Source organism: Psychrobacillus vulpis (assembly GCF_006861825.1).
In the GTDB taxonomy this organism is placed as follows: Bacteria; Bacillota; Bacilli; order Bacillales_A; family Planococcaceae; genus Psychrobacillus; species Psychrobacillus vulpis.
Genome location: NZ_VDGI01000009.1, coordinates 71710 through 129380, shown reverse-complemented (window position 1 = coordinate 129380; position 57671 = coordinate 71710). Strand labels below are relative to the sequence as shown.

Here is a 57671-nt window from a genome sequence, read left to right as displayed (position 1 = left end):
TTTATTCCTGTCTCAATTAGGGTAGTCAGTGCCTCTTTTAAAAAGTGGGGCTTTTATTGTTCAGAAATGATTATCTCTCGCTTCTTAATATATGTAAGCAAAAATCTAAATCTTCTTTAAGATGATCTTCCATTAATTGTTTTGCCTTTTCACCATCTCTAGCTTTAATAGCTTCATAAATTTCCTCATGCTCATCTATTAAACGTGGACGGTTGTATAACACAACGGTCTTACGAAAAAGATAGATAGTGGACTTCATTCGATCTATTGTTTCTATCATCAGTGAGTTGCCACTAGATTGTACGATAACTTCGTGAAAACGCTCATTCGCATCCATTATCTCTTCCGCTGTTCCTTTTCGTCCTATTTCAATACATTTTGAAAGACAGTTTAAATCTTCTTCTGGCAAGTATGTTGCAGCTGATTTCGCTGAGAAACCTTCTAAAAGAATCCTAACTTGAAATAGGTTACGTAAATCTTTTTCGGTAGGCTTTACAACTTTCTTATTAACGATAAGTCCTTCATTACTTAGTTGTCGCAGAGATTCTCTAATAGGAGTTCGGCTAAATCCTAATTCAGCTGCTAATTTTTCTTCCACAATTTTTGTGCCGCCTGGCATATCTCCGTTTAAAATTCTATCACGAATCACTTCATACGCTTGATGGTAAGCAGAGCGAGAATTTTTATCGTTTTGAGTCATTACTTTCACTCCTATTTCTTCCAACTTATCTACAAATAATTTATCAAAAAAAAGGACATAAAGATAGTTCTAATATTAGTATCACTTATTTTGTGTACAAGTATAACTAAAATGTATACAAAAATTTAAAAGTAGTATACAATGATTTTCGTAAAGTACATTGCAAACGGTTTCAATTCACATCAAATTATTAGAATTTCATATAGCCAAACAGGGAATATTATTTAGATTAGGAGGAATTAGGATGACAAAAAAAATTGGTTTTATTGGTTTAGGTATCATGGGGAAACCTATGGCCTTGAATTTATTGTCAAAAGGGTACGAAGTGATGGTGAACGACCTTAACAAAGAAGCGGTCCAAACGTTAATAGATGCTGGTGCAACAGCTGGAGATTCTGCAAAAGTAATAGGGGAAAATAGCGATGTTATTATTACTATGCTTCCTGCTTCCCATCATGTCCAACAAGTAGTTTTAGGAGAAAATGGTGTACTTAGTGGTGCTAAAAAGGGTTCAATTATTATTGATATGAGTTCCATTACACCAGTTGTTTCGAAAGAAATTGCACAAATCGCAGAAAAACAAGGGGTAGAAATGTTAGATGCTCCTGTTAGTGGTGGGGAACCAAAAGCGATAGATGGCACACTTGCTATTATGGTCGGTGGGAAAGAAGAAGTATTTGAACAAGTAAAAGATGTATTATACGCGGTAGGTGCAGAAGTAACGTTAGTAGGTGGAAATGGTAGCGGAGCCACTGCTAAATTAGCCAACCAAGTAATCGTTAACTTAAATATAGCTGCTATGTCAGAAGCATTAGTATTAGCTACAAAAGCTGGTATTGATGTGGAAAAAATGTATCAAGCAATACGTGGTGGACTTGCAGGAAGTGCAGTACTTGATGCAAAAGTTCCGTTAATCCTTGATCGTAATTTCGTAGCTGGTGGAAGAATTGATATTAACTTAAAAGATATAACAAACGTAATGGACACAGCGCATAGCATTGGTGTACCAATGCCGTTATCTAGCCAGTTATTAGAAATTTTTCATGCGTTAAAGGTAGATGGAAAAGCTGCAGACGATCATGGCGGTGTTGTTCAATACTTTGAAAAACTTGCAAATGTTGAAGTTGGGAGAGTTTAATTCATGACTACAATTGATAGTACAGTAAAAAGATTAGTTCAAGAAGTTTTTAGTAGTATCCAAACAGTAGATACAGAGTCTGTAAAAGATATGTTGAAAGCAGAATTAGCTAATTTAAATAAAAAAATTATCGTACTAGACGATGACCCAACAGGTGTACAAACTGTTCATGGCGTTTCCGTGTATACAGATTGGTCAGTAGAGAGTATAGAAAAAGGATTCCAAGAAGAAAACGCAATGTTTTTTATACTGACAAATTCGCGAGGATTTACTGCGGCGGAAACAGAAAAAGCCCATACAGAAATTGCTGCAAACATTGTAGCAGCCTCAACCAAACAAAATAAAGAATTTATAGTCATTAGCCGTGGAGACTCTACTTTAAGAGGTCATTATCCACTGGAAACTGTAGTGCTGAAAAATACGATTGAAGCAGCTTCAGACATCCAATTTGACGGGGAAGTAATTCTCCCATTCTTCAAAGAAGGTGGCCGCTTTACGGTGGACAACATCCACTATGTACAATATGAAGATTATTTAGTACCTGCTGGTGAGACAGAATTTGCGAAAGACAGAACATTTGGATATACAAAATCTCATTTAGGCGAATATGTTGAAGAAAAATCAGCTGGTAAATTCACAGCTGAAAACACAACTTATATTTCACTTGAAAGCTTACGCTCACTTGATATTGAAGGAATTACAAATCAATTAATGCAAGTAACTGATTTTAATAAAGTAGTCGTAAATGCAGTAGATTACGTCGATGTAGAAATCTTTGTGATTGCACTAGTTAAAGCAATTGAAACAGGAAAACAATTCATGTTCAGAAGTGCAGCTGCGCTTACGAAAGTTATTGGTGGCGTAAGTGATAAAGCACTTTTAACAAGAGAAGAATTGATTCAGGAAGAAACGAATCATGGTGGTTTAATCCTAGTTGGATCTCACGTGAAAAAAACAACGGAGCAGCTAGAAGTATTGAAAACATGTGATTTCATCGAGTTCATTGAATTTGATACCCATCTTGTATTGCAACCTGAAAAGTTCCAAGAAGAAATAAATAGAGTAATTTCAACTACAGAAAGCTTAATTCGAGATGGTAAAACCGTTACTGTTTTTACAAATCGAGAGAGACTGGATTTAGGTGAAGGTAAAAAAGAAGAAGAGTTAAAACTATCTATTAAAATCTCAGATGCAGTTACAAGTATCGTACAACGACTAAATGTACGCCCAAATTACATTGTCGCGAAAGGCGGTATCACATCTAGTGATATCGGAACAAAAGGATTAGAAGTAAAAAGAGCGGCAGTAGCTGGTCAGATCAAACCTGGAATTCCTGTATGGTATACAGGGGAAGAAAGTAAGTTCCCAGGAATTGCGTACATTATTTTTCCGGGTAATGTAGGTGCCGTTACTACTTTAAAAGAAACAGTTGAAATTTTAAATAAATAATATTTAAAGGGGGAAAAGACATGTTAGTAAATACAAAAGAGATTTTAACAAAAGCGCAGAAAGAAAAATACACTGTAGCTGCTTTTAATGTTTACAGTTTAGAAACGGTACAAGCAGCAATTCGTGTTGCAGAACAGGAAAATCAGCCAGTAATTATTGCACTTGGGGAACGCTATTTCCCAACAGTAGATGTAGAAGGTTTTTCTGCACTTGTAAAAGCAATGGCAGAGAAATCTCCTGTTCCTATTGCACTACATCTAGATCATGCGTACGAAAAAGAATCGATTATTCGTGCCATTCGTTGTGGATTCACATCTGTTATGTTTGATGGGTCTGCCTATGATATAGAAGAAAACATCCGTCGTACGAAGGAAATTGTAGAAATTGCTCATATGGCAGGCGTGTCAGTGGAAGCTGAAATTGGTTCTTTAGCAAAAGGAGAATTCTCCGATGAGGAAGAAGGAGATGGTACTCTTACAGATCCACAGTCTGCGAAAGACTTTGTGTTGGAAACAGGAGTAGACTTCTTAGCTGCTGCTATCGGAACTGTACATGGTATGTATAAGGGCGAGCCAAAAATTGATTTACCACTTTTAGAAAGAATTCAACAGGCTGTAGATGTTCCACTTGTGCTTCATGGTGGGTCAGGAACTCCAGATACTGTTATTAAACAAGCAGTACAACTTGGAATATGTAAGATCAACGTGAATACAGAAGTATCTATGGCTGCCGTTTCCTATTTACAAAACTCTTTTGAGAATAAACACATGGTTCACCTTTCTACTGTAATGGCAGAAATGCAACAGTCTATGGAACCAGTAATGACTAAATTCGTGCGATTGTTTGCTAATAAATAAACATTATTGAATTCATTTTGCGGTTTACTTATTAATAATTGTAGAGTTTAAGTAAAAAATAGCTAAACGAAATGAGGAATACGATGCCGATAGTTTCTATTTGTATAGGGGTTGCCCTGTTACTAATTTTAATGATTGTTTTCAAATTAAATGCTTTTATCTCACTCATTCTTGTTGCCCTATCAGTTGGAATTTTAGAAGGAATGTCACCCCTTGAAGCAATGACATCTGTTCAAAGTGGTTTAGGTGGGACACTTGGAAGCCTAACAATGATTATTGTTTTCGGAGCTATCCTTGGTAAATTAATGACTGATTCGGGGGGAGCACAACGAATTGCGACAACGCTGATTCGTGTGTTTGGTAAAAAGAGAGTTCAACTAGCGGCTGTTTTGACAGCTACTGTCGTAGGGATAGCGCTGTTTTTTGAAACTGGAGTTGTTGTATTAATTCCGTTAGTATTTACGATTGCTACTGCAGCTGGAGTGCCAGTGTTATATATTGGGATGCCCGTGATTGCTGCACTTATTACGATGCATGGCTTTGTTCCACCACATCCAGGACCAACAGCAATTGCGAGTGTATTCAATGCAGATATAGGGAAAACACTAGTATATGGAATTGTTATTGCCATTCCTGCCATTATAATTGGTGGACCGTTATTTACGAGGTTATTTAAGAAAGAAAGTTTAGAAGTAGAAATTCCAAAAGGGCTTTTTAATCCGAAAGAATTTACAGAGGAAGAAATGCCTGGATTTGTTACGAGTTTACTAACGTCCTTAATGCCAGTCATTTTGATTGCTTCACATGTAATTGTTGTAATCGCTGCACCAGATTCTGCAGTTATGCCGTTCTTTGATTTTATCGGTAATGCTAATGTTGCATTATTGCTGTCCGTGATTTTTGCATTCTTTACTTTTGGTCTGAACCGCGGTAAAAAAATGAAAGAAGTTATGCAATCGGTTACAGAAGCTGTTAGCGGAATTGCAATGATTCTACTAATCATCGCTGCTGGTGGAGCATTCAAACAAGTACTTATTGACAGTCATATTGACAAATATATTGCGGATATGATGGCAAATTCAACACTTTCTCCGTTACTTCTAACTTGGTTAATCGCTGCTATTTTACGAGTAGCAGTTGGATCAGCTACTGTAGCTGGTATGACAGCTGCTGGTATTGCAGCACCACTAGTTGGAATAACAGGTGTTAGCCCTGAACTAATGGTATTAGCTGCTGGAGCTGGAAGTATTACGTTCTCCCATGTAAATGATGCAGGTTTCTGGATTTATAAAGAATACTTCAATCTTTCTATAGGGAAAACAATTAAAACATGGTCGGTCATGGTAACGATTCTTTCGTTAGTGGGACTAGCTGGAGTGTTAATCCTTAATATGATTATTTCTTAACAATAAAAAAAAGTGTCTTCTTTCTACTATAGGATGGTAGAAAGAAGACGCTTTTTTAATTGGAAATAAAGGATAAGGGCTCTGTCGTTTCATCTTTAGTCTGTTCTATCGTTTCGATAAATTTTTCGATTGTAGTTGTTAGATAGGCATCGGAACGTCTAATAAAAACAGTTTTGATCTTACTATATTGTTCGGGAAGGGTATGACATTGGATAAGCCCTCTTTTTTCTAAATGGGAAACTGCAGATCTTGGAACAAATGTGATGCCTAGCCCTACAGCAACACTGCTTAAAATGGTTTCCAATGTCCCGAATTCCATCACTTTTTGAGGAGTAATATTCTGATTTTTATACCAAGCCTCTAGTCTTGCACGGTATCCACACCCTTTGCTAAAACAAAGGAATGGCTCCTGTATTAGTTGTTCTAACGAAGTTGCTTTCATATCTGAAATTAGGACAAGTTCTTCTTGAAAAACATCATGAGAGACGAGGTCAGGATGCACATCTGTTTCCGTTACAAAGGCTCCATCTAAACGATGGTTCAATACATCTTGCTGCAATTGGTCGGTAACTCCTGTTAGTAGTGATAAGTCAACATTTTTATACTTCTTCGTATAGGTAGATAGGATATTCGGTAATTTAATGACTGTTTCTACTGATCCTATTTCTAATTTACCGGAGGGATCCTCCCCGCTTTGTACCACTCTTTTCATTTCGTTCGTTAGTGTTAATATTTTCTCGCAATAAACTAGTAGTTTTTTTCCTTCTGGCGTTAAACTCATTCCACGATTATGTCTATTAAATAGCGGCGTATTTAGCTCGGTTTCAAGCTTATGAATTCTTGACGTAATATTCGATTGAACATAGCTTAATGCTTTTGCTGCTTCTGTAATCGTCCCTTTTTGAGCGACCAGTTGAAAAATTTCTAAGTCTTTAAACTCCATTTTACTTTCTCCTTTTGAAACTAATAACTCCACTTATTAAATCTATTAATTATGATATCACTAAAAATGATAGCAAACATCATTAATATTCATTTTACATGATGACTAAATATGACGTTTAATAGATAAGGCAAACATTTGAAGGAGATTGATGTGGTTATGAAAGGTAATGTATTAGTAGGTGCTATATTATGTCTTATTGCGAGTGTGTCGTGGGGAGCAATGTTTCCTGTCGCGCACGATGCTTTTCAATATATAGATCCATTTTATTTTACTATTTTTCGTTATGGTACAGTGACAGTTATTTTAGTAATCCTTCTATTATGGAAAGAAGGAAAACAGGCGTTTCAATTGGAAGGAATGGGATTCTCACTCTGGTTTTTCGGTACGATGGCTTTCACCGTATATAATTTACTTATTTTCTGGGGAGAAGATTTGTTAGGAGGGCCGGGGGTAATGGTCGCATCCATTATGGAATCTTTAATGCCGATGATATCTATTGTGATTGTATGGATGTTATATAGACGTAGACCTTATACTTTCACATTAGTATGTGTTTTAATAGCATTTATCGGTGCGGCTCTCGTTATAACAAAAGGTGATTTTGGAGCATTTCTATCTGCAACCGATAATATTGTTCCTTCAGTGCTCATTTTGATTGCGGTTATTGGATGGGTTGTTTACACAATGGGGGGCAGTAAGTTTCGGGGATGGTCTGCGTTACGGTATTCTACATTAAGCTGTCTTCTTGGGACAGTTTCAGCTGCTGTTATCGTTTTGATCCTTACATTTTCCGGTTATGTGAGTGTACCTTCCATGGAAACAATTACGATTGTAAGTCCGCATTTATTGTTTATGATTATTTTTCCAGGACTTATTGCACTAATTGGCTGGAATATTGGTGTTAGCATTCTAACTCCGTTAAATGGATTGTTATTTATTAATTTTGTTCCTGTTACAACACTTGTGATTTCACTTGTTCAAGGAAATCAAGTAAATTATTATGAATTAATAGGAATTACGTTTATTATATTTTCATTGATTTCGAATAATATTTTTCTACGTAGACAGCAGAAAAGTGAGCCAGTTCCGATAAATAAAATAAAAGCGTCCACTTCTATGAAAGAAATTTTGTAGAACCGCTATTTCCTTGTGACTAACACAGGAGATGAATTCATCAGCTACAACTAATAGTTAAGAGTGTTTTCTTCTACAAATGAATTTTTGTAAGAAGAAGACACTTTTTTTGTTGGAAATTAATTTTCAACGTACATGAAATTATTTTACTGATAAACTCGTTATGATAGGTGAGTGATAAAAACGAGACATGCGCATGATCGTTTTAGCAAGGAGGTCAATATGGAAGAAGAACTGCAGTGGATACATGAGGTGCTATCAGGTAACAAGCAAGCATACGCACATATTATTAATAAATATAAAAATCAGCTATATGCGACGATTTTACGAATGACGAAAAATCCGCAGAATGCACAAGACTTAGTACAAGAAGCATTCATCAAAGTGTATCATCAACTAGATAAATATGATGAAAAAGGATCGTTTGCTGGATGGATTTACAGGGTGGCAATCAATCATTGTATGGATGAGTTTCGTAAAAAAAGTTACAAGATGAAGCAAGTAGAAATGAATGAAGAAAAAGTTGTAAACACTAATTATCCTGAAATCATCTTTTTGAAAAAGGAGAAAAGCAGACAACTAGAACGACTTATAGCAACCCTACCAGAAGACGAACGAATGATTATACTTTTGCGGTATGTAAACGAGTTAAGCTATAACGAAATAAGTGAACTGGTCGAAGTCCCTTTATCAGATATTCGCAATAAACTGCACCGAGCAAAGAAAAAAATGAGAGATACGATAAAACGAGAAGGAGGCTATTTTTATGAACTGTCCGAAGGTAGATAAACTTTCTCAGTACGTTGATAACTTACTTACAGTACAAGAGCATGATCAAATACACGCTCATGTTAAAAGCTGTGATGATTGTATACGAGTCGTTGAGGCTTTCAAAGGAGAACAACAATTTCTAAAAGAAACATTACAAACACCAACATTACCGGATGATTTTGCTTCCATTGTTTTGGATCAGATTGAACCTTATGAACAGAAGGTAGTTCGGAGAAAAAGTAATACTTGGAAACGCATTTTACTATCGGCAGCGGGAATTGTGCTAGCTTTGGGTTTAACTGCTGCACTGAACCCAAGTTTTGCTCAGTTGATAGGTGGCATGTTTGGTACGGAACAAGTGGATGAAGGATTAAGAATGGCTACTGAGTCCGGTTTAGGCGATAGGGTGAATCTAGAAGTAACGGATCGTGGAATTACATTAAAAGTGGAAGATGTCGTTGCCGATTCCTCTCGAGTTGCATTATCCTTTCAAGTTTTAAATCAAAACGGAAAACCACTGGATACACATCTTAATCTCGCTGACTCTGAAAATAAGATTATTGCATTAGATCAGAATGGAAATGAAAATGATAGAATTGGAACAGGTTGGAGAGAAGACAGTGACTATGGATTTATAGAATTTTCATTGCGTGACCAAGAAGCGACGGATAAGTTAACGATAAAGTTCGATTTAGTTGAGTTAAATGGAGTTAAAGGCAATTGGAAACTAGAAGTTCCAGTAGATTTAATAGAAAATAAAAAATTAACAAAGACAATCCCATTAAATGATGCTAAAAAAAGCGCTCATGGAGTAGTCGTAAATATGAAGGAAGTTCAATTTGCCCCTTCTTCCAATGACTTATCCTACGAAACATCTTTTACGAATGAAGAACAAGCGCTTGTAAAAGAAAAGATTCAAAAGCTTGAAGAGAAGTTTGGAGAAGAAAAAGTAAACACCTCTACTAGCTATGGGACTGCAATCCAGTATCATATTGAGAATGAGGAAAAGAAGACTATTTATTATCGTAATAATAGATTGTTGGAAGAAAAAGGGGAGCATGATAGCTTAAGAATGCTTTCAGGTACTGGAGAAGATATGGAGCAACTTGGACAAGTTGCATGGAATGAATCATATATTCCACAAAAAGTTAACAACAAACTAACTTTTGTGTTGGATGGTGTTTTTAAAACAGTACCTTCTGATTTCTCTGTTAAAATTAAACCAAAAGAATTGAAAAACAATCCGGTTTCATTCGAATACGAAGGAAATTATATAACAATTAATAAAGCGAAATTAAAAAGCGAGTTTTCTTTACGTAAGTCACTAATACCAATAGAAAAAGAAACAATCTTTCAAATTGAGATGAAGGGTGGCAAAGAAGCACTTTCTTCAGAACTTGGTACTTGGATTTTAGTAGATGATAAAGGAAACACATATCCAACTTATCAAAGCGGATCCATACTTAATGAAAAAGATAAAAACGATCGCTATAAATTAAATCTAAACCTCAAAACATATGACCTAGAAGAAATTCCGGAAGAATTAACTTTACACTTAATTTCAGTAACTCGTTATTATGAATTAAAAGATAAATGGCAAGTTCCATTATATTGACTCTAAAGCATCTTCATCTACAAAAAACTTTTAGATAAGATGCTTTTTTTAAAAGATAAGAAAGTATATAAAATTGATGTACTATGAACCCAGTGTTTATAGTACTTTTACTAGGATTAGTAAAGACTTGTAAGGTCGCTGAAAGAGTGTCATTCCAATAAATTATCTAACAAATAGCACTACGAGAATTTAGCGCTTTGGCATTCGCTTTCCGCGGGCGAGCGACGAGCCTCCTCCTTCGCTTCGCTCCGTGCGGGGTCTCTTCTGTCTCGCTTTCCCGCAGGAGTCTCATACCGCCGCGCTAAATTCTCTTATATAAAAAAAGGATATAGTAAATAGTTCCTATAAAAGAACTAATTTCAATTTTTTCACCATACTTGTTTTTGTTCATATGTTTTATGGTATTAATAGTTGAAAAAATGAGCAGTATCTCTAAAATTGAGAAGCGAAGAGCGCCCGAAATTGTATCTTCGGGCGCCGCTCTCTAGGTAGATAGTATCGATTCTTTCATTAACCTAAAGCAAAACTCCAACCATTTCAAGCGGGAGACGGACAAACGACAGCCAAAGGATTACCGAAAAAGATGGACGGGAAGTGGCAAACCACTTCCCGTCCATCTTAAAGCTTATTCGGTAATAAGATGGCCGACATACTGTCCAAAGCACGCTAGAAACGATGAAGAGAAGATGCTCTTAAAGGGCGCCTCGCGCTTTTTTTATTTACTGGGTTGTACTTCCAAGTTTTTAATACCAGATACTAGTACTAAGTGTTATAATGTGGGGAAGTAGATAAGGGAGATGAAATAATGTTTGATACGCAGAAAATAAAAGATATTATTAGGCATCGATATCCATTTCTTTTAGTAGATAAGATTTTAGAACTAGAAGAAGGAAAGAGAGCGGTCGGTATTAAAAATGTGACTGCAAATGAAGAATTTTTTAATGGACACTTCCCCAACTATCCAGTTATGCCAGGTGTATTAATTGTCGAAGCATTAGCTCAAGTAAGTGCTGTTGTGATGCTCACTAAAGAAGGAAATGAAGGTCGATTAGGGCTTTTAGCTGGTGTAGATAATTGCCGGTTTAAACAGCAAGTAAAACCAGGTGATCAACTTCGTCTCGAAATAGAAATTACCCGTTTAAAAGGGCCAATCGGAAAAGGGAAGGGAATAGCTTCTGTAGATGGGAAAATAGTTTGCGAGACTGAACTGATTTTTGCATTTGGTGATTAATACTAATTGAATTTCAAAATTGTTCTTCATGTAATGAAAGAGGATATATATTAATGGATGAAGAAATAGATGGCTACGAACTGATTATAGGGGGTAAAAAAATTGGGTAACAAAGATCCAAAACATATTATCGCAGTTTCTGCACATATAGAAAATGAAAAAGGGGAAGTACTTTTAGTAAAAACTCATTGGCGCAATGATACTTGAGAAGCTCCAGGAGGGCAAGTGGAGGTAGGGGAGGCTTTAGACCAAGCTGTTTGTAGAGAAGTACTAGAAGAAACGGGAATTGTCATTAGACCTTTAGGAATAACAGGTGTTTATTATAATGTTACTAAACATATTTTATCGGTTGTATTTAAAGCCCAATATGTAAGTGGAGAGATAAAAGTTCAACCAGAAGAAATTGTAGAAGCGAAATTTGTTGAATTAACCGAATCAAATATTGATCAATATATTACTCGCCCACATATGAAATCTCGAACATTGGATGCAATGCAAGCACAGCACTACGTCCCATACGAGACATGGGAAGTAAATCCATACAAACTAGGTGGCCGCTTGTACACGGAATAATAGTAGGATCTTTGTTCACCAGAAGAAAGTAAGAAGAGAGTTAATTGTTTTCCTCCCTGATTACATATTTATTCGTAGTCATAACCATTTCTAACATTTCTACATAAGACTGGACTTGGAATCGTAGAAGGTAAAAATAAATATAATAAAAAGCGTTTTTCTTCTACAGATAAAATTTTGTAGTGAGAAAACGCTTTTTTTAGAAATGAATACGTTATACTAATAATATTGATTTTACCACTGATTCAGTGCGATTTCGAGGTAAAAATATAAAGGTTGGTGGATTTATATGCAAAAATATATTGGCGAAATATTGCTTATAGTAACAGCAATTATATGGGGGAGTGGATTCGTTGCTAGTGCTGTGTCCTTAGAATACTATACTCCCTATCAGATTTTAGCAGGAAGGTTTTTAATTGGGGCAATTATTTTAATCATCCTGTTTCATAAAAAACTGAAAAAATTAAATAAAAGTACATTGATAAAAGGTACTATAATAGGAATCTTTTTATATGTAGCTTTCGCTCTTCAAACGGTAGGACTACAGTTCACGACACCTTCCAAAAATGCCTTTTTAACAGCAGTAAATGTGGTCATTGTTCCTTTTATAGGATTTTTTCTATATAAGAGAAAAATGGATATGTACGAACTTGGCGGAGCAGTTTTAGCTGTGATCGGTGTAGCAGTACTCTCACTAAAGTTATCTTCCGAGATTAATATAGGTGATTTATTGACACTATTATGTGCAGTTGGATTTGCTTTTCATATATTTTACACATCTCGATTTGTAAAAGATGAGGATCCTGTTGTTCTCACAATTGTTCAGATGGTAGTGGCTGCAGTTATTGGGTGGATTGTTGTACTATTTAGAGGAGAAGCTTCTTTTTCATTGGAAACAGAAGGAATGCTGAACCTTCTTTACCTTGGTATTTTTTCCACAACGATCGCCTATTTAATGCAAACAGTTGCTCAAAAATACATAACAGAAACGAAAGCTGCAATCATTCTATCTACTGAATCATTTTGGGGAATGGCGTTCTCCGTTGTTATTTTAAGCGAAGTAATGACCTTTAAAATGATTCTCGGTGCTATCATTATTCTTTTTGCAATAATCATATCTGAAACAAAGTTTGGATTTTTAAAAAAGAACAAAATGAAATCACTTACTTAGACAGAGTTTCTACAGAAGTAGAAACGCTCAGGCTGGAGACAAACTCAAAGAAATTTCAGTTTGCCTACAGTCATTTTTTTAAAATGGAATGCAGTTGATTTCCACTCCGGGCGAACGCTTTCCGCGGGCGTGGCTTGAGCCTCTTCGGTCGCTATGCTCCCTACGGGGTCTCAAGACTCACGCTTTTCCCGCAGGAGTCGTCGCCCTCCGTTCCAATCAACTAGTGCTCTAAAAAGTATCCAAGGAAAAAGATAGGATGACGAAAAATTAAATCAATTAACATGAACAGCTAACCATTGAGCAGCTTTTACCAAACCATCATTTAGTATCCAAATTAGAAGACTTGGATGTCTTCGAACAGATTTACTTTCGTATTTTAAAAGATTCAAGGATAAAGGACTTCTTCATGCAGACCATATCTTCATTGATTCAACACATGACAAGATTAAAGTAGAAAGGTAACATTTTAATGGTTTGGAGAAGCGTCCGTTCGACTCCTGCGGGAAAAACAAGTCAGACGAGACTCTGCAGGAGCATAGCAAGGCACTGAAAAACTGTCTATTTTTAAGATGCATATTTTTTCATTTCTAGAAAATCGTTGAAAAAGGCGACACTCCTGCGGGAATAGCGTTAGCCGAAGACCCCGCAGCGAAGTGAGGAGGCTAAGGCAACGCCCGCGGAAAGGGAGCCATTTCAACGATTTTCTTATCTATTGGGTTATTGTACAACTCCATCTGAAAAGCTGATTTTAGGGGACTTTTTCAGTGCCCTCAGCTTGGCGACGAAGCGGCTTGGCGCTCGCCCGCGGAAAGCTTCGGAAAACTTGATCTATCCTATTTAAAGATAAAAGACTGATTGGACCTTGGTATATATTTATCTCTAATTGGGCGCGCTCATAATTTTGGTTTCTAATCATCATTTTCCATCAAAGTATAAAGGTAGCATTTTATAGTTTGGAGAAGCGTCCGCTCGACTCCTGCGGGAAAAGCGAGACAGACGAGACCCTGCAGGAGCATAGCGACGAAGCGCCTCGGCGCTCGCCCGCGGAAAGCGAGCGGTAAGCTTCGGTATCCTATTTTAAAAAAAAAAAGCGTTTCTACAGTAAGTAAAAACGCTTTTTTTACTATGATTATGTAGAGCACCCATATCCGCAAGTTAAGTTCTACAAATCTCAATATTTTATAGATTATGCGTAACCTTATGGTGAATACGGGCAATATAAAATGAAAGAAGATTTTTACTTAATCGGAATCCAGATTTCATTATATGCATTAGGATTTTGAGTATTAGTATCAATATAAACTTCAAATGGTTTCATTTCTGCTGGCTCATATCCTGAGGAAGGAAACCATTCGGAATAAATTTTTCCCCAAGCATTAGCCATAGCAGATGGAAATGGTCCTAGTACCTCAAAAACGACCCATTTAGATGCAGCAAATTCAATTTTCTTTAATCCAATTGGCGTTTCACCACTATATTCTGCAGCAACATAATAGTCCATTATATTTTTCTCTTTATTTACCTCAGCCCAAATACCTAAAAGTCCCTTTGTTTCTCCATCTTTTAAATGATCTAATTGATTTACGGTTCCATTTTCATGTATTTCATTCCAAAATTTTTGATACTCTTGTATGCCTCCATCTTCAACATCATATGGAAATTCTCGATTAATTCCTATTACTTGAAAAGCATCTCTATCAACAATACGAAATTGCATTGGTTTTGCTCCTCTCCTCTAAGAAAAATTTTCCTGGTAGCTTTCTCAAATTCAATTATATTCTAACAATAAAGTTTGTTTCAATTTATAGCTTCGAAAAAAGGAATATCTCCATTTGCGCGAAATTTGTTTAATGCAAATTAAGCTTATGTTTTTTTATCAAATTAACATCACTTGTACATAGATTGGTGATATGAGGAGTTTATATTCATAACAAGGTTTCATTTTAAACAAAAATGATTTTTTTGAACAAATTTTTATTGTTTTGCATTAAACTTTATTTCTTGCAAAAGCTAAGAGCGAATCTTAGCTATTTATGATAATGCAATTATGTGTTTTCATTCGTCGTTAAAGTTCATACAGAAAAGTTGAGGAGGTGTTAATCTTGAGAGCTATACATCGGATTGCTTTAGTGCTTGTTATAATTGGTGCAATTAACTGGGGTTTAATTGGATTTTTTAGATACGACTTAATATCTTCTATTTTGGGAGGAGAAACAACAGCTATTTCGAGAGTAATTTATGCGCTTGTTGGTTTAAGTGGACTAATTTGTTTACCACTTTTATTTGAACCTGCGAAAGATGTGGAAGTAGATAGAAATGTACGTGGTTATGGAAATGTTAATTATGGTACAGAATTTGGTGAGGAAGCTGACTTTACAGATATAAAAAATTATTCAGCGAAAGATCCTGAGGAAAAGAAATAACAGTAGTATTTCATTTAAAAAAACTGACGACCTTTTATGGGTTCGTCAGTTTTTTTAATAGAGATACCGAAAATAGTTGATGCTAAATTCTGATCGAAGGAAAGTGGAAATAAAAAGGAGATATGGTAACTTATCAAGAAGATTACATAATGGATTTATGAAAGGGGATTATACATGTTTGCTATAAATGTGGAGGGTGCTGTATTTCAAGAAGATTAGTGGCTTTTAGTCAGAAGGAGTATTAAGGAAGCGCATGCAGGGGGCGAATTGGCCTTAGTAGGTGGAACAGTGGAGCACGAAGGAGATTCTACCGATATTTTGGAAAGAATGTTACGCCGAGAGTTGTTTGAAGAAGTGGGTAGTGGAAGTAAAGAACTCAATTCAATATGTGCGGAATACTTCTTTGGTATTAGCAAATGGGAACCAGGTTGTGTGGACATAGTTTTTTTATGCGAATTTGATAAAGGGGAGCCACACGTAAAAAGTCCAGATGAGGTTGAATCTATCCATTGGATGACGACGGATGAGATTGTCAATAACGAGGGGACTTCACATTATTTGAGGGATAGTATTATAGCGGCAGATGCTATGAGGAACAAAGGAGAGTTTTATGGAAATTAAATTTAATACATTTTTTAGAGAAGAATTAACTATTCAAGATATACAGGCAGGGATGGAAAAAGGAGAAATAACATCAAAAGAATTAGTCATGTACTATCTATTTAGAATTGCAAAGTATGATCAAGACGGGCCAAAAATCAATTCCATTCTGGAAATAAATCCAGATGCCATTTTTATTGCAGAAGCATTGGATTATGAGAGAACAATAAAAGGAGCGAGAGGGCCTTTACATGGTATTCCTGTTTTACTTAAAGATAATATTGAAACAAAGGATTCTATGCATACAAGTGCGGGAACATTAGCGTTGGAAAATAATATTAGCGATAAAGATGCATTTCTTGTTGAGCAGCTCCGAAAAGCAGGGGCAATTATTTTAGGAAAGACGAATATGACCGAATTAGCGAATGGGATGTCTTCTGAAATGTGGGCTGGCTACAGTGCAAGAGGTGGGCAAGTAAGAAATCCATATGGGGATGCAGATCTGTTTGTTGGCGGTTCTAGTTCAGGATCAGCAGTGGCAGTTGCTGCTAACTTCACTGTTTTATCCGTGGGTACGGAGACAGACGCATCTATACTCAGTCCAGCTATTCAAAACTCAGTAGTTGGTATTAAACCTACTGTTGGTTTAGTGAGCCGAACTGGTACTATTCCTTTTACATATTCTCAAGATACAGCAGGTCCGTTTGCAAGAACCGTCACGGATGCAGCAATATTATTAGGAACACTAACTGGTGTAGATCCACTTGATCCAGCAACTTTTAAAAGTGAAGGGAAATCAGAGCAGGATTATTCAATTTATTTAGATTCTAACGGTTTAAAAGGTGCACGAATTGGTGTATTCAATACTGTTTCAAATGAATCAGCCGAGTATGATGAAGAATTATTTAAAAATGCCATTCAAATACTGAGCGACGAGGAAGCCATGGTTATTGAAGATATAGATATTCCGTCTTTCCATAGAGATTGGAGTTGGGGAGTGCCATTATATGAGTTGAAACATAGTTTAGATAATTATCTTTCAAAATTACCTCCGCAATTGCCCGTTCATTCTATTAGTGAATTAATTCAGTTTAATAAAAGTTTGGGAGAAAAAGCATTAAAATACGGACAAGATAAGCTGGAGAATAGAGAACATATATCTAATACTTTAAGAAATCCAGATTATTTAAATGCAAAATTAGAAGATTTATATTTTTCTCAAGAACAGGGAATAGACTATGCTTTAAAAAAGTTTAATCTAGATGCGATTCTTTTTCCTTCTTATATAGGTTCCACAATTTGTGCTAAAGCAGGATACCCTTCAATAGCTCTGCCAGCTGGATATATGAAAGGTGGGAGACCATTTGGCATAACTTTTGCAGGTTCAGCTTTTAGTGAAGGTGTTTTAATAAAACTTACTTATGCTTTTGAGCAAGCTACAAAGCATCGTAAAAGTCCAAGCTTAGAAAATGATGGAGGTATTGAAGTATGAATGTTAAGTCATTAGCAGCAAACAAACAAAGTTGGAATGAAGTAGCAGAACGTTTTTATGGAAGAACCCCACCCACTTCCAGAGTATGGACCGATAGCACCACTTGAAGATAATCTTAATCTATTTGGTGATATTGCGAATTTAAAAGTGTTAGATATTGGATGTGGTAGTGGGCATTCATTACAATATATGAACCAACGAAATGCGGCTGAACTATGGGGTTTAGACCTATCTGAAAAACAAGTAAATGCAGCTAAACTCTTATTAGAGAATTGTGGTTCGCCTGTTCAATTATTTGAATCACCAATGGAAGAAAACCCCGGCTTACCACATAATTATTTTGACATTGTATATTCCATATATGCCCTTGGATGGACAACTGATTTAAATAAAACTTTATCCAATATTAATAAATACCTAAAACTAGGGGGGATATTTATTTTTAGTTGGGAGCATCCATTGCATAGTCGAGTAAGTAATAAAGATGGAGTTCTAGCTTTCAATAAATCCTATCATGAGGAAGGCCCTTACGACCATGAGGTATGGGGGACCCCTGCAATCATGCAACAATTTAGAATCAGTACTTATATCAATGCCTTAGTTAATAATGGATTTATGGTTGAGAAAGTGATTGAAGATGTATATTGCTCTGAAGAAGACATGCAAAGGCATGAAAATAGATAGTACTCTTTTGAAAAGGCAAAATCTATCCCTACTACGATAATTATCAAAAGTCGGAAGTTGTAGTTTGAGTTAAATATATTTTTGAGTGCGGATATAGGAGGTCATTACTTTGAAAATTATTGATACAGTGCCACGCTTTCTTAATAATTACGAACCATCTATTCATTTTTTAAGAAGTTACTATGCGGAATATCCAACTATTTTTGCAGATTATTTTGCTCTTCATTGTAAAGACGCCGATGAAAGACATACTGAATCGATAAAAAAATACCCTCAACATTTTACTGTAATTAAACAAGTGCATGAAAATATATTACCCATCATTCAGGAAATAGCAGCGGAATATGAAAAGTTGTACCGGATTACTTTTCCTGTCGACATAAACTTAATTGTTGGTGGATTTGGATCAAATGCTTATACCAATCACCAGATTATTCCGGACATCACTTTTGCTTTAGAAAAGTTATCGCCAGAGCTCGATCATTTACGCGTAATTGTTGCACACGAATTTGGTCACGCAGCGCAAAATATTATTTCTGATCATGCGGGGATGGATTGGCCAACCGTCCATTGGACAAGCCTACTCATTGGGCTTTACCGAGAAGGAGTAGCGACGCATTTCTCGCGACAAACTGTTCTAAATGTACACCCATCTATTTATTTTTCCTATAATGATGAAGGATATGAATGGTTATCTTTCGCGGAAGAAAATGCAGAAGCTATAAAAAAAGCATTTGCTGATGACTACAAAGTCTTAACACGAGAAGCGCTATTTCGTGAATGGTTTTCCATCAATGGTGGAAAAAAGTTTGGATACAGTAGATTAGCCTATTTTATAGGGGACATGTTTTTTCAGCTCAAAGTGAAAGAGATTGGAGAAATGGAAGCTATTGTGGCTTGGAAAGACGAAGGGTTTGAAGAACAGCTGGAACAATGGCTTTTTCAATAATAATAAAATAGGACATTTAAGTTAAGGAGGATTTCATGACAAACAAAATATTTACTGACAATCTAGAAGAATACGATGATCCAGTTTCATATGATATCGAAAATAATGCATACATCGGCGAACTCCCACTTTTAGTAAAATGGGCTTCAAAGAAAGCAGGTCCGATTATTGACTTAGCTTGTGGTACAGGAAGAATGACAATTCCTTTAGCTAGTGAAGGCTATAACTTAATTGGAGTAGATTTACATACAGGTATGATTGAACAAGCGAAGAAAAAAACACAAGAACTAAATGTTCAAATTGAATGGATAGAGCAAGATTGTACTCAATTAGATTTAAATTGTAAAAGCTCATTAATCTATATGGTAGGAAACTCTATTCAACATTTCTATACAAATGAATCACAAAACATGCTTTTAAATTCAATCCATAATCACTTAAAAGAAGATGGAGTTTTTATTTTCGGAACGAGATTTCCAAGTGCTGAAGAGTTACTGCAACCAAGTACAGAAGAATATTGGAAAACGTATAACGACACAGTTTGTAATAAAGAGGTAGACGTTTATACAATTAGTAATTACGATGCAATCAGTCAAATTCAACACTATATCACTATAAGAAAGTTTAAAAATGATGATGGGGAAATTGTAGAAGAAAAAAGAACGAATATTAGTTTACGATATACATATCCAAAGGAAATGGAAAGAATATTATCGGATAATGGATTTGAAATTTTACATGTATATAAGGATTGGAACGGAACACCAATCAGTAACGATGCCTATGAAATGATTTATGTTTGTAGAAAAATGGGGTAATACATTGAACCTCATTACGAAGTTAATATCTGTCTTATTCTTTTTTTGTAAAAAATATATTACAATACCTAATTCCAAAATTTATCCGATTAAAGAACTCTTATAATTGCTCCAATTTTTTTATTTACAAATTGAAAAAACAGGAGTAGTATAATGTCCAGTTTCATATTTCTATATCGCTTAATCCATCCGGAACGGGGGAACCATTTTATGTGGCTTTGATGAGTCATATGGGGTGAATCCTACGAATGTAGGTAGGGCTACTCTTTGGCCCAAATCCGACAGCTAACCTCGTAAGCGTAATGGGAGAGGAAATGGAACTGGTGAGACTAATGATATAAAGTCCACTAGGCTATTTACTTATGCCTTGTGGGCTTTTTTGTCGTTTTCTTAAGGTTTAATATCATCATTTAGGGATAGCATTATGTTGGAGAAAGCAACAATATTAAAGGAAGAAGTGGAATTATGTTATCAGTAGTAAAAAGATTTTTAATAGGTCGTCCATTGAAGTCATCTGAATTAGGTGAACAAAAATTGAATAAAACGAAAGCTTTGGCAATCCTTTCTTCAGATGCTTTATCGTCTGTTGCTTATGGACCAGAACAGATATTACTTGTATTAATGACGATTGGGACAATAGCTTTCTGGTATTCTATCCCAATCGCAGTAGGAGTGCTAATCCTATTGCTTGCATTAATCCTGTCCTATAGACAAATTATTTTTGCTTATCCACGTGGTGGAGGTGCATACGTTGTCTCAAAAGAAAACTTGGGTGAAAATGCTGGATTAATTGCAGGTGGATCTTTGTTAGTGGATTACATCTTGACTGTTGCGGTAAGTGTCTCTGCTGGAACGGACGCTATTACTTCCGCTATTCCAAGCTTACATGATCATAATGTGTTAATTGCAAGTGTACTTGTTATTTTAATCACCATTTTAAATTTACGAGGAATCACTGAGTCCGCATCAATTCTCGCGTATCCTGTATATTTATTTGTGCTTGCGTTGTTTATTTTAATTGGAGTTGGGCTCTTTAATATAATAACTGGGAATGTCTCTCCTGATTTACATGCACCACTTGGCACTCCAGTTGCAGGGATTACACTATTCTTGTTACTTAGAGCATTTGCTTCTGGTAGTTCTGCGTTAACAGGTGTGGAAGCAATTTCTAATGCGATACCTAACTTTAAGTATCCTAGTGCTAAAAATGCGGCTAAAACACTTGCAATAATGGGCTCTTTACTTGCTGTTTTATTGGTAGGAATAGTAGTGCTCGCCTATTATTATGGTATTTCACCGAAAGTGGAGGAAACCGTTATTTCACAAATAGCATCTGAAACGTTTGGAAGAAATTATATGTATTATTTCATCCAAGGTACAACAGCGTTGATACTTGTTCTCGCTGCAAATACGGGGTACTCAGCCTTTCCTTTACTGGCTTTTAATCTGTCGAAGGATAAATATATTCCAAGTATGTTTAAAATGAGAGGTGACCGGTTAGGTTATTCTAACGGAATCATTACACTAGGGATTACGTCGATCCTTCTCATCATTGTCTTTCAAGGTCAAACGGAGCAACTGATTCCACTTTACGCAGTCGGTGTTTTTATTCCATTCACATTATCTCAGACAGGAATGCTTGTGAAATGGATTCGTGAAAAGCCTAAGGGCTGGATTGTTAAATTGAGTATTAACTTTGTAGGTGCGTTAATTAGTTTTACGGTTATGATGATCTTCTTTATTACAAAATTCGGCCAGGTCTGGGCAGTATTAATATTTTTACCCCTACTCGTTTTTGGGTTTCACAAAGTTAAAAGGCATTATATGGCCGTTGGTGAACAACTTAGTATATCTTCCTGTGAACCACCTTTAGCAATCGAAGGTAATGTGATTATTGTGCCTGTTGCAGGCATTACTTATGTTGTTGAGCACTCTTTGAACTATGCAAAATCACTAAATCCAGAACAAATTCTAGCGGTTTATGTCGCTTTTGATAAAGAAGACGAAAAAGCGTTTGAAGAAAAGTGGAAAAAATGGCAACCGGATATTCGGTTGGTGACCTTATATTCACATTATAGAAGTCTCATTCAACCATTATCGAAATTTATCAGTAAGGTAGAAAACAAGGCGATTGAATCAAACTATCAAGTAACTGTTTTAATCCCACAGTTTATTCCGAAAAAAGGCTGGCATAATATTCTTCATAACCAGTCCAGTTTACTTATAAGGGAAATCTTACTACACAGAAGAGACGTAGTTATAACAACGGTACCTTATCGTTTTAAAAAGTAATTTTAGAAAAGCCCATCCATGTTGGATGGGCTTTCAGACTGTAGACAAAAGAAACAGTCTTTTTTTATTGGATAGATAAGGTTTTCCGAAGCTTACCGCTCGCTTTCCTCGGGCGAGCGCCGAGCCGATTTCAGGGTCTCGTCTGTCTCGCTTTTCCCGCAGGAGTCGAACGGACGCTTCTCCAAACCAATAAAATGATAACTTCTACTTTGATGGAAAATGATGACGAGAAACCAAAATTATGAGCGCGGCCAATTGGAGATAAATATATGCCAAGGTCTAATCAGTCTTTTATTTTTAAATAGGATAGATCAGGTTTTCCGAAGCTTACCGCTCGCTTTCCGCTGGCGAGCGCCGAGCCGCTTGGGCAATACACGATGTTGGTTATAGAGGCGTTGAGACCCACACGATGTGGGTCATACAACCGTTTCCACGGAATGCGGCGAACTTAGGTTGCCTTCCATTTGACGATGCGTCCATAGTCTGAGAGCACTGAAACCTGTTTATTTTTTAGATAAATACTTTTTCATTTCTAGAAAATCGTTGAAAAAGGCGACACTCCTGTGGGAATAGCGTTAGCCGAAGACCCCGCAGCGTAGCGAGGAGGCTGAGGCAACGCCCACGGAAAGGGAGCCGTTTCAACGAGTTTCTTATTAATTGGATTAATGGATAACCCCATCTGGCAAAGTCGGATTATAGGAACTTTTTCAGTGCCCTTAACATGCACCTGCAGGGTCTGTATAGTCGCTAAAGGTATAAAGACGTTACGCAACTTGTTGTCTATTCATTTTTTATTACAATCACATAGTTAATCGTTAAAAAAGGGATAGTAAATATCCGCATTTCATGTTTAGCGTGAAGATGACCTTCTTTTATTTCTTCTATTAGAAATTGTTCTTGCAGTGGTAATTTGAATACGTATTTGCTAGCTGCTAAATAGATTCCTGCATCCGAATTAGTTGTTCCATTACCTGTTAAAAGTAGATTGTCTCCTTGCTGATGCAATTCTAGTATTCCAACCATGGATGACCAAGGGAGTGGTAAGGCAATATTCATATACTTTTTATCGTTCGCTTGATGGATGGAGTAAAGGGCAACAAAAATCACTTCTTTATCTATTTTTCGGACCCACGCTCTCGTTTTTGTACGACCTTCTTCTATTGAGACTATGTCCCCTGTCATTTCCATTTGTTTGTTCGAAAATGGAAGATTGAGCTGTTGTACTTTTTTACTAATTAGTCGATAGATAGCTGCAAAAGGCTTAAACCAATTGTGCCAGTGTACTTCCGAATATAATCTGTACTGAGTCGTGTTTTCATAAAAGTGGGTGATAGTAGGTGCTATCGACTTTTTGGGTATATACATATTCATATTATCTACGAGACCTTTATAAGAATGGATTCCTAAATTCTTCTTTAGAATCTGTTCACCAACTACATACTTCCCCCTCATATTACTAATCGGGAATGTCCAACCTTTTTCTTTCGATAGTGGAGGTGTCGAAGACCAACCAATCACCCCAAATAGTCCAAATAAAATACAATTGAATAATCCATGAAAACGTAACATAAAGTCGATACTCACAGTAGAAATTCTTACTGCATACAACAATGAAAAAATAATTGTAATACCTAAAGCTCCAAATGATATTCGAATCAAGTACTTCTGTAATGTATTCGTAAATGGTGTTTTGAAAGTTAAAATGATCAAACCATAGATACCAATGATGTAAAGAAGTACAGAAACAACTTCAAGCCAATGGAAGAATGTAATACCTATTGCTACTACAATTGGAGATATTAAAATGATTGTACAGACAACTTTGTATATGGTTGTTTTATATAAACGACCGATAAATCCAACAAAAATAGGCAATAAAAAGGCTGAGTAATGAAAGTGAATTCCTGTTAACCATGTAATTATAGGAGGAAAGCCAGTATTAATTTCTGCGACAGAAGCAAAGAACCAAACACCGCCAATAAATAAATACATCATTCCAACGTCAATTGAAAATTCTTCTAAGTGTGCAAAGCCGCGGCGGATAAATCTCCCTAAGCCATATAAAGCAACGACAAATGTGAAAAGGAGATAGATGGCTGCAAATAGTACATCGAACTTAGTATTTGTCGTTAATTGAAGGATAGAAACAGCTGCAAAAGCTGGCAGGGCAAAATAATAATACAGTCGATTCTCTTTTTTTAAGATTAATTGTAAAGTGAGCGGTACAAATAATAGCTGTGCTACAGTTAGCATTAAAAAATACCAAGGGGCTACGTTAAAAATCATGACAACTAGAAGTAAAATTATATGTAATAACGCAATTCGGTTAAAAGTCATCGGCTTGGAATTCTCCTTCATACTCAAATAAAGTACCGATTAATGGATTTGTAATGACAACATGTATTGAATAAACACCACTTTCTTCTATATAATATTCTTTCACCTGGACGACACCTTGAAAAATTCTAGGTAAGGGAATTTCAATTGATCCCATGATAAGACGCTGTTTTCGTGATTCAATTCGCAAATGCCCTTCTTTTGAAACAAAGAAAACTAATTCAGAATAAAACAAACTAGGCTCTCCAAGATAATCTTTTACTACATTTCTCTTAATATCTAGACTCATAAGTGCATTAAAAAATCTTTTCTTTTTTGGGAAATGAAAAGTTCTTTCCCAGTGGATTTGTTTCTCTCCATTTAAAGCAGTTCGACTGCTATTCACGATTGTAAACGGGATGTTCTCACCATATTCTGGAAATAAGAAGTGCCAACGAGTTCCTAGTAAGAAAAAGGGGAACAGCCATTTAGGCCCTCTACTAATTTTCTTCATAGTACCCGTTGCTTTAAAAGATTTTCCCTCAGGAAATTGATATCTCTTTTGAAGCATTGGCTGGAGGTGCTGAAATTGATCTCCTAGTATCTCTTTATAGATAGACATTTACATTCTCCTTATTTTTTTCGCTTGCAACTTTTTGCAGTCGGAATATCCTTACTCATGAAAAATCCAATAATGGAGAGAATGAATAAAGTTATATTAAAAGTTAATGGATTAAAAGGGTGGCTAAGCGAAGCTGGTTGAGCAACAATTGCCGAAATAGTTAACAAAGGAAAAAGGATCAACTGTAAACCTAGCAATCTTCTTTTATTTTTGTAAAATAACCAAATCAGTCCAAAAATTATTTCCCCTATTCCAATCAATGTGACGATAGTAGTCGCTTGGTTTGTTGTCAATGCGAGTAAGCTTTTCGTCATTGAAACTTCCTCTGGGTGCATTGACATTAATTTTGGTACTAACCCCTGATACAGCCATACAAAGAAGAATAATATAGTGATCATCCAATAACTAAAAAATCGTCCGTATTGCGTGGAAGGGGATTCTCCTTTTTCAAGCCATCTCTTTAACACATCAAAACTTAGTGCAGTTGCCCACCCTATAGCTGGTCGGAAAATTAGAAAATCAAAGAAGTTACCTACTCGTCCGAAATTAGTTTCATAATTATACTGTGTAAGGAACTTCATTGAATTTTGTTCGGGCTTATATTTCCAGTAGCCTTTTCCCTCACGAATGATGGAAATAGCCTGTTCTGTTCCAAAGTGCAAGGAAGACGTTCTCGAACCATCTTTTGCGTGAAAAGTTCCAACACTTTTCCCCCATCCTGCTATGTTCATACCAAATCCAATATTCGTTTTATAATTAAAATGTTGCGGTTCATTTTCTTGTTTCGGTAAATAGGTAATAGAAGAAAAACGGAGGTCCCATTGCTCATGTAGCTCTGGTTTTTGCGTGGCATCCCACAACTTCTCCATTTCTGAATTAATAGTTATTTCAACATATATAGGATTACTCTTCACGGACATCACCTCTTGTCAAGCTTATCATAAGATGAAGGTGTTTTGGCTAGTGCTAGAGAATAGTCTAGAGAGTCGAACTATGTATGTGAAATTTAGGAGGTAACCGCAATGATTTATGTGATTAGACACGGACAAACAGATTTGAACAAAGAAGGAAAGCTCCAAGGAAGATTAGGGTTGCCATTAAATGAATATGGAATAAAACAAGCGGAGTCTTTAAGGAGTGAACTTAAAAATATTGCATTTGACTATGTATTTTCCTCTCCGCAAAAAAGAGCTATTCAAACAGCAGAAATTGCAACAGGTAGAAAAGCTATAATTGATGCAAGACTGGATGTTTTTGATTTGGGAGGAGCCGACAGATTAAAGAAATCCGAAGTAATAATGTTTGGTGGAGTTCCTGACTCGAGTGTTTATGAAGGTGTTGAAGAAATCGATAGCTACATAAAAAGAGTTTTTGACTTCATGCAAGAGCTAGAGGGGGAATATAGCAAAAAAGAGTTAAATATTTTAATATCTGGACACAAATGTACGACTGGTTGTATTGGTGCTTATTTTGAAGGGATACCAGAAGACGGAAATATTTTGAGAATGTCCTCATCTAATGGAGATTTTAGAACGTATAATTTTAATTACGAGCCTACCAAATTCTAAGGAGTTGCTCAAGCACTCTTTTTCTATTACTGTAAATATCCATATTTAAATTTTTTTATCGGAGGTAGCTTGATGGAACAAAAAATAGTTAGTCATATCAATCAAATAGGGTGGAATCAATCTGCTTATCAAGCTTGGACTAATCGGCATGGTACACCTAAAGAATATGCAAAAAAGTTAATAGAAAAACCATTGGATTCAGTATCACACTATTTGAAATACATGGGGGATGTTACAAATAAAAAAGTGGCAAATTTACTAGGATCGAAAGGAAACAAGGCGGTTTCTTTTGCTTTGTTAGGGGCAGAGGTTTTAGTAGTGGATATTTCCGAAGATAATAAAAGATACGCTATGGAGTTGGCAGAGGAAGCAAAAGTAAATATAAAATACATAGTTTCAGATATTTTAGAAGTTCCAGAAGATGAGCTCTTAAATGATTTTGATTTCGTCCTTTTAGAATTAGGTGTTCTCCATTATTTTGTTGATTTACTTCCGTTATTTAAAGTGATTTCTAATTCACTTAAACCGGGAGGACGATTTATTTTAAGGGATTATCATCCTGTCGTTTCTAAGTTAGTGAATGTTGAAGAAAATCAAATGATCGCGAATGGCGATTATTTTAACAAAGAAGTGATAGAAGAGGAGGTAGCCTATAGTTTTCTTCTATCAGAGGAAGATCGTGCTTCTTTAAAGAAAGTTAATATTCGAAGATGGACTTTAGGTGAAATTATTACCTCAATTTCAAAATCAGGTCTTACTATAAATTCTTTAGAAGAAGAGATTGGAGTCAGATGGGCATTTCCATCGAATTCACCTGAAGGAATAGAGAACAAAATACCAGGATTATATACGTTAATTGCTACGAAACAGTGAGACTTCTTTTACTTTGGATGTTTTTGGTTCGCTTTGGGAGAGAATGCTCTCGGATAAGGTACGGATTCTCTCGGATAAACTGTTTATTCTCTCGCATAAGGGGCTTTTTCTCTCGGATGGCAGTCGGTTTCTCTCGAAAAGGATTAAAATTTCCTTTCTCTATCATATTTGGACATCAATTGGCGTTAAAAAGGAGAGATAAAACCAAAATGATCTGGTGTTATCTCTCCTTTATAAAAATATGAAAGTATAGACTTTTTCTTCGTTTCAGCTCCTGTGTAGACGACTGTACTTTTCTTATTATTTACCTTTAAATATAGGTTTTCTCTTTTCACTAAATGCGTTTAAAGCTTCCACACGATCTTCTGTTGGAATAGTAATTTCATAGGCTTTACGCTCAATACTTAAGCCAGTTTGTAAATCTACGTTCATGCCATGTTTAATTGCAAACTTTGCTTGTTGGAGTGCGATTGGTCCATTTGCAAGCATAAGTGCAGCGAAGCTTTCCGTTTCTTTTATTAACGTTTCACGAGGGGTAACTCTAGTTACTAAACCGTATGCTAATGCTTCCTCTGCTTTTAGTCTCTTGGCTGTTAAGATCAACTCCATTGCTTTTGCTTCACCGATTAGGCGTGGCAGTCGTTGCGTACCTCCAGCGCCTGGGATTATAGCTAAACTAGTTTCAGTTAATCCTAATTGAATGTCTTCGGATGCGATTCGGAAATCACATGCAAGTGCAAGCTCTGTTCCTCCTCCAAACGCATAGCCGTTTAGCATTGCAATTGTTGGCTGCGGTAAGTTTTCAATAGCCGAAAATACTTCCCCAATTTTATATATATTTCGTTTTACTTGTTGATTTGTTAATGTTCTTCGTTCTTTTAAATCTGCCCCTACACTAAATGATTTTTCTCCAGCACCTGTAAAAATTACGACACGGATATCTGGGTTAATACGAATAGATTCTGCAATGTCTCCCAGCTCACGTAACATATCGTAATTAAATGCATTTAGCGCTTCCGGTCTATTTAATGTCACGTATGCAATATTTCCGTGCTGCTCATAACGAATTGTTTCCATTTTTTCTCCCCCTAAACATACAATCATTACCCCATACAAAACATATCATTTTCCGAGTAGTCTGTCATCTGAAGTTGATAGTTTTATATATAATCGATTTTCTTTTTCCAATTTGGTACAATTATGTTATTGAAATATTAAGGATTTGAGGAGTTCAAGTGGACATTTTCGTTGCGAGACAGCCGATTTTTGCTAAAAATGAATATATTTTTGCATATGAATTGTTATATCGAAATGATCAGCAGAATTCGTTTCCTAATATAGATGGAGATTCTGCTACTTTAGAAGTGCTAATACACTCTTTTCTTACAATCGGAATTAATGAACTAGCTGGGGATAAACTATGTTTTATTAATTTCACTGAAAACTTACTAGAAAAAGAGGTGTTCAGTCAATTTCCATCTAATCGAATTGTTGTTGAGATTTTAGAGGATATTCCTATTACGCATATGTTACTTCAAAAATTGCGTGAGATTAAATCACTTGGCTTTTTAATTGCATTAGATGATTTTATTTTTCAAAAAAATGTTACTTTATACGATGAGTTATTTTCCCTTGTTAACTTTATAAAAGTAGACTTTCTTGCAAGTAAATTAGCTGATAGGCAAGCCATTGAACGAATTGTGAAAACAAATTATCCGCATATTGTGTTGCTTGCAGAAAAAGTAGAAACACGTGCTCAATTTTATGAAGCAAAAGCTGCTGGTTATGAGCTTTTTCAAGGTTATTTCTTTGCTAAGCCAGAGATTATTAAAGGAACAGAAATTCCAACGAATATAGCACAGTATTTTCGTATTATTGCACTGCTAAGAGATAATGCAGTTTCGATTGAAGAAATAGCAGAAGAAATTGAACGCGATGTTTCTCTTTCATTTAAAGTATTAAAGATGATTAATTGGCCTGCAGTTCGTACGAAGTCGAAGGTCCGTTCTATTAAGCAGGGGGTGGTAATGCTTGGTTTAGATGAGCTAAAACATTGGTTGCATGTATTATTACTCCGTGAATCTATAACGAATCATTCTAAAGATGGATTAGCCCTTATTGAAGCATCCTTGTTTCGAGCGAAACTTTGTGAGTTACTTGCAAAACGAAAATTTTTACATAATGCTTCCGAGTATTTCTTAGTAGGAATGTTCTCTTTAATAGACACGCTACTTCATCGCCCCATGATTCAATTGTTACAGGATTTGCCACTCTCTGATGAGGTAGCAGAAACACTTTCTGGAACTAAAACAGAAATGACGCCTTTTCTTGAGCTTGCCATTGCATGCGATGAAGTTCGTTGGGATGATATGATTTCGGGGGCAACATCTATTGGAATTGATCATTCTACTTTAAATGATTTCTATCTAGAGGCACGTCGTTGGACGTTGCAGATATTCTGAAGTCCCACTTTTTAATTGGAATTTATATAAAAAAACTGCTCTTTCTGTTTTTAGATTGGCAGTTTTTTTCTGTTTAGATGAATATTTCTGTAAGCTTTGGCTATGCTCGTAGAGGCATTATTTTGTGTAAATAAACTTACTTGTAGCTATAGAAAAAGTGCTCTTCCTAGATTGTTGCATTTTCTTCTAAAAGTTGTACAATATAATAAGAACAAATGTTCTTAAAAGGAGGATGCGACATGCCATTAATACCGGAAGAATCGATACCATATTTAGAAAATATGATTTATCTCCCGATGGTTTTAACCATTTTGGAGAAGGATCGAACGATTTTCGAGCAAGGTCCTTTTAAGTTGAAGCGTCCGTATATTTCCATGGTTGAAGAAGCAGTAAAGCAAGTCCAAAAAGAGTTAAAAGAGACACATATTTATATGAAGCGTCATAGCATGAAAGTTCTACGTGGAGAAGGGGATGATATGTTCACTGAATATGTATTTTTTCATGGTGGGTATGAAGAACATCGTCGTTACTTAAATGTCCGTCTCCGTAACAGGGTAGAAGAGCTACTTTCTATGTATTTTGCTATTGTAGAGAAGATTCGTTAGTCTTGAAAGTCTTTTTGGAATAATTGATTTCGAGATATTAATATCGCTTCATTTGTTAGCCGACTCATTCGTTTATGAAAATGTATATTTAACATGTTAGCAAATGCAATTTGTCTGCTAATAGTAGCGGCAGAAGAATTGATAAGGACAGAATGTCCATTCGTTAAAACAACAACACAACCTTCCTCGCTTGAATGAAATGATTGAATTGTTCTATATGAAAACCAAACGTTTAAATCGGATTTTGGCGAGAGAGTAGGTATTAATATACAGGGATTTCCATAGTCATGTGCAATGATAGTAGGTAGTTTGTGGTAGTTTCCAAGAGCTTCTTTCGAAAGCTTTACTGATTGCTGAAAAGAGGAACCATAGTAGGAACAAGATTGACGAACAATATCGTAAGGCTTTCTGCCTATAATTGTTGTCTCTCCAGAAATATTCGTAACCTTTGTGAAAATTTTATTATTCATTTGAATTGGTTGTAATACTGCAGTTTCAAATGAAACTAGGAAGGATTTATCATCTGTTTTTGTAGACATTAATATTTCACTCCTTAGTAGATTATACATCAATTATAGTTAAATATGGAAATAATTCAAGTCAATATAACGAATTTTACAAATATTTTTTATTGATAATAAAATCGCAATTTTCTCAAAACAATTGCAACTCCTCTTTCACTTTTATATAATGGAAAAAAGGCATCGGGGTGATGGAAATGGACAAACAATATTCATATGCAGATTTTTTGAGAGCAATGGGTCACACAGGAAAAGAAAGCTCTGCCGAAAAATTGTTGAACGAAATATATCTTGATATGTTTTTGAACATTATCCACCGGGAACAAAGTAGTTTGCGATTGCTAGAATTGATTGATGAGGCGCTAGACAAAAAAGATCGAGCTGCGTTTTTGAAATACACAGAAGCATTACATCAATTACAAAATACAAAGTAAAGCCGCTTATGCAGAGCGGCTTTACTTTGTAGACAAAATCAAATTTCGAAGGTGTCACTTCAGATTGACTTGAAAACGCTTGTCAGTCGAGGCGCGCCGCGCGTTTAGAGGTTCGCAACCTAAGTACGCCACGTCCTGTGGCAACGGTTGCCTAACTCACATCATGTGAGTCCGCGAAATAGAACTTAAGTTCATGAGCTTACAACGAGTGCCAGTAACGAAGAATGAAAGCGTTTGTCAACAGTCTGAAGCCGCTTATGCAGAGCGGCTTTTCTTTTCCAATTCAAAAAAACATACGTTCGTTTTTGTCGTGTTCAAAAAGAGATTATGTTAAACTAAAATTATCCAAACCGTAGGAGGCAGACTATGGATCAAATATTCGATTTGCAAGCTCCGTATGAGCCAGCAGGAGATCAAATTAAGGCAATTGAACAACTTGTAGAAGGTGTTCAAGAAGGAACAAAGCATCAGACGCTACTAGGAGCAACTGGAACAGGTAAAACGTTTACCATTTCAAATGTTATCCAACAAATCAATAAGCCAACGCTTGTTATGGCACATAATAAGACGCTTGCAGGACAGCTTTATAGCGAATTTAAAGAGTTCTTTCCGAATAATGCTGTAGAATATTTCGTCAGCTATTATGACTATTATCAACCAGAAGCGTATGTGCCACAAACAGATACTTATATAGAAAAAGATTCGAGCATAAACGAAGAAATTGATAAGCTTCGTCACTCGGCAACGTCTTCACTATTTGAAAGAAAAGATGTCATTATTATTGCATCCGTTTCCTGTATTTACGGCCTCGGTAATCCAGAAGAATATAGGGAAATGGTTGTTTCTCTTCGAACAGGAATGGAAATAGAACGTAATCAGTTACTTCGAAAGTTAGTCGATATTCAATATGAACGGAATGATATTAATTTTACCCGTGGTACTTTCCGAGTACGTGGAGATGTTGTAGAAATATTCCCTGCCTCAAGAGATGAGAGATGTCTTCGTGTCGAGTTCTTTGGGGATGAAATCGATCGTATTCGAGAAGTCGATTCACTAACGGGAGAAATATTAGCAGAACGTGACCATGTAGCTATATTTCCTGCATCTCACTTCGTAACCCGAGAAGAAAAAATGGTAGTTGCGATAGAAAATATTGAAAAAGAGCTAGAAGAACAACTAAAACTTTTACGAAGCGAAGATAGATTATTGGAAGCACAACGTTTAGAACAGCGTACAAATTACGATTTAGAAATGATGCGCGAAATGGGTTTTTGTTCAGGTATTGAAAATTATTCTCGTCATTTAACATTACGTGAAGCGGGAGCAACACCTTATACGTTACTCGATTATTTTCCAAAAGACTTCTTGTTAGTAGTAGATGAAAGTCATGTTTCATTACCACAAGTAAGAGGAATGTATAATGGGGACCAAGCAAGGAAGTCAGTATTAGTAAATCATGGATTCCGATTACCTTCTGCACTAGATAACCGCCCGCTTACGTTCACTGAATTTGAAGAGCATGTTCACCAAGCTATTTTTGTATCGGCAACTCCAGGCCCATATGAGCTTGAACATACACCGGAAATGGTAGAACAAATTATTCGTCCAACGGGACTACTTGACCCTGTTGTTACTGTGAAACCGATTGAAGGGCAAATAGATGACTTAATTAATGAAATATATGATCGTACAGCGAAAAATGAACGAGTGCTTATAACGACATTAACAAAGAAAATGTCAGAGGATTTGACAGACTACTTAAAAGAAATAGGAATAAAAGTACAGTATTTGCACTCAGAAGTTAAAACGTTAGAACGAATTGAAATTATACGAGAGCTCCGTTTAGGAACATATGATGTACTAATTGGAATTAACTTGCTTCGAGAAGGTATCGATATTCCAGAAGTATCTCTTGTGGCTATTTTAGATGCAGATAAGGAAGGATTTTTACGATCTGAACGTTCCTTAATTCAAACGATTGGACGAGCTGCACGTAATGCAAATGGAGAAGTAATTATGTATGCAGATAAAATGACAGATTCTATGCGAAAGGCAATCGATGAAACGAAACGTCGTCGTTCTATTCAAATGGAATACAATGAAAAGCATGGAATTACACCAAAAACAATTGTGAAGAAAATAAGAGAAGTTATTCGAGCATCGCAAGTCGCAGAGGAAGAAGCGTCATACGCTCAGCAGTTAACAAGTGGCAAAGCATTAACGAAAGAAGAAAAAGCAACATTACTAGTAAATCTTGAAAAAGAAATGAAGGATGCAGCAAAAGCGCTTAATTTCGAACGTGCTGCAGAATTACGTGATGCAATCCTTGAATTGAAGCTGGAAGGATGAAAAATGTTGAAAAACCAAGAAATAGTTATACAAGGTGCTCGAGCACATAATTTAAAGAATGTTAGCTTAACAATACCTAGAGATAAGCTTGTTGTAATGACAGGATTATCAGGTTCTGGGAAGTCTTCTTTAGCCTTCGATACAATCTATGCAGAAGGGCAAAGACGCTATGTAGAATCCTTGTCAGCCTATGCGAGACAATTTTTAGGGCAGATGGATAAGCCAGATGTTGATGTAATAGAAGGACTTTCTCCTGCTATTTCAATCGACCAGAAAACGACTAGTAAAAATCCGCGTTCTACAGTAGCTACTGTGACGGAGATTTATGATTATTTACGTCTATTATTTGCACGCGTCGGAAAACCAATATGTCCTAAGCACGGGATAGAAATCTCTTCCCAAACGATTGAACAAATGGTCGATCGTTTAAGTGAATATCCTGAAAAAACACGTATGCAAGTACTTGCTCCAATTGTATCTGGTAGAAAAGGAACACATGTGAAATTACTTGAAGATATGAAAAAGCAAGGATATGTACGTGTTCGTGTAGATGGAGAGTTAATCGATTTAGATGATGATATTAATTTAGATAAAAATAAAAAGCATAACATTGAAGTTGTTATTGACCGAATTGTGATGAAAGAAGGCGTAGCAGCACGGTTAAGTGATTCTTTAGAATCTGCTTTAAGAATTGCAGATGGACGAGTATTAATAGATGTTATGGAACATGAAGAGATTCTATTTAGTGAGCATCATGCATGTCCAATTTGTGGTTTTTCTATTGGAGAGTTAGAGCCTCGTATGTTTTCGTTCAATAGTCCATTTGGGGCTTGTCCAGACTGCGATGGATTAGGAACAAAGCTAGAAGTGGATCCAGATTTAGTTGTTCCTGATAAAAGTTTAACTTTAGAGGAAGGGGCAATTGTCGCTTGGCAGCCAACGAGCTCTCAGTACTATCCGAAATTGTTAGAAGCAGTATGCAAGCACTACAAAATAAAAATGAAAGTGCCAGTAGAAAAATTGCCAATAGATCAGTGGAATAAAATTATGTATGGCTCTGGTGAAGATAAAATTCGTTTTCGTTACGAAAACGAATTTGGACAAGTACGAGACAATACGATTCAATTCGAAGGGGTCTTGTCTAATATTGAGCGTCGATACAAAGATACTTCCTCTGACTATATTCGTGAACAAATGGAAAAATATATGGCACACCATGATTGCCCAACTTGTAAAGGCTATCGTTTAAAGGAAGAAACACTTGCAGTGAAAGTGGATTCCTTACATATTGGTCAAGTAACAGAGTTTTCTATTGAAGAAGCAAATCGATTTTTTGAACAGTTAACTTTATCCGAGAAGGATATGCAAATAGCGCGATTAGTTTTAAGAGAAATTAACGAACGTATTGGCTTTCTAGAAAACGTTGGTCTCGATTATTTAACGTTGAATCGTGCAGCCGGAACATTATCAGGTGGGGAAGCACAGCGAATTCGACTAGCAACTCAAATAGGATCCAGACTTTCAGGAGTTTTATATATTTTAGATGAGCCTTCCATCGGCTTACATCAACGGGATAATGACCGATTAATTGATACTTTAAGAAATATGCGGGATATCGGGAATACCTTAATTGTTGTAGAGCATGATGAAGATACAATGATGGCTGCCGATTATTTAATCGATGTCGGCCCAGGAGCAGGTATACGTGGGGGAGAGATTGTTGCTGCTGGTACACCTGAAGAAGTAATGAAAGACAAAAAATCGCTTACTGGTCAGTATTTAAGTGGGAGAAAGTTTATCCCTTTACCTATGGAAAGAAGAAAGCCGGACGGACGATATATCAAAATTAAAGGCGCATCAGAAAATAACTTAAAAAATGTCAACGTTGATATTCCTTTAGGTGTATTTACAGCAGTAACTGGAGTATCTGGTTCTGGTAAAAGTACACTTGTGAATGAAATTCTTTATAAGTCACTTGCACAAAAATTAAACCGATCGAAAGTGAAGCCAGGTGCAAACAAAAGCATTGAAGGAATAGAAGAATTAGAAAAAGTGATTGATATCGATCAATCTCCTATTGGACGTACACCTAGATCTAATCCGGCTACATATACTGGAGTGTTCGATGATATTCGAGATTTATATGCAGCAACAAATGAAGCCAAAGTAAGAGGGTATAAAAAAGGAAGATTTAGTTTCAATGTCAAAGGTGGACGTTGTGAAGCGTGCCGTGGAGATGGAATTATTAAAATCGAAATGCACTTTTTACCGGACGTTTATGTACCTTGTGAAGTATGTCATGGAAAACGCTATAATCGCGAAACATTAGAAGTGCAATATAAAGGAAAAAATATTGCAGAAGTATTGAAAATGACAATAGAAGATGGATTAGTATTTTTTGAAAACCATCCAAAAATTAGCCGAAAGCTTCAAACAATAGTTGACGTAGGTCTTGGTTATATGGAATTAGGTCAACCAGCTACGACATTATCAGGTGGAGAAGCGCAGCGGGTGAAACTAGCTTCTGAACTGCATAAACGTTCAAACGGAAAATCATTCTATATTTTAGATGAGCCAACAACTGGTTTGCATGTAGATGATATTGCACGTTTGCTTGTAGTTCTGCAACGTCTTGTAGAAAATGGGGATACAGTACTTGTTATCGAGCATAATTTAGACGTCATAAAGACAGCAGATTATATGATAGATTTAGGGCCTGAAGGTGGAGATAAGGGTGGAACAATTATAGGGGTTGGAACACCAGAAAAAATTGCTGCTACTAAAGATTCCTATACAGGAAAGTATTTAAAAACTATTTTAGACCGAGATCGAAAAAGAATGGATGACGTTGTTACAAAAGCATCTAAAAAGAAAACTGTAACAGTAGAATCCTAATGAAACCTTTTTTTCCCTCAATCGTATTAAGTAAGGTAAGCAATTATTTAGGCTGTAGACAATAGCTTTAAACTCTTGCGAGTCGTGGCGCGCGCCAACACGTATAGAACAAAGGTTTATGAGTTACAAAGAAGCGTATATCAACAGTCTAAGCAAATAGTTTCATACTTTTAACTTATGAGGAGGCCTTTCACTATGCAAGAAGAACGTAAACGTATATTAGATATGGTTGAAAATGGTACAATTACTACACAAGAAGCATTGGTTCTATTAGAGGCACTAGGCAAACAAGAAATATCTGTCACTCCACTAGTAAGAGAAGAACAGAAACAAAAATACACATCAAATGATCAAACAGAAAATAAACAGCAAAATGCCGATTTTATAGAAGACTTAAAAAGAGATTTCACCGTAGTTGGAGAACGTTTCATGCAGTTTATGCAAGGAGCAGTAGATAAAATTAAAGAATTTGACTTTGATATGCCATTTGGTGAACCTGTTGTTTTTAAAGAAAAATTAGTGCAGGAACAAGCACAATATGATGATATATCTATAGATATAGCAAATGGTAAAGTTGAAATTTTTCCTACGGAAGAAGCCGATACACACGCTGAAGTGACGGTAAAATCGTATAAAAACTCCTCTGAAGAAGAAGCGAAAGATCGTTTTCACAATGAGTTTATTTTTAATACAGAAGGAAATAAATTGCGTATTTATAGTGATATGAAGACGACATCAGTTCAAGTTGCATTATATGTACCGAAAAAAGCATATCATCATATTTCCGCACGATTGTTTAATGGAGACTTTATTGCGAAGAACGTAGAAGCAAATTCTTTTAAAGTGAAAACAACAAACGGTAAAGTGAATTTAGATGAAATGAAATTCGAAAAGGCAGATATTGAAACGGTAAATGGGTCAGTTCAAATACAAAATGTTGAAGGCGACTCCGTTGATGTAGAAACTGTAAATGGTCGAATTTATGTAGATGGTAAGTTGAAGGAAGTAGAAGGATCATCTGTCAGTGGACACGTTATTTTAACGACTAAAGATAAAGAGGCACGTAAAATAGAAGGAACTGCAGTAGCAGGAACTGTCGAATTATATGTGCGGAAGGATGTCTCTTTACAGGGAGAAGCTTCCTCTCAACTAGGAAAAATAGATGTCCAACTTGCAGATATCACACAGCTTAAACAATCAGAACAGTTATTAAATAAAAAAGTCGGGTTCACTAAAATAGTGGATTCGGAAGCAGTGCCACTAAGAGTATTTGGGGATGCAAAAACTGGTACTGTGCTAGTAAGATATACAATAGAAAGTGAGTAAACCAAAAAACTGACAGAAGCTATTTGCATCTGTCAGTTTTTCTGTTTCCAGCAAAGAATAGCATATGCAATTGCTTTTGCACAAAGGTTTCTATAATGAGACGATTGCAATAAAGCAGCTTCTGCATTATTTGTCATAAAACCGCATTCAACTAGTACTGCTGGCATTATTGTGTCCCGAAGAACGGCAAAATTTGCTTGTTTTACACCTCGATTTGAGCGATTAGTTATAGAACATAAAGAATCTTGTATCCATTTTGCAAGTATTTTAGATTGTTCAGAAGGCTTTGTGTAAGTAAAAGTTTCAATTCCACTCACGTTATTCCACGAAGAACCAAACGCATTTGCGTGAATGGATATAAATGCTTGTACTCCAAGTTTATTAGCAAGATTTGTTCTTTCGGAAAGAGGTACATCGGATGTGCCAGGGTGACTTAGCATGACGATAACTCCACAGCACTCTAATTCTCTTTTAATAATCTGAACAACTGCTTGATTAAATTCAAATTCTTTCAGCTTCCCATCAGGTGTTTGTTTACCTAATGTTTCTGGTCCATGTCCTGCATCGAGCATAATTTTCATTGGTATCATCTCCTATCTATTTAATAAATAGAAGGAGAAAAGATAAATGGATACTATTAAATAGAATAATCATGCTAAAATAAGAACTATGTGAATACAGAAGCGTGAAAGGAGTATTAGAATATGCCTCATGTGACGACTAAGGACGTAAAAGAAAAGTTCAATCTTACATTAGTAAGTGGGGAAGAAGGAATTGGACGGCATATTGCAATTAGTGATATTTCTCGCCCAGGAATTGAAATAGCAGGTTATTTCACGCATTATCCATCCAATCGAATACAACTTTTAGGGAAAACAGAGATTTCATTTTTTCAGCTATTAGAAACATCAGAAAAAATAGAAAGAGCGTTGAAGTTATGCGAAGCAGATACACCAGCAATCATTATTTCGCATGATATGGAAGTACCACAGGAATTAATCGATGCTTCAAACGAAAAGTCGGTTCCAGTATTAACGACGAAAATGCCGACAACTAGATTTTCTAGTTTACTAACAAACTTTCTAGAAAGTAAACTTGCACCTACCACTGCCGTTCATGGTGTGTTAGTTGATATATATGGGGTTGGCATATTAATCACAGGGAAAAGTGGTGTTGGGAAAAGTGAAACAGCACTAGAACTAGTGAAAAGAGGTCACCGATTAGTTGCAGACGATTGTGTAGAGATTCGGCAAGAAGGTGAAGATACATTAGTTGGTAATGCTCCTAAGTTAATAGAGCATTTACTTGAAATTCGTGGATTAGGTATTATTGATATAATGACTTTATTTGGAGCAAGTGCCATTCGAAGCTATAAACGTATTACACTAGTTATTGAGCTAGAGATATGGGATGCGGAAAAAACGTATGATCGACTCGGACTGGAAGAAGAAAAAATGGAAATAATCAATACAGCCATTACAAAACTAACTGTTCCAGTACGACCAGGACGAAATTTAGCAGTTATTATTGAAGTAGCAGCGATGAACCATCGTTTAAAGCGAATGGGTGTTAATGCTGCTGAGGACTTTGCAAAACGTTTAGATGATGTAATAAGCCAAAATGGAGAATCTGAATATTAAATAATTGGCTGAAGGGAGTAACGTATGAATTTATTACAAGTAATTGATCCAGTAGCTTTCTCACTAGGACCTATAGAGGTTCGATGGTATGGAGTAATTATCGCGTTGGGGATTGTACTCGCTTATATAGTGGCACAAAGGGAAATGGTGAAACGTGGATTCCATCAAGAGTATTTAACCGATTTACTTATTTGGGCAGTGCCTTTAGCTATTATTGGCGCACGAATATATTATGTTATCTTTAAATGGGATTTTTATAGTCAAAACCCAGAGATGATTATCCAAATTTGGAATGGTGGTATTGCGATTCATGGTGCATTAATTGCATCTTTCTTAACAGCGTATTTTTATACGAAAAACAAAGGTACTTCCTTCTGGAAGGTGACGGATATTGTCGCACCTAGTTTATTAATCGGCCAGACAGTAGGACGTTGGGGGAACTTCATCAACCAAGAAGCTCATGGTGGAGAAGTAACAAGAACTTTCTTAGAAAATTTAATGCTTCCAAATTGGATTATTGAACAAATGTATATTGAAGGTAAATACTATCATCCGACATTTCTATATGAATCTTTATGGAACTTTATCGGAGTAATAATATTAATACTTCTTCGAAAAGTTAATTTACTAAGAGGAGAAATGTTCTTATTTTACTTAACATGGTATTCTGTAGGTCGATTCTTTATCGAAGGAATGCGTACAGATAGCCTTTATAATGGTGATTTGCGACAAGCACAATTAATATCATTAGTGACAATCGCTATTGCAATCGTCCTATTTGTTTATAGAAGAGTAACGATCAAACCTGCTGTACGTTATTTAGATAAGTAAGGAATGGAGGGGGAATAGTGGAAACGTTAAAAAGGGGACTAATGGCCGGGTTAAAAACGACATGGACATTAAGTAAAATTATTTTTCCGATTACCTTATTGATTGTTATTTTACAATATACTCCAGTACTACCATGGGTGATAGATTTAATATCACCTTTTATGGGGTTACTAGGATTACGTGGTGAAGCCGCAATACCATTAGTTTTAGGAAATGGACTTAATCTTTATGCAGGTATCGCAGGTATTCTTTCATTAGAGCTTACAGTGAAAGAAGTATTTATTTTAGCTACGATGTTATCCTTTTCTCATAATATTTTTATCGAAACAGGTGTGGCACTTCGAGTTGGTGTCAAACTTTGGATAGTGCTCCTCGTCCGATTCGGATTAGCGATCCTATCAGCTGTTATTATTAACTTAGTTTGGCAAGGTGGCGGTGAGGTTGCAAAATACGGGATTGTATCTGCCACTCAACAAGTTCCACATGGCTGGGGAGAAATAATCTTACTTGGATTGCAAAAAGCAACATTTGGCGTATTACAGCTTGCACTTATTGTTATTCCTCTAATGATTATTATTCAATTTTTAAAGGATCGTAATTATTTGCAAAAATTCTCGGAAAAACTTGCGCCATTTACAAAAATTATTGGAATCAAGCCAAATGCTTCTCTTACCTTAGTTGCAGGACTTGTTATTGGGCTTGCTTATGGTGCGGGAGTAATGATTCAAGCAGTTCAAGAGGATGGGGTAAGCAAAAAGGATGCGACGCTGGCATTTATTTTCTTAGTTGCTTGCCATGCAGTAGTAGAAGATACTTTAATTTTTGTTCCACTAGGAATTCCGATATTGCCATTATTTTTAATTAGATTAGCGACTGCATTTATATTAACGATAATTGTCGCCTACGTTTGGCGAAAGTCAGAGCAAACAAAACAAAGGGAAGTGGCAACATCATGAGGAAAGATCCCTATACAGCACTATTGTTCGATTTTGATGGAACTTTATTAAATACGAATGATTTGATTATCGAAACTTTTTTACATATTTTAGGTGAGAAATTCCCTGGGAAATATGATAGAGAAAGTGTATTACCATTTTTAGGACCTTCCTTACAAGAAACTTGCAATGCAATCGACCCTGCATTAGCTACATCGTTAATGGAAGCTTATCGATCATGGAATATTCAAATGCATGACAAAATGGCTGTTCCTTTTGATGGAGTAGTGGACACTTTACACGAATTAAAAGAGCAAGGTTACAAACTAGCAATCGTTTCTACAAAAAGAAGAGTTATGATTGATAGAGGTCTTAAGCTGATGAAATGTGAGAATCTATTTGACACAATTGTTGGAGTGGATGACGTTAAAAATCCGAAACCTGATCCAGAGCCAATTAATCTTGCATTAGAAAGACTAGGGATCGAAAAAGAAAATGCTCTAATGATTGGTGACAACTTTCACGATATTATTGGTGGTCAAAAAGCAGGAGTAGATACAGCAGCTGTTGCTTGGTCGATAAAAGGAGAAGCATTTTTGGCTACTTTTCTTCCAACATATATGATTCATCATATAAGTGAGCTACTTCCAATTGCCAAAGGTCAGTTAATATGAGAAAAACCGAAAGATATCCTGTAAGTGGTGCCAATTCGTTGTGGCATGTATATGATACAGTTCCTTTTTGGAAAGTAGTTAAAAATTTCATCTTCATACAAGCAGCAAGATACTCTCCATTTTTGAGTTGGAAAAACTTTTTTTATCGTTCATTTTTGAAAATGAAAGTAGGAAAAGAGACATCATTTGCATTAATGGTGATGGTAGATGTGATGTTTCCCGAGCGTATTAAAGTCGGTAACAACTCGATTATTGGCTATAATACAACCATACTAGCACATGAATATTTAATAGATGAGTATCGAATAGGAGATGTAGTAATTGGTGATCGTGTGTTAATTGGCGCCAATACGACGATTCTACCAGGAGTAACGATAGGGAACGATGCAATCATCTCAGCAGCTACTCTCGTAAACCGTGATGTTCCAGAAGGTTGCTTTGTCGGAGGAAATCCGATGCGCATCATTTATACGAAAGAACAAATGCAAGAAAGAAATAATGGTAAATGAAAAGCTATTCTTCTTAGTCAACAAGCTAAGAAGAATAGCTTTTTTGTGCTTTACGAAATTATCCAACTCTATACATGGGATTTGATTCCTTGTCATTATATCGATCAACTCTATTTGAATAGTCCTAGTTACATTTATTGGATGGATTGGAGCGGAAAGTTTGTCTCCAGCGGGAGTAGCTTGAGTCTTGAGACCCCGCAGCAAAGCGAGAAGGGCACTGAAAAAGTGTTATTAGAATAATAATCTATCAAATAGTCCTAAGAGAATTTTGCGCTTTGGCATTCGCTTTCCGCGGGCGAGCGACGAGCCTCCTCGGGCCAACACGATGTTGGTCATGAAGGCGTTGCCTCAGGAAGAGGCGCCCTTAGCCTTCCTTCATCTCTGTTGCTTCGTGCGGGGTCTCGTCTGTCTCGCTTTCCCGCAGGAGTCTCATGCGTCGCGCTAAATTCTCTTAAATAAATACAGCAAATAGTTCCTACAAAAATACTAATTCGAGATTTTCAGTGCCCTCGAAGCGAGGAGGCTAAGGCAACGTCCGCGGAAAGGGAGCCAATTCAACGATTTTCTTATTTACTGGAATATTAGGCAACCTCATATAACAAAGTAGAATTATACGGACTTCTTCATTTCTAGAAAATTGTTGTAGAAGGCGACACTCCTGCGGGAATAGCGTTAGTCGAAGAACCCGCAGCGAAGCGAGGAGGCTGAGGCAACGCCCGCGGAAAGGGAGCCATTCAACGATTTTCTTATCTATTGGGTTATTGTACCACTTGATTATAGGGACTTTTTTCACTTCTAGAAAATCGTTGAAAAAGGCGACACTCCTGCGGGAATAGCGTTAGTCGAAGACCCCGCAGCAAAGCGAGGAGACTGAGGCAACGCCCGCGGAAAGGGAGCCGTTTCAACGATTTTCTTATTTACTGAAATATTAAACTACCTCATTTGGCAAAATCGAATTATAGGGACTTTTTCAGTGTCCTCAGCTTGCAACGAGGAGGCTCAAGCCAAGCCCGCGGAAAGCATAGCCTGTAGCGAAAATCGCCTTGCCAATCATGTTCGAATCTTATTTTAAAACAAAAAAGCCTGTAAAAATACTCTAATTTCTTTAAGTTTGTCTACAGGCTGAGCAATCGAAATTGTATATTCGGATTCCTCTTATGCATAGGAAACGGTCATTTCTCTCATTATCTAAACCTGTAACATCGTGTTTCTGAACATTACAGTAGTGTATTTCCGCTTTATTGTTTGAAAAAACGGAGTTAGGTGAATGTTGACTAAATGAGGAGAATGAGATAGAATCTATTTAATTTAACGTATTAGTACTCTAGTGCATTAAAGTGATATTAGGAGTGATAGAGTGAGCAAAATTCAAATGTTTGAGAAACCTTTAGGAATGAGAGATTCATTTCCAGAAGTAAATGAGCAGAAAGAATATATACGTTCGACTGCTAGAAATTTTATACGAAGCAAAGGATATGACTTTATTAAAACTCCATCGGTTGAATACTTTGAAACGATTGGAAAAGCATCTGCTATCGATGAGTCTTCCCTATTTAAACTAGTTGATAATCAAGGTGAAATGCTCGTTTTACGTCCAGATATGACAACGCCTATTGCAAGAATTGCAGCTTCCAAGCTTTTAAAGGAAAAAAATCCATTACGTTTAGCATATTATGCAAATGTCTTTCGTTCGCAGCGCCGAGAAGGTGGAAGACCTGCTGAATTTGAACAATTAGGACTCGAGTTGATTGGGGATTTTAGTGCATATGGTGATAGCGAAATTATTCATACTGCAGTAGAGCTAGTGAAAGTATTGGGTGTGAAAAGTTTTCGTATTACGATTGGACACGCAGGAGTGTTAACAGCCATTCTAACGAATAATACGAATACAAAAGAACAAGTAGATTCATTACGACAACTTTTAGTAGAGAAAAATTTCGTAGGATTTGAACAAAAGCTGGAAGAAATAAAACTATCAGAGAACCAAATAGAAAATCTTATAAAATGGATTGATTATTCAATAGATTCCAAGTCTCTAGAGAATTTTAAACAATTTCTAACAGTTGACCAAGAGTATTTGTTGGAACAAGTTGATCAGCTTCAACGGTTATTAGAAATTCAATTAAATGATCCTTCTATTGTTTCTTTTGACTTTACATTAGCTAGTCATATGAGTTATTACACAGGTATGATTTTTGAAATTCATGCTGAAGGTAGTGGCTCCCCTATAGGCAATGGAGGAAGATATGATGAATTATTCAACCAGTTCAATGAAACGGTTGGGGCTACAGGTTTCGGAATAAGAGTAGACAGACTCTTAGAAGTTTTGCCTAAGACAGTAAGTGTGGAAAAAAATACACTTCTTTTATTTCATGAAGGCTTTTATACAAAAGCAAATGAACTTGCAGTTGAGAAAAGAAATAATAAAGAACGAGTAACACTTCAATATATAGAAAGTGTAAATGATTTAGATGCCTATCAAAGAAGTTTTGATGAAGTATTAATAGTATCAGAAGGTGGTTCTTTACGTGAATGAATTAACTATTGCAATGCCAAAAGGGCGCATTTTCGAAGAAGCTTATAAATTATTTGAAGAAGCAGGGTTCGATTTACCAAAGGAAATAAATGATTCGAGGAAGTTAATCGTAGAAGCACCTGAGGAACGAATTCAATTTATTCTAGCAAAGCCAATGGACGTACCTGTTTTCGTGGAACACGGTGTTGCGGATATTGGTATTGCAGGAAAAGATGTATTGTTAGAGCAACTGAGAGATGTACATGAATTGCTTGATTTACGAATTAGTAATTGCTATATCGCTACAGCAGGGCTTCCTAATACAAAGATGAATGAAATTGCACCAAGAGTTGCAACAAAATATCCGACAATCGCCACGAACTTTTATAAAGAAAAAGGAGAACAAGTGGAAATAATTGAGCTCAATGGTTCAATTGAATTAGCTCCAATGATAGGGCTAGCGGATAGAATTGTTGATATTGTCTCTAGTGGTCGAACGCTAAAAGAAAACGGTTTAGTGGAATACGAAAAAATAGTAGACATATCTTCTCGATTAATAGTCAATCCTGTAAGTTACCGAGTGAAACGTGAACGAATTCGAGAGTTTGTTGCACAATTAAAAAATGAATTAAATAAAAGGTAGGGAATCCCATGAAAATAGCAAAGCTTTCGAATACAGTTTCTTTGGAGCGTTCAGTGGAACAAGGGAATATGGATCACATCATCACCGTTCGTGAAGTGATAGAAAATGTCCGTAAAAATGGAGACGAAGCTCTTTATGACTATACAGAAAAATGGGATGGAGCAAAGCTTACTAGTCTAAAAGTGACTAAGGATGAGATAGAAGAGGCATTTTCTAGTTTTAATCCACAATTAGTTCAAGATTTAGAGGAAGCAGCAGCTAATATTCGTGCTTTTCATTTACAGCAAGCACGTCAACAAATAGATTTTCCACTGGAACATAACTCTTATATAAAATACAAAATTTCACCGCTTGAAGCAGTAGGATTATACGTACCAGGTGGAACCGCAGCTTATCCTTCTTCCGTATTAATGAATGCTATTCCAGCAGTTGTTGCCGGTGTTAAACGAGTAGTAATTGTTTCACCTCCATCGAAAGAAGGAAAGCTCCCTGCATCTGTACTTGTAGCAGCACGTATAGCTGGAATAACCGAGATATACAAAGTAGGAGGGGCACAAGCTATTGCAGCACTTGCTTATGGAACGGAATCCATAGTAGCTGTTGATAAGATTACAGGGCCAGGCAATAGTTATGTAGCACTTGCTAAAAGAGAAGTGTTTGGGAAAGTAGCCATCGATATGATAGCAGGTCCAAGTGAAATTGCGGTGATTGCAGATCAAACAGCTTATGCAGATGAATTAGCATCAGATTTACTTGCACAGGCAGAGCATGACCGATTCGCAAGTTCTGTATTAGTTACTACGAGTGAAGAGCTGGCAAATGAAGTATCTGAAGAAGTTGAGAAACAATTAAAAAAGCTCCCAAGAGAAGCAATTGCAAGAGCGTCTATTGAAAACTTTGGTCATATTTATATTGCGGAATCATTAGATCAAGCAATTGGAGCTATTGATGATCTTGCACCCGAGCATTTAGAAATTATGACGGAAAATGCAGAGGCAGTTAGTCAACAAATTAAACATGCTGGAGCTATTTTTATCGGAAGATTTAGTAGCGAACCAGTTGGTGATTATTTTGCTGGTACAAATCATGTGCTTCCAACTAATAGCACAGCACGATTCTCAAGTGGGTTATGTGTAGATGATTTCTTAAAGAAAACGAGCATTGTATATTACTCCGAAGAAATGTGGAAAGAGCAATATCCTAAAATAGCACGACTAGCAAGGTTGGAGCAATTGGAAGGACATGCTCGTTCGGTCGAATCAAGAAGTTGGGATAAGGGGGATTCAAATTGAGTATGAAAAGAACGGCTAAAATTGAAAGAATGACAAATGAAACAAAAGTATTGGTAGAAATAGATCTGGATGGAGAAGGAAAAGCAATAATAGATACTGGCGTTCCTTTTATGGACCATATGCTTGATTTATTTACAAAGCATGGTTTGTTTAATGCAACGATAAAAGCAAATGGTGATACGCATATTGATGATCACCATACAACAGAAGACATTGGAATTGTTTTAGGTCAGGCTGTAAAAGAAGCACTAGGAGACAAAAAAAGCATTAAGCGATACGGAAACGCATTTGTCCCAATGGACGACGCCCTTGCTCAAGTAGTCATTGATATTTCAAATCGTCCACATTTAGAATTTAGAGCAGCATTTCCAAAAGAAAAAGTAGGCCAGTTCGATACGGAGCTCGTGAATGAATTCTTATGGAAGTTTGCCCTAGAAGCTCGAATGAATGTGCATGTAATCATTCACTATGGAATGAATACACATCATATGATCGAAGCAATATTTAAAGCATTAGCTCGTGCAATTGATGAAGCAATTACAAAAGACGAGCGTGTGAAAGGAGTTCCTTCCACTAAAGGTCTACTTACATAAAAAAGCGCAGCGCCTAAAACTTGGCCAGTAACTAAGTAGAAAAAAGGAATTACTGATTTGTCCATAAAGGGAGAGAGAACTAACATGACACCGATTCAAATATATCCCGCAATTGATATGAAAGGCGGAAAATGCGTTCGACTATATCAAGGGGACTATGAACAAGAAACTGTATATGGTGATTCACCATTTGAAATGGCTAAACAATTTGCTGATCAAGGAGCAACATGGATTCATCTTGTAGATTTAGATGGCGCAAAAGACGGTGAGAAGGTTCATGCAAATGAAGTTATTCGAATTGCAAAAGAACTACCAGTTAATGTGCAAATTGGTGGAGGTATTCGAACAAAAGAAGATGTCCGTTTTTATATAGAGAATGGCATAGACCGGGTAATTATCGGAAGTCTAGCAATAGCAAATCCAACATTAGTAACTGAATTATTGGAAGAATACGGTGGAGATAAAATTGTAATCGGATTAGATGCAAAAGATGGAATGGTCGCAACACATGGCTGGCTAGAAACATCGAAACAGTCAGCTATTGAAGTAGGACAGTTTTTTGCAGAAAAAGGAGCTAAGTTTGTTATTTTTACAGATATTGCAACAGATGGAACACTCCAAGGCCCAAACTTAAATGCAAATAGGGAGTTAGCTGAAGCAACTGGTCTATCTATTATTGTTTCTGGGGGTATTAGCTCTTTAGAAGATATTGAACAAGTTACAAAGTTAGCGAAAGATACGTCCATCAGTGGTGTCATTATAGGAAAAGCAATATATAATAACAGATTTACATTACTGGAAGCATTGCAGGAGGTCACGAAATGGTAAAGAAAATAATTGCTTGTCTAGATGTGAAAGATGGACGAGTTGTAAAGGGAATTCAGTTTGTTGAACTTAGAGATGCTGGAGATCCTGTAGAATTAGCCGCTTTTTATAGTGAAGAGGGTGCTGATGAACTAGTATTTTTAGACATTTCTGCTTCTGTTGAAGGTAGAGAAACAATGGTGGATGTAGTGAAAAAAACTGCTGCACACATTTCTATCCCTTTAGTTGTTGGAGGCGGAATTCGTACAGTGGAAAATATGAAACAGCTTTTAGAAGCAGGTGCAAGTAAAGTGTCCATTAACAGTGCGGCTATAAGCAACCCAGCAGTTATTACAGAAGGAGCTAAAACATTTGGCTCGAATAAAATCATTGTTGCAATAGATGTGAAGTGGTCGGAAGTAGATCAGGATTGGTTAGTTTACACGCATGGTGGACAAAAGAAAACAGAATGGAAAGCAGTAGAATGGGCGAAAGAAGTAGAAAAACTTGGAGCTGGAGAAATATTACTTACTAGTATGGACCAAGATGGTGAAAAAGATGGGTATGACATCGCTATTACAAAACATGTGAAAAATACCGTGTCAATACCAGTTACTGCAAGTGGTGGAGCTGGAAATGTAGAACATATATTAGCTGCTTTTACAGAAGCAAACGCGGATGCAGCACTCGCAGCTTCTATTTTTCATTTTAAAGAAACTAGCATACGCGAAGTGAAAAATTACGTTCGTGAAAGAGGAGTTGAAGTGAAATGACGAAACTACAATTTGATGAAAAAGGGCTAATACCAGTTATTGTTCAACATGCTATTACAAGAGAAGTACTGACACTTGCTTATATGAATAAGGAATCGTATAAAAAAACAGTAGAAACGAAGGAAACTTGGTTTTTCAGTCGAAGTAGACAAGAACTTTGGCATAAAGGGGAAACTTCTGGTCATACACAAAAAGTAATATCAATCCGAAAAGATTGTGATTCTGATGCGCTTATTGTGGAAGTATTACCAAATGGACCAGCCTGTCATACGGGTGAGGGAACTTGCTTCCATACAATGCTTGAGAAGTTTGATGATACAGTTGGTTACAATATTGTTACTTCTTTGATTAATCTAATCGAAGAAAGAGAGCAGTCAATGCCAGAAGGTGCGTATACAACTTACTTATTTGAAAAAGGTGTAGATAAAATTTGTAAAAAAGTTGGGGAGGAATCTGCTGAAGTTATCATTGCCTCTAAAAATAACGATGCAGAAGAATTGAAATGGGAAGCAGCAGATCTATTTTATCACTTGCTTGTTCTTCTGCAAAATCAGAAAGTAAGCTTTTATGACCTATTACAAGTATTACAAAAGAGACATGATAGTAAAAAACAAAAATAATCCACGTCTCTACGATAGCCAAGCATTGAAAGCTATTTGTAAAAGACATCCTCTACAGTAATTTTGTATTTAATTTTAAACACATAAATAATAATTGATTATGATATACTGAGGAATATACTGATAAGGGACGTTCATAACTTTATTCCGCAATAAGGCCGAATGAAGTTAAAGCCACCGGTGAGCCACAGATTTTTAGGGGAATTTATTTTGCCTCTAAAAAATGTTGTGCCACGCAGAGGTGTATTGGAAACGTTCCTTATTATTTTTCGGAGGATTATCTTGAATAATAAAAGTAAAAAGGTTTTAAAAGAAAATATTATTTCGTTTTTGCCGAACGGCGAATATTACTATAAAAAAGCATTAGATGAGCTACAAAAAGAGCAATATGAAAAAGCACATAAATATTTGAAAAGAGCAGTAGACTTAAGTCCAAATGATCCATTAATACTCATGCAATATGCCATTCTACAAATGGAATTAGATAAGTTTGATTTTGCGCATGAGCTTTTAAGAGACGCACATGAGATTGATCCAAACGAAGCCGAAATCGTGTTTTTACTTGCAGAAGTGAGTGCCCATTTAGGAAATTTTATGGAAGCAAATAGATTTGCAAGAAAGTATTTAGAGATGGATATTCACGGAGAATATACAGAAGAAGCAATGGAAATTGTAGATTTTACGGAACAGGAAGATATAGAATCTCTACAAATGGACAGTCCTTCAAGCGAAGCTCTTTTTCTACAGGAAAAATCCCGAAGATTAATGGAGCAAGGAAAGTTTCAAGAGGCAGTCGAATTATTGGAATCGATTATTACCGATAACCCAGACTTTTGGGCGGCTTATAATAATTTAGCACTTGCTTATTTTTATATAGGAGAAGAAGAGCAAGCTAAAGCGTTGCTTCACCAAGTGCTACATGAAAATAGAGGTAATATTCATGCGCTGTGTAATTTAGCTGTTATTCATTACTATGAAAAAAATACGGAAGAGTTAGAGGAAATGACTGATTTTCTATCTAAAATTAATCCATATTTTATGGAGCATCGATATAAACTAGGTGCTACGTTTGCATTAATCGGAAAGTATGAAGAAGCATACAAATGGTTAAGAAGTCTGCAACGTAAAGGGTTTGAAGGCGATCCTGGGTTTTATTTTTGGTTGTCACATTCCGCTTATTTCGCAGGTCATGAGGAAGTGTCTCGCAATGCATGGAAGGCTTTGTTGAAGCTCGACCCAGAAAAAGCAGGATTTGAGCCATGGCTACCCCAAATAAAAGAAATGCATGGGAATGGTTCTGAGCATCAAAAAGACTTTATATTGGAGAAAGTTCAAAATAAGCATGTGAGTGAAAGAATATTTGGCTTTTATTTGTTGGGAAAATCAAAACATCGTCAAGAAATAATTTCTCATCCAAAATGGATTGTAGTAGAGGAATTGACGACGATGGAAAAGTTGTTTTTAGCACAGTCATTAGGGCATGAATTTAGTGAGAATTCTGTTGCTGAAAAAGCTTTTTTACGTGCAATCGCAGCGACGGATTTACTATATGAAAAATACAAACCACTTAGTCAACCAGCAACTTACTTGTTTCAAATGTGGTTTATGTTAGTGGAGCGGGCGTTAGAAAAAGGATATGGATTCAAAAATCCTAAAGCGCTAGCAGCTGCAACAGAGTATATGTTTCAATCATCACGCTCAAAAAATGTGACGAAAAAGCAGTATGCTGAGCAGTATGGGATAACAACTAGCACACTTACAAAGTATGTAAATGAGCTAATTCAATTTTTGCCTCTTTTTGATGCGTAAGCAAAAAAGTTGAAGCAACAATAAAAATCCTATAGATTGAGTGTTAGTAGATATGTAGGGGGAATTAGCAATGACAGAAGAAAAAATTTATGATGTAATAATTATTGGAGCTGGACCAGCTGGAATGACTGCAGCAGTTTATACTTCTCGTGCCAACCTTTCAACGCTTATGATTGAGCGTGGGATTCCTGGTGGTCAAATGGCAAATACAGAAGAAGTAGAAAACTATCCTGGGTTTGAAACTATTTTAGGACCTGAGCTTTCTACAAAAATGTTCGAGCATGCAAAGAAATTTGGTGCTGAGTATGCATACGGCGACGTTGCAGAAATTATAGATGGAGAACAATATAAAACAGTTAAAGTTAGTGGGAAAGAATATAAAGCATTAGCAGTAATTATTTCTTCTGGTGCTGAATATAAGAAAATGGGTATTCCAGGTGAAAGTGAACTTGGCGGACGTGGAGTAAGCTACTGTGCAGTATGTGATGGTGCATTCTTTAAAGGTAAAAACCTAGTCGTAGTAGGTGGCGGAGATTCTGCTGTCGAAGAGGGAGCGTTCTTAACTAAATTTGCAGATAAAGTAACAATTGTACACCGACGCGATGAGCTACGTGCCCAAAAGATTTTACAAGATCGTGCATTTGCAAATGAGAAAATCGACTTCATTTGGAATACGACATTAAAAGAGATCAATGCTAAAGATGGTAAAGTTGGCAGTGTGACATTAGTTTCTACTGTAGATGGATCTGAAAAAGATTTCGAAGCAGATGGTGTTTTCGTTTATGTTGGAATGCTTCCTTTAACGAAACCATTTAGTAACTTGGGAATTTTAAACGAGAACGGATATATCGTGACAAATGAAAAGATGGAAACTACTGTTCCAGGTATATTAGCTGCGGGGGATGTTCGTGAAAAGATGCTTCGTCAAATTGTTACAGCAACAGGTGACGGAAGTATTGCAGCACAAGCAGCACAGCATTATATCGAAAATCTAAAAGATAAAATTTCTACGAACGCATAATTTTATTTTAATTTTATTTTAATCCTTTTGTAATCGTACTGAAATAAAATAAGTGTATAGTAAGAATTATAAATTGACCCCCTTTTTATATTAGAAATATTTGAACAGGCTGTTTCTCGATTTTATCGATGAAGCAGCCTCTTTTTGTGAAATATAATGTATAATAAAAAGTAATAACACAGATTGTATGCAAAATCTAATTGGAAGGTAACTCCTTAGACTTTCATGAAAGCGCTTGACAGTCTAAGTACCCCACCAACGTTCATTTTCGCATTAGTGCATAGTTCGTTGGAGAATAGAAATACATTTTGTCAACAGTCTGAAGTATCGATAGATTTGGAGTGGCTATTCGTGCAAAGAATCGCAAATTTACTCATATGTAAAGATGGTAAAGTTCTTTTATTAAAAAAGCCAAGACGAAACTGGTATGTAGCTCCAGGAGGTAAAATGGAAACTGGAGAATCCGTAATCAACTCAGCTATTCGAGAGTTTACGGAAGAAACCAATGCAATCCCAATCAATCCACATATAAAAGGAATCTATACGATGGTCATTGAAGAAAATGGAGAACGAATAGATGAGTGGATGCTTTTCACGTTTATCGCTAGAGATTTTGAAGGAACTCCTTTGCATGAGACAAAAGAAGGTATGTTAGAATGGCACTCTGTTGAAGCATTACATACATTACCTATGGCAGAAGGGGATCGAACAAATTTATTGTTTGCCGTTCAGGAACAAGGAGTACAATACGGAACATTTATATATACGCCTGATTTTAGTTTAATAAAAGAAACAATTCAGCAGTCATCGGAGGGAGAATTAAACAATGGATAGTCAAAAACTTGAAACCGAAGTGGTAATTATTACTGGTATGTCTGGAGCAGGTAAGACCGTAGCAATTCAAAGCTTTGAAGACCTAGGATATTATTGTATCGATAATCTACCACCTGAGCTTTTAGGGACGTTCATTAACTTAATGATCAATTCGAATAAACAACCTCGTAATATTGCGGCAGTAATGGATTTGCGAGGAGGAGAAATGTTTCATTCATTAGCTGATTCTGTCAACAAACTTCACGAAGCAACCTCTGTCGCTCCGAAAGTGCTATTTTTAGATGCTGAAAATGAAGTATTAGTTAGAAGATATAAAGAAACTAGAAGATCTCATCCTCTAGCAAACTCAGGTCTGCCTTTAGATGGAATAAAAAAAGAAAGAGAGTTGCTGTCCGATTTAAAAGGGAGAGCACAATTCATCTATAATACATCCAAAATGAGCCCTAGACAGTTACGGGAGAAAATACAAGAAAAGTTTTCTCCAAAAGGAAGTAATGTGTTTACAGTCAATGTTATGTCATTCGGGTTCAAACACGGTATTCCGATAGATGCAGACTTAGTCTTTGATGTTCGATTTCTTCCGAATCCTTATTATATAGAGGAGCTGCGTTTAAAATCAGGACTCAATGAGGAAGTATCTAGTTATGTATTAAAATGGGCAGATACAAAAACTTTAATCGAAAAATTAACGGATTTGTTCTCATTCATGCTTCCACAGTATAAAAGGGAAGGTAAGACACAGCTAGTTATTGCATTTGGTTGTACAGGTGGACAGCATAGATCTGTTACGCTAGCAGAATACTTTGGTAAACTATTAAAAACAGAAGATAAAACAGTTATCACTCATAGAGATGTTACTATTAGAAAGGAATGAAGTAATGGATCGTACAAAACACCAGAAAAAAATAGTTATTATTGGTGGTGGTACGGGATTATCTACTTTACTTCGTGGTTTAAAGAAATTCCCACTCGACATTACAGCAATTGTCACTGTAGCAGATGATGGAGGAAGTTCTGGGCGCTTACGGGATGATTATGATATTCCACCACCCGGTGATGTTCGAAATGTTTTAGCTGCACTTTCAGAAGTAGAGCCATTAGTTGAAGAAATGTTCCAATATCGCTTTTCTAATTCTACTGGGTTGGAGGGTCATTCGCTAGGGAACTTAATGCTTACGGCGTTAACTTCTATTACAGGTGATTTTGCCAATGCCATTAGAGAGATGAGCCGAGTATTGAAAGTACATGGTAAGGTTCTTCCAGCAGCAAATCAATTAGTTACCCTTCATGCACAATTTGAAGATAAAGTTGTTATTAGTGGGGAGTCCAAAATTCCAACGTATGGAAAGAAGATAGAAAAGGTATTTATTACTCCCTCAGATGTGAAGCCATTACCAGAAACAATTAATACCATTCGGCAAGCCGATATTATCGCAATCGGTCCAGGAAGCCTTTATACTAGTATATTACCTAACTTATTAGTAGAAGATATAAAAAAAGCGATAGTTAGTTCAAAAGCAAAAAAAGTATATATTTGTAATTTAATGACCCAAGCAGGAGAGACTAGTAATTATACTGCATCTGATCATGTACGAGCACTATCAGATCATGTTGGAGAAGAATTCTTAGATACGGTTTTAATTAGTAAAGAAGAAATTCCTGAAAATGTACAGTATTTATATAAACAAGAAAAAGCATCTCCTGTAAAAATAGATGTTGAGAAATTAGAAACGTTAAATATAGAGATCGTTAAAAAAGACATTTCGGTCGTCCATGATGGAGCAGTTCGTCATGATGCAATCGAAGTAGCAAAATGGCTAGTAGAATATGCAGGTTAATTACAGTACAAACAAATGTCTGTAATTTCTAGCAAGGAAGGGGGAAACGGGTATGTCGTTTGCTTCTGAAACAAAAAAAGAAATGACACAAGAAGAGTCGAAGCCTTGTTGCGCGAAAGCAGAACTTTCAGCACTTATTCGAATGAATGGGTCATTGTCGTTTAGCAACAAAATGCTAAGTTTGGATGTACAAACAGAAAATGCAGCTATTGCAAGAAGACTATATACACTGATAAAGTCTTTATACCCTTATCAAGTAGAATTACTCGTTCGTAAAAAAATGAGATTGAAAAAAAATAATGTATATATTTGTCGTGTTCGTGAAGGAGCAAGAGATCTATTGGAAGACTTGAAAATTCTAAAGGAGAATTTTCAGTTCGAATATTCTATTTCGAAAGAATTGGTAAAAAAGAATTGCTGTAAACGTGCGTATTTAAGAGGTGCTTTTTTAGCAGGAGGATCCGTGAATAATCCTGAAACGTCTTCTTACCATTTAGAAATCTATTCATTATATAAAACGCATAGCGATGCATTAGTAGAGTTAATGAATGGGTATGATTTAAATGCTAAAACAATTGAGCGAAAAAAAGGATACGTCGCCTATTTAAAAGAAGCAGAAAAAATTTCTGATTTCTTAAGCATAGCAGGAGCACATAGTGCATTATTAAAATTCGAAGATGTACGAATTATTCGCGATATGAGAAATAGTGTAAACCGCTTAGTTAACTGCGAAACAGCAAATTTAAATAAGACAATTAGTGCAGCTATTCGACAAGTTGAAAATATTCGTTTCATCGAAAATGCAATTGGCCTAGACCAATTGCCAGAAAAGTTAAGAGAAATTGCAAGGTTGCGTGTTGAATACCAAGATGTTACATTGAAAGAATTAGGTGAAATGGTTTCAACAGGGAATGTCAGTAAATCAGGTATAAATCATCGATTACGAAAAATAGATGAAATTGCAGACGCACTTCGTAGAGGCGAAACAATTTAGTGAAATGGAGCGTAAGACAATGACAGAAAAACAAGTCGAAGTGAAATTACCATCAGGACTACAAGCAAGACAAGCGGCATTATTTGTACAAGAGGCAAATCGTTATATTGCAGATGTTTACTTAGAGAAAGATGAAAAAAAAGTAAATGCGAAAAGTATTATGGGAATTATGAGCTTAGCAATAAGCAAAGGAATTACTGTTAACTTAAGTGCTGAAGGTTCAGATGAAGAAGAAGCGGTAGAAGTTTTAGCAAAGTTTATCTCAAATGAGGAATAAAAGAACCGGGCATAATCGCCTGGTTTCAGACTGTAGTGATACTCGAAATAACGAGTTACCTACAGTCTTTTTATTTTTAGCTAGGGTAGATTAGGTTTTCCGAAGCTTACTGCTCGCTTTCCGCGGGCGAGCGCCGAGTCGCTTCGTCGCTACGCGGGTTATCCAATAATCCGATTAATAAGAAAATCGTTGAAACGGCTCCCTTTCCGCGGGCGTATCCTCAGCCTCCTCGCTACGCTGCGGGGTCTTCGACTAACGCTATTCCCGCAGGAGTGTCGCCATTTTCAACGATTTTCTAGAATTGAAGAATTCCTTATAATTCGACTATGTTATATGAAGTTGTCCAATAGTCCAATTAATAAGAAAATCGTTGAAACGGCTCCCTTTCCGCGGGCGTAGTCTCAGTCTCCTCGCTACGCTGAGGGGTCTTCGACTAACGCTATTCCCGCAGGAGTGTCGCCATTTTCAACGATTTTCTAGAATTGAAGAAGTCCTTATAATTCGACTATGCTATATGAGGTTGTCCAATAGCCCAATTAATAAGAAAGTCGTTGAAACGGCCCGCATTCCGCGGGCATCGCCTCAGCCTCCTCCCGACACTAGCGTGGTATTCGACTAGCTATTCCCGCAGGAGTCGAGCGGACGCTTCTCCAAAACAATAACCTTTTAATTTAAATTATTCATTTTAATAATTGAAATAGATAAACTAAAAAAAGAGTTGTCTGTAGTTTTTTAATATAGGGTAGATAGGTTTTCCGAAGCTTACCGCTCGCTTTCCGCGGGCGAGCGCCGAGCCGCTTCGTCGCTTGGCTCCTGCAGGGTCTCGTCAGTCTCGCTTTTCCCGCAGGA

General features: G+C 36.4%; 51 protein-coding genes, 2 pseudogenes and 1 riboswitch. Of the genes and pseudogenes, 44 read left to right on the top strand and 9 right to left on the bottom strand.

The annotated features are described in order from the left end of the window. Positions 1 to 70: 70 nt before the first annotated feature. Complete coding sequence (locus FG384_RS10140; protein WP_142642484.1) at positions 71 to 700, bottom strand: GntR family transcriptional regulator; 630 nt, start codon at positions 698 to 700, stop codon at positions 71 to 73. Between the two features lie 244 nt (positions 701 to 944). On the opposite strand from FG384_RS10140, the gene garR reads away from it, so the two are divergent. The 4 genes from garR to FG384_RS10120 all read left to right on the top strand — a co-directional run bounded on the left by garR (position 945) and on the right by FG384_RS10120 (position 5550). Then, positions 945 to 1838 (top strand): 2-hydroxy-3-oxopropionate reductase, encoded by an 894-nt coding sequence (gene garR, locus FG384_RS10135; protein WP_142642483.1) that lies wholly within the window; start codon positions 945 to 947, stop codon positions 1836 to 1838. A 3-nt stretch (positions 1839 to 1841) separates the two neighbouring features. Continuing rightward, positions 1842 to 3287 (top strand): four-carbon acid sugar kinase family protein, encoded by a 1446-nt coding sequence (locus FG384_RS10130; protein ID WP_142642482.1) that lies wholly within the window; start codon positions 1842 to 1844, stop codon positions 3285 to 3287. Positions 3288 to 3307: 20 nt separating this feature from the next. Further along, the gene (locus tag FG384_RS10125; RefSeq protein WP_142642481.1) at positions 3308 to 4144 is read left to right on the top strand and encodes a class II fructose-bisphosphate aldolase; all 837 of its coding nucleotides are present in this window, start codon (positions 3308 to 3310) and stop codon (positions 4142 to 4144) included. Positions 4145 to 4227: 83 nt separating this feature from the next. Next, positions 4228 to 5550, top strand: a complete 1323-nt coding sequence (locus FG384_RS10120) for a gluconate:H+ symporter (RefSeq protein ID WP_142642480.1) — start codon at positions 4228 to 4230, stop codon at positions 5548 to 5550. A 55-nt stretch (positions 5551 to 5605) separates the two neighbouring features. Here the strand turns inward: FG384_RS10120 and FG384_RS10115 are convergent, their stop codons facing one another. Continuing rightward, entirely contained in the window at positions 5606 to 6493 is an 888-nt protein-coding gene (locus tag FG384_RS10115; protein ID WP_142642479.1) for a LysR family transcriptional regulator, read from the bottom strand. Positions 6494 to 6652: 159 nt separating this feature from the next. Between FG384_RS10115 and FG384_RS10110 the strand changes: the two genes are divergently transcribed. The 6 genes and pseudogenes from FG384_RS10110 to FG384_RS10085 all read left to right on the top strand — a co-directional run bounded on the left by FG384_RS10110 (position 6653) and on the right by FG384_RS10085 (position 12991). After that, positions 6653 to 7630, top strand: a complete 978-nt coding sequence (locus FG384_RS10110; RefSeq protein ID WP_142642487.1) for a DMT family transporter — start codon at positions 6653 to 6655, stop codon at positions 7628 to 7630. Positions 7631 to 7852: 222 nt separating this feature from the next. Further along, positions 7853 to 8419, top strand: a complete 567-nt coding sequence (locus FG384_RS10105) for an RNA polymerase sigma factor (protein ID WP_142642478.1) — start codon at positions 7853 to 7855, stop codon at positions 8417 to 8419. Further along, positions 8397 to 10016: a DUF4179 domain-containing protein gene (locus FG384_RS10100; protein ID WP_142642477.1), complete on the top strand. Its 1620-nt coding sequence runs from the start codon at positions 8397 to 8399 to the stop codon at positions 10014 to 10016. The genes FG384_RS10105 and FG384_RS10100 overlap by 23 nt, the downstream gene beginning before the upstream one ends. A gap of 805 nt (positions 10017 to 10821) precedes the next feature. Further along, positions 10822 to 11247: a 3-hydroxyacyl-ACP dehydratase FabZ gene (fabZ, locus tag FG384_RS10095; protein WP_142642476.1), complete on the top strand. Its 426-nt coding sequence runs from the start codon at positions 10822 to 10824 to the stop codon at positions 11245 to 11247. Between the two features lie 102 nt (positions 11248 to 11349). Next, a pseudogene (locus FG384_RS10090) lies at positions 11350 to 11820 on the top strand (NUDIX hydrolase). Between the two features lie 289 nt (positions 11821 to 12109). After that, on the top strand, positions 12110 to 12991 hold the full coding sequence (locus FG384_RS10085) for a DMT family transporter (RefSeq protein WP_142642475.1): 882 nt from the start codon (positions 12110 to 12112) through the stop codon (positions 12989 to 12991). Positions 12992 to 14228: 1237 nt separating this feature from the next. On the opposite strand, the gene FG384_RS10080 is transcribed toward FG384_RS10085, so the two are convergent. After that, a complete protein-coding gene (locus tag FG384_RS10080) occupies positions 14229 to 14708 on the bottom strand; it encodes a GyrI-like domain-containing protein (protein ID WP_142642474.1) in 480 nt (159 codons plus the stop codon). Between the two features lie 385 nt (positions 14709 to 15093). Here FG384_RS10080 and FG384_RS10075 point away from each other — a divergent pair, with 385 nt between their 5' ends. The 7 genes and pseudogenes from FG384_RS10075 to FG384_RS10045 all read left to right on the top strand — a co-directional run bounded on the left by FG384_RS10075 (position 15094) and on the right by FG384_RS10045 (position 22249). After that, a complete protein-coding gene (locus FG384_RS10075) occupies positions 15094 to 15414 on the top strand; it encodes a DUF378 domain-containing protein (protein WP_142642473.1) in 321 nt (106 codons plus the stop codon). Between the two features lie 234 nt (positions 15415 to 15648). Further along, positions 15649 to 16035 (top strand): annotated as a pseudogene (locus tag FG384_RS10070) (NUDIX domain-containing protein); the annotation flags it as partial. Beyond that, positions 16025 to 17506 carry an amidase family protein gene (locus tag FG384_RS10065; RefSeq protein ID WP_142642472.1) on the top strand — a complete coding sequence of 494 codons (1482 nt, stop codon included), beginning with the start codon at positions 16025 to 16027 and terminating at the stop codon, positions 17504 to 17506. The pseudogene FG384_RS10070 and the gene FG384_RS10065, both read left to right, overlap by 11 nt. A 57-nt stretch (positions 17507 to 17563) precedes the next feature. Further along, the gene (locus tag FG384_RS10060; RefSeq protein WP_240793394.1) at positions 17564 to 18190 is read left to right on the top strand and encodes a class I SAM-dependent methyltransferase; all 627 of its coding nucleotides are present in this window, start codon (positions 17564 to 17566) and stop codon (positions 18188 to 18190) included. Positions 18191 to 18299: 109 nt separating this feature from the next. Next, positions 18300 to 19139, top strand: coding sequence for a hypothetical protein (locus tag FG384_RS10055; RefSeq protein WP_142642471.1), 840 nt, complete (start codon positions 18300 to 18302; stop codon positions 19137 to 19139). Between the two features lie 35 nt (positions 19140 to 19174). After that, on the top strand, positions 19175 to 19957 hold the full coding sequence (locus FG384_RS10050) for a class I SAM-dependent DNA methyltransferase (RefSeq protein WP_142642470.1): 783 nt from the start codon (positions 19175 to 19177) through the stop codon (positions 19955 to 19957). A gap of 167 nt (positions 19958 to 20124) precedes the next feature. Further along, a riboswitch (cyclic di-AMP (ydaO/yuaA leader) is annotated at positions 20125 to 20273 on the top strand. A gap of 149 nt (positions 20274 to 20422) precedes the next feature. Next, on the top strand, positions 20423 to 22249 hold the full coding sequence (locus tag FG384_RS10045; protein WP_142642469.1) for an APC family permease: 1827 nt from the start codon (positions 20423 to 20425) through the stop codon (positions 22247 to 22249). Between the two features lie 780 nt (positions 22250 to 23029). On the opposite strand, the gene FG384_RS10040 is transcribed toward FG384_RS10045, so the two are convergent. The 3 genes from FG384_RS10040 to FG384_RS10030 are packed head-to-tail and all read right to left on the bottom strand — an operon-like array spanning position 23030 to position 26101. Then, positions 23030 to 24586 (bottom strand): YndJ family protein, encoded by a 1557-nt coding sequence (locus FG384_RS10040; protein WP_240793393.1) that lies wholly within the window; start codon positions 24584 to 24586, stop codon positions 23030 to 23032. Then, positions 24576 to 25187 (bottom strand): DUF4166 domain-containing protein, encoded by a 612-nt coding sequence (locus FG384_RS10035; protein WP_142642467.1) that lies wholly within the window; start codon positions 25185 to 25187, stop codon positions 24576 to 24578. The genes FG384_RS10040 and FG384_RS10035 overlap by 11 nt, the downstream gene beginning before the upstream one ends. Positions 25188 to 25198: 11 nt before the next feature. Further along, complete coding sequence (locus FG384_RS10030) at positions 25199 to 26101, bottom strand: DoxX-like family protein (protein WP_142642466.1); 903 nt, start codon at positions 26099 to 26101, stop codon at positions 25199 to 25201. A gap of 108 nt (positions 26102 to 26209) precedes the next feature. Here FG384_RS10030 and FG384_RS10025 point away from each other — a divergent pair, with 108 nt between their 5' ends. Together FG384_RS10025 and FG384_RS10020 are read left to right on the top strand one after the other, a co-directional pair. After that, a complete protein-coding gene (locus FG384_RS10025; RefSeq protein ID WP_142642465.1) occupies positions 26210 to 26755 on the top strand; it encodes a histidine phosphatase family protein in 546 nt (181 codons plus the stop codon). A gap of 72 nt (positions 26756 to 26827) precedes the next feature. Beyond that, positions 26828 to 27628, top strand: coding sequence for a class I SAM-dependent methyltransferase (locus tag FG384_RS10020; protein ID WP_142642464.1), 801 nt, complete (start codon positions 26828 to 26830; stop codon positions 27626 to 27628). A 300-nt stretch (positions 27629 to 27928) separates the two neighbouring features. Here FG384_RS10020 and FG384_RS10015 read toward each other — a convergent pair whose 3' ends face one another. Beyond that, complete coding sequence (locus FG384_RS10015) at positions 27929 to 28705, bottom strand: enoyl-CoA hydratase-related protein (protein ID WP_142642463.1); 777 nt, start codon at positions 28703 to 28705, stop codon at positions 27929 to 27931. 158 nt (positions 28706 to 28863) lie between these two features. On the opposite strand from FG384_RS10015, the gene FG384_RS10010 reads away from it, so the two are divergent. After that, positions 28864 to 30090 (top strand): EAL and HDOD domain-containing protein, encoded by a 1227-nt coding sequence (locus tag FG384_RS10010; RefSeq protein WP_142642462.1) that lies wholly within the window; start codon positions 28864 to 28866, stop codon positions 30088 to 30090. 239 nt (positions 30091 to 30329) lie between these two features. Then, positions 30330 to 30695 (top strand): YhjD family protein, encoded by a 366-nt coding sequence (locus FG384_RS10005; RefSeq protein WP_142642461.1) that lies wholly within the window; start codon positions 30330 to 30332, stop codon positions 30693 to 30695. On the opposite strand, the gene FG384_RS10000 is transcribed toward FG384_RS10005, so the two are convergent. Next, positions 30692 to 31234, bottom strand: a complete 543-nt coding sequence (locus FG384_RS10000) for a competence protein ComK (protein ID WP_166462426.1) — start codon at positions 31232 to 31234, stop codon at positions 30692 to 30694. The two genes, FG384_RS10005 and FG384_RS10000, sit on opposite strands and share 4 nt — an antisense overlap. 179 nt (positions 31235 to 31413) lie before the next feature. Between FG384_RS10000 and FG384_RS09995 the strand changes: the two genes are divergently transcribed. From FG384_RS09995 to FG384_RS09980, 4 genes are all read left to right on the top strand, one after another. Continuing rightward, positions 31414 to 31650, top strand: a complete 237-nt coding sequence (locus tag FG384_RS09995; protein WP_142642459.1) for an IDEAL domain-containing protein — start codon at positions 31414 to 31416, stop codon at positions 31648 to 31650. A 366-nt stretch (positions 31651 to 32016) separates the two neighbouring features. Beyond that, entirely contained in the window at positions 32017 to 33999 is a 1983-nt protein-coding gene (uvrB, locus tag FG384_RS09990; RefSeq protein WP_142642458.1) for an excinuclease ABC subunit UvrB, read from the top strand. A 6-nt stretch (positions 34000 to 34005) separates the two neighbouring features. Further along, a complete protein-coding gene (gene uvrA / locus FG384_RS09985; RefSeq protein ID WP_142642486.1) occupies positions 34006 to 36894 on the top strand; it encodes an excinuclease ABC subunit UvrA in 2889 nt (962 codons plus the stop codon). 195 nt (positions 36895 to 37089) lie between these two features. Next, entirely contained in the window at positions 37090 to 38220 is a 1131-nt protein-coding gene (locus FG384_RS09980) for a DUF4097 family beta strand repeat-containing protein (RefSeq protein WP_142642457.1), read from the top strand. Positions 38221 to 38252: 32 nt separating this feature from the next. On the opposite strand, the gene FG384_RS09975 is transcribed toward FG384_RS09980, so the two are convergent. After that, the gene (locus tag FG384_RS09975) at positions 38253 to 38801 is read right to left on the bottom strand and encodes an N-acetylmuramoyl-L-alanine amidase (RefSeq protein WP_142642456.1); all 549 of its coding nucleotides are present in this window, start codon (positions 38799 to 38801) and stop codon (positions 38253 to 38255) included. Between the two features lie 123 nt (positions 38802 to 38924). Here FG384_RS09975 and hprK point away from each other — a divergent pair, with 123 nt between their 5' ends. The 19 genes from hprK to FG384_RS09880 all read left to right on the top strand — a co-directional run bounded on the left by hprK (position 38925) and on the right by FG384_RS09880 (position 56822). Then, positions 38925 to 39860 (top strand): HPr(Ser) kinase/phosphatase, encoded by a 936-nt coding sequence (hprK, locus tag FG384_RS09970; RefSeq protein ID WP_142642455.1) that lies wholly within the window; start codon positions 38925 to 38927, stop codon positions 39858 to 39860. A 24-nt stretch (positions 39861 to 39884) separates the two neighbouring features. Next, positions 39885 to 40691 carry a prolipoprotein diacylglyceryl transferase gene (gene lgt, locus FG384_RS09965; RefSeq protein ID WP_142642454.1) on the top strand — a complete coding sequence of 269 codons (807 nt, stop codon included), beginning with the start codon at positions 39885 to 39887 and terminating at the stop codon, positions 40689 to 40691. A 17-nt stretch (positions 40692 to 40708) separates the two neighbouring features. Continuing rightward, the gene (locus tag FG384_RS09960) at positions 40709 to 41647 is read left to right on the top strand and encodes a nucleoside recognition domain-containing protein (protein ID WP_142642453.1); all 939 of its coding nucleotides are present in this window, start codon (positions 40709 to 40711) and stop codon (positions 41645 to 41647) included. After that, the gene (gene ppaX, locus FG384_RS09955) at positions 41644 to 42300 is read left to right on the top strand and encodes a pyrophosphatase PpaX (protein WP_142642452.1); all 657 of its coding nucleotides are present in this window, start codon (positions 41644 to 41646) and stop codon (positions 42298 to 42300) included. The genes FG384_RS09960 and ppaX overlap by 4 nt, the downstream gene beginning before the upstream one ends. After that, positions 42297 to 42809, top strand: coding sequence for an acyltransferase (locus FG384_RS09950; protein WP_142642451.1), 513 nt, complete (start codon positions 42297 to 42299; stop codon positions 42807 to 42809). The genes ppaX and FG384_RS09950 overlap by 4 nt, the downstream gene beginning before the upstream one ends. Before the next feature lie 1357 nt (positions 42810 to 44166). Further along, entirely contained in the window at positions 44167 to 45345 is a 1179-nt protein-coding gene (locus FG384_RS09945) for an ATP phosphoribosyltransferase regulatory subunit (protein ID WP_142642450.1), read from the top strand. Further along, entirely contained in the window at positions 45338 to 45967 is a 630-nt protein-coding gene (hisG, locus tag FG384_RS09940) for an ATP phosphoribosyltransferase (protein WP_142642449.1), read from the top strand. The genes FG384_RS09945 and hisG overlap by 8 nt, the downstream gene beginning before the upstream one ends. A gap of 8 nt (positions 45968 to 45975) precedes the next feature. Continuing rightward, positions 45976 to 47259, top strand: a complete 1284-nt coding sequence (gene hisD, locus FG384_RS09935) for a histidinol dehydrogenase (RefSeq protein WP_142642448.1) — start codon at positions 45976 to 45978, stop codon at positions 47257 to 47259. A 2-nt stretch (positions 47260 to 47261) separates the two neighbouring features. Next, complete coding sequence (gene hisB, locus FG384_RS09930) at positions 47262 to 47852, top strand: imidazoleglycerol-phosphate dehydratase HisB (RefSeq protein ID WP_142642485.1); 591 nt, start codon at positions 47262 to 47264, stop codon at positions 47850 to 47852. 84 nt (positions 47853 to 47936) lie between these two features. Further along, positions 47937 to 48680, top strand: a complete 744-nt coding sequence (gene hisA, locus FG384_RS09925) for a 1-(5-phosphoribosyl)-5-[(5-phosphoribosylamino)methylideneamino]imidazole-4-carboxamide isomerase (protein WP_142642447.1) — start codon at positions 47937 to 47939, stop codon at positions 48678 to 48680. Beyond that, positions 48674 to 49429, top strand: coding sequence for an imidazole glycerol phosphate synthase subunit HisF (gene hisF, locus FG384_RS09920; protein ID WP_142642446.1), 756 nt, complete (start codon positions 48674 to 48676; stop codon positions 49427 to 49429). The genes hisA and hisF overlap by 7 nt, the downstream gene beginning before the upstream one ends. After that, complete coding sequence (hisIE, locus tag FG384_RS09915) at positions 49426 to 50049, top strand: bifunctional phosphoribosyl-AMP cyclohydrolase/phosphoribosyl-ATP diphosphatase HisIE (protein ID WP_142642445.1); 624 nt, start codon at positions 49426 to 49428, stop codon at positions 50047 to 50049. The genes hisF and hisIE overlap by 4 nt, the downstream gene beginning before the upstream one ends. Before the next feature lie 282 nt (positions 50050 to 50331). After that, on the top strand, positions 50332 to 51858 hold the full coding sequence (locus tag FG384_RS09910; protein ID WP_240793392.1) for a tetratricopeptide repeat protein: 1527 nt from the start codon (positions 50332 to 50334) through the stop codon (positions 51856 to 51858). Between the two features lie 70 nt (positions 51859 to 51928). Next, entirely contained in the window at positions 51929 to 52879 is a 951-nt protein-coding gene (trxB, locus tag FG384_RS09905; protein WP_142642443.1) for a thioredoxin-disulfide reductase, read from the top strand. Between the two features lie 351 nt (positions 52880 to 53230). Beyond that, the gene (locus FG384_RS09900; protein ID WP_142642442.1) at positions 53231 to 53713 is read left to right on the top strand and encodes an 8-oxo-dGTP diphosphatase; all 483 of its coding nucleotides are present in this window, start codon (positions 53231 to 53233) and stop codon (positions 53711 to 53713) included. Next, entirely contained in the window at positions 53706 to 54587 is an 882-nt protein-coding gene (gene rapZ / locus FG384_RS09895; protein ID WP_142642441.1) for an RNase adapter RapZ, read from the top strand. Before FG384_RS09900 ends, rapZ begins: the two co-directional genes overlap by 8 nt. Positions 54588 to 54591: 4 nt before the next feature. Then, entirely contained in the window at positions 54592 to 55551 is a 960-nt protein-coding gene (locus FG384_RS09890) for a gluconeogenesis factor YvcK family protein (protein WP_142642440.1), read from the top strand. A 52-nt stretch (positions 55552 to 55603) separates the two neighbouring features. Then, the gene (whiA, locus tag FG384_RS09885) at positions 55604 to 56545 is read left to right on the top strand and encodes a DNA-binding protein WhiA (protein ID WP_142642439.1); all 942 of its coding nucleotides are present in this window, start codon (positions 55604 to 55606) and stop codon (positions 56543 to 56545) included. Between the two features lie 19 nt (positions 56546 to 56564). After that, positions 56565 to 56822, top strand: a complete 258-nt coding sequence (locus FG384_RS09880; RefSeq protein ID WP_142642438.1) for an HPr family phosphocarrier protein — start codon at positions 56565 to 56567, stop codon at positions 56820 to 56822. The last annotated feature ends 849 nt before the right edge of the window (positions 56823 to 57671 follow it).

Excerpts from the sequence above, each read along its gene's own strand:
- FG384_RS10045 (WP_142642469.1), top strand. The coding sequence starts at position 20,423 with ATGTTATCAGTAGTAAAAAGATTTTTAATAGGTCGTCCATTGAAGTCA.
- FG384_RS10115 (WP_142642479.1), bottom strand. The coding sequence starts at position 6,493 with ATGGAGTTTAAAGACTTAGAAATTTTTCAACTGGTCGCTCAAAAAGGG.
- FG384_RS09975 (WP_142642456.1), bottom strand. The coding sequence starts at position 38,801 with ATGAAAATTATGCTCGATGCAGGACATGGACCAGAAACATTAGGTAAA.
- FG384_RS10080 (WP_142642474.1), bottom strand. The coding sequence starts at position 14,708 with ATGCAATTTCGTATTGTTGATAGAGATGCTTTTCAAGTAATAGGAATT.
- hisB (WP_142642485.1), top strand. The coding sequence starts at position 47,262 with ATGAAAAGAACGGCTAAAATTGAAAGAATGACAAATGAAACAAAAGTA.
- FG384_RS10000 (WP_166462426.1), bottom strand. The coding sequence starts at position 31,234 with ATGTCTACAAAAACAGATGATAAATCCTTCCTAGTTTCATTTGAAACT.
- FG384_RS10140 (WP_142642484.1), bottom strand. The coding sequence starts at position 700 with ATGACTCAAAACGATAAAAATTCTCGCTCTGCTTACCATCAAGCGTAT.
- FG384_RS10100 (WP_142642477.1), top strand. The coding sequence starts at position 8,397 with ATGAACTGTCCGAAGGTAGATAAACTTTCTCAGTACGTTGATAACTTA.
- FG384_RS10020 (WP_142642464.1), top strand. The coding sequence starts at position 26,828 with ATGGAACAAAAAATAGTTAGTCATATCAATCAAATAGGGTGGAATCAA.
- FG384_RS10065 (WP_142642472.1), top strand. The coding sequence starts at position 16,025 with ATGGAAATTAAATTTAATACATTTTTTAGAGAAGAATTAACTATTCAA.
- ppaX (WP_142642452.1), top strand. The coding sequence starts at position 41,644 with ATGAGGAAAGATCCCTATACAGCACTATTGTTCGATTTTGATGGAACT.
- hisD (WP_142642448.1), top strand. The coding sequence starts at position 45,976 with ATGAAAATAGCAAAGCTTTCGAATACAGTTTCTTTGGAGCGTTCAGTG.
- FG384_RS10050 (WP_142642470.1), top strand. The coding sequence starts at position 19,175 with ATGACAAACAAAATATTTACTGACAATCTAGAAGAATACGATGATCCA.
- hprK (WP_142642455.1), top strand. The coding sequence starts at position 38,925 with ATGCCTCATGTGACGACTAAGGACGTAAAAGAAAAGTTCAATCTTACA.
- lgt (WP_142642454.1), top strand. The coding sequence starts at position 39,885 with ATGAATTTATTACAAGTAATTGATCCAGTAGCTTTCTCACTAGGACCT.
- fabZ (WP_142642476.1), top strand. The coding sequence starts at position 10,822 with ATGTTTGATACGCAGAAAATAAAAGATATTATTAGGCATCGATATCCA.
- FG384_RS10015 (WP_142642463.1), bottom strand. The coding sequence starts at position 28,705 with ATGGAAACAATTCGTTATGAGCAGCACGGAAATATTGCATACGTGACA.
- FG384_RS10105 (WP_142642478.1), top strand. The coding sequence starts at position 7,853 with ATGGAAGAAGAACTGCAGTGGATACATGAGGTGCTATCAGGTAACAAG.
- FG384_RS09890 (WP_142642440.1), top strand. The coding sequence starts at position 54,592 with ATGGATCGTACAAAACACCAGAAAAAAATAGTTATTATTGGTGGTGGT.
- FG384_RS09995 (WP_142642459.1), top strand. The coding sequence starts at position 31,414 with ATGGACAAACAATATTCATATGCAGATTTTTTGAGAGCAATGGGTCAC.
- hisA (WP_142642447.1), top strand. The coding sequence starts at position 47,937 with ATGACACCGATTCAAATATATCCCGCAATTGATATGAAAGGCGGAAAA.
- FG384_RS09950 (WP_142642451.1), top strand. The coding sequence starts at position 42,297 with ATGAGAAAAACCGAAAGATATCCTGTAAGTGGTGCCAATTCGTTGTGG.
- trxB (WP_142642443.1), top strand. The coding sequence starts at position 51,929 with ATGACAGAAGAAAAAATTTATGATGTAATAATTATTGGAGCTGGACCA.
- FG384_RS10035 (WP_142642467.1), bottom strand. The coding sequence starts at position 25,187 with ATGTCTATCTATAAAGAGATACTAGGAGATCAATTTCAGCACCTCCAG.
- FG384_RS10040 (WP_240793393.1), bottom strand. The coding sequence starts at position 24,586 with ATGACTTTTAACCGAATTGCGTTATTACATATAATTTTACTTCTAGTT.
- FG384_RS10120 (WP_142642480.1), top strand. The coding sequence starts at position 4,228 with ATGCCGATAGTTTCTATTTGTATAGGGGTTGCCCTGTTACTAATTTTA.
- FG384_RS09980 (WP_142642457.1), top strand. The coding sequence starts at position 37,090 with ATGCAAGAAGAACGTAAACGTATATTAGATATGGTTGAAAATGGTACA.
- garR (WP_142642483.1), top strand. The coding sequence starts at position 945 with ATGACAAAAAAAATTGGTTTTATTGGTTTAGGTATCATGGGGAAACCT.
- FG384_RS10130 (WP_142642482.1), top strand. The coding sequence starts at position 1,842 with ATGACTACAATTGATAGTACAGTAAAAAGATTAGTTCAAGAAGTTTTT.
- FG384_RS10005 (WP_142642461.1), top strand. The coding sequence starts at position 30,330 with ATGCCATTAATACCGGAAGAATCGATACCATATTTAGAAAATATGATT.
- FG384_RS10125 (WP_142642481.1), top strand. The coding sequence starts at position 3,308 with ATGTTAGTAAATACAAAAGAGATTTTAACAAAAGCGCAGAAAGAAAAA.
- hisIE (WP_142642445.1), top strand. The coding sequence starts at position 49,426 with ATGACGAAACTACAATTTGATGAAAAAGGGCTAATACCAGTTATTGTT.
- FG384_RS10110 (WP_142642487.1), top strand. The coding sequence starts at position 6,653 with ATGAAAGGTAATGTATTAGTAGGTGCTATATTATGTCTTATTGCGAGT.
- FG384_RS10025 (WP_142642465.1), top strand. The coding sequence starts at position 26,210 with ATGATTTATGTGATTAGACACGGACAAACAGATTTGAACAAAGAAGGA.
- hisF (WP_142642446.1), top strand. The coding sequence starts at position 48,674 with ATGGTAAAGAAAATAATTGCTTGTCTAGATGTGAAAGATGGACGAGTT.
- FG384_RS10085 (WP_142642475.1), top strand. The coding sequence starts at position 12,110 with ATGCAAAAATATATTGGCGAAATATTGCTTATAGTAACAGCAATTATA.
- whiA (WP_142642439.1), top strand. The coding sequence starts at position 55,604 with ATGTCGTTTGCTTCTGAAACAAAAAAAGAAATGACACAAGAAGAGTCG.
- uvrB (WP_142642458.1), top strand. The coding sequence starts at position 32,017 with ATGGATCAAATATTCGATTTGCAAGCTCCGTATGAGCCAGCAGGAGAT.
- FG384_RS10060 (WP_240793394.1), top strand. The coding sequence starts at position 17,564 with ATGGAAGAACCCCACCCACTTCCAGAGTATGGACCGATAGCACCACTT.
- rapZ (WP_142642441.1), top strand. The coding sequence starts at position 53,706 with ATGGATAGTCAAAAACTTGAAACCGAAGTGGTAATTATTACTGGTATG.
- FG384_RS09880 (WP_142642438.1), top strand. The coding sequence starts at position 56,565 with ATGACAGAAAAACAAGTCGAAGTGAAATTACCATCAGGACTACAAGCA.